56 protein-coding genes and 1 pseudogene (1 of these 57 running past the window's edge) are annotated in these 57,671 nt (G+C 49.7%); 6 read left to right on the plus strand and 51 right to left on the minus strand.

Annotated features, from left to right (window positions below; genetic code table 11):
• Nucleotides 1-458 precede the first annotated feature (458 nt).
• Entirely contained in the window at nucleotides 459-1,346 is an 888-nt protein-coding gene (locus tag FJQ58_RS04425; protein WP_238403791.1) for a nucleotidyltransferase-like protein, read from the minus strand.
• A gap of 154 nt (nucleotides 1,347-1,500) precedes the next feature.
• Here FJQ58_RS04425 and FJQ58_RS04430 point away from each other — a divergent pair, with 154 nt between their 5' ends.
• On the plus strand, nucleotides 1,501-1,860 hold the full coding sequence (locus tag FJQ58_RS04430; RefSeq protein ID WP_139991228.1) for a YgzB family protein: 360 nt from the start codon (nucleotides 1,501-1,503) through the stop codon (nucleotides 1,858-1,860).
• A 106-nt stretch (nucleotides 1,861-1,966) separates the two neighbouring features.
• On the opposite strand, the gene FJQ58_RS04435 is transcribed toward FJQ58_RS04430, so the two are convergent.
• The 30 genes and pseudogenes from FJQ58_RS04435 to FJQ58_RS04570 form a co-directional block, all read right to left on the minus strand.
• Nucleotides 1,967-3,691 carry a glycosyl hydrolase family 18 protein gene (locus FJQ58_RS04435; protein ID WP_238403807.1) on the minus strand — a complete coding sequence of 575 codons (1,725 nt, stop codon included), beginning with the start codon at nucleotides 3,689-3,691 and terminating at the stop codon, nucleotides 1,967-1,969.
• Between the two features lie 117 nt (nucleotides 3,692-3,808).
• Complete coding sequence (gene perR, locus FJQ58_RS04440; protein WP_139991230.1) at nucleotides 3,809-4,243, minus strand: peroxide-responsive transcriptional repressor PerR; 435 nt, start codon at nucleotides 4,241-4,243, stop codon at nucleotides 3,809-3,811.
• A gap of 74 nt (nucleotides 4,244-4,317) precedes the next feature.
• Nucleotides 4,318-6,204 carry a DUF4097 family beta strand repeat-containing protein gene (locus tag FJQ58_RS04445; protein WP_162341298.1) on the minus strand — a complete coding sequence of 629 codons (1,887 nt, stop codon included), beginning with the start codon at nucleotides 6,202-6,204 and terminating at the stop codon, nucleotides 4,318-4,320.
• A 62-nt stretch (nucleotides 6,205-6,266) separates the two neighbouring features.
• On the minus strand, nucleotides 6,267-6,977 hold the full coding sequence (locus FJQ58_RS04450; protein ID WP_139991232.1) for an MgtC/SapB family protein: 711 nt from the start codon (nucleotides 6,975-6,977) through the stop codon (nucleotides 6,267-6,269).
• Nucleotides 6,978-7,122: 145 nt separating this feature from the next.
• On the minus strand, nucleotides 7,123-8,562 hold the full coding sequence (gatB, locus tag FJQ58_RS04455; RefSeq protein WP_139991233.1) for an Asp-tRNA(Asn)/Glu-tRNA(Gln) amidotransferase subunit GatB: 1,440 nt from the start codon (nucleotides 8,560-8,562) through the stop codon (nucleotides 7,123-7,125).
• Nucleotides 8,563-8,598: 36 nt separating this feature from the next.
• Nucleotides 8,599-10,056: an Asp-tRNA(Asn)/Glu-tRNA(Gln) amidotransferase subunit GatA gene (gene gatA, locus FJQ58_RS04460; protein WP_139991234.1), complete on the minus strand. Its 1,458-nt coding sequence runs from the start codon at nucleotides 10,054-10,056 to the stop codon at nucleotides 8,599-8,601.
• Nucleotides 10,057-10,091: 35 nt separating this feature from the next.
• Nucleotides 10,092-10,379 (minus strand): Asp-tRNA(Asn)/Glu-tRNA(Gln) amidotransferase subunit GatC, encoded by a 288-nt coding sequence (gatC, locus tag FJQ58_RS04465; protein ID WP_139991235.1) that lies wholly within the window; start codon nucleotides 10,377-10,379, stop codon nucleotides 10,092-10,094.
• A gap of 176 nt (nucleotides 10,380-10,555) precedes the next feature.
• Nucleotides 10,556-10,912 (minus strand): annotated as a pseudogene (locus tag FJQ58_RS04470) (ATPase); the annotation flags it as partial.
• Between the two features lie 105 nt (nucleotides 10,913-11,017).
• Nucleotides 11,018-11,863 (minus strand): ABC transporter permease, encoded by an 846-nt coding sequence (locus FJQ58_RS04475; protein WP_139991236.1) that lies wholly within the window; start codon nucleotides 11,861-11,863, stop codon nucleotides 11,018-11,020.
• Complete coding sequence (locus FJQ58_RS04480) at nucleotides 11,860-12,810, minus strand: ABC transporter ATP-binding protein (protein WP_139991237.1); 951 nt, start codon at nucleotides 12,808-12,810, stop codon at nucleotides 11,860-11,862. Before FJQ58_RS04480 ends, FJQ58_RS04475 begins: the two co-directional genes overlap by 4 nt.
• The gene (locus FJQ58_RS04485) at nucleotides 12,807-13,016 is read right to left on the minus strand and encodes a PLD nuclease N-terminal domain-containing protein (protein WP_238403796.1); all 210 of its coding nucleotides are present in this window, start codon (nucleotides 13,014-13,016) and stop codon (nucleotides 12,807-12,809) included. Before FJQ58_RS04485 ends, FJQ58_RS04480 begins: the two co-directional genes overlap by 4 nt.
• A gap of 33 nt (nucleotides 13,017-13,049) precedes the next feature.
• Nucleotides 13,050-13,274 (minus strand): sigmaY antisigma factor component, encoded by a 225-nt coding sequence (locus FJQ58_RS04490; RefSeq protein WP_139991238.1) that lies wholly within the window; start codon nucleotides 13,272-13,274, stop codon nucleotides 13,050-13,052.
• Nucleotides 13,262-13,600: a YxlC family protein gene (locus FJQ58_RS04495; RefSeq protein WP_139991239.1), complete on the minus strand. Its 339-nt coding sequence runs from the start codon at nucleotides 13,598-13,600 to the stop codon at nucleotides 13,262-13,264. Before FJQ58_RS04495 ends, FJQ58_RS04490 begins: the two co-directional genes overlap by 13 nt.
• On the minus strand, nucleotides 13,587-14,120 hold the full coding sequence (gene sigY, locus FJQ58_RS04500) for an RNA polymerase sigma factor SigY (RefSeq protein ID WP_139991240.1): 534 nt from the start codon (nucleotides 14,118-14,120) through the stop codon (nucleotides 13,587-13,589). The genes FJQ58_RS04495 and sigY overlap by 14 nt, the downstream gene beginning before the upstream one ends.
• A gap of 177 nt (nucleotides 14,121-14,297) precedes the next feature.
• Nucleotides 14,298-15,848 (minus strand): PH domain-containing protein, encoded by a 1,551-nt coding sequence (locus FJQ58_RS04505; protein WP_162341300.1) that lies wholly within the window; start codon nucleotides 15,846-15,848, stop codon nucleotides 14,298-14,300.
• On the minus strand, nucleotides 15,841-16,320 hold the full coding sequence (locus FJQ58_RS04510; protein WP_139991242.1) for a PH domain-containing protein: 480 nt from the start codon (nucleotides 16,318-16,320) through the stop codon (nucleotides 15,841-15,843). Before FJQ58_RS04510 ends, FJQ58_RS04505 begins: the two co-directional genes overlap by 8 nt.
• Before the next feature lie 21 nt (nucleotides 16,321-16,341).
• Entirely contained in the window at nucleotides 16,342-17,565 is a 1,224-nt protein-coding gene (locus FJQ58_RS04515) for a M24 family metallopeptidase (RefSeq protein WP_338016122.1), read from the minus strand.
• 59 nt (nucleotides 17,566-17,624) lie between these two features.
• Nucleotides 17,625-18,110, minus strand: coding sequence for a hypothetical protein (locus FJQ58_RS04520; RefSeq protein WP_139991243.1), 486 nt, complete (start codon nucleotides 18,108-18,110; stop codon nucleotides 17,625-17,627).
• 21 nt (nucleotides 18,111-18,131) lie between these two features.
• Nucleotides 18,132-18,557: a hypothetical protein gene (locus tag FJQ58_RS04525; RefSeq protein WP_139991244.1), complete on the minus strand. Its 426-nt coding sequence runs from the start codon at nucleotides 18,555-18,557 to the stop codon at nucleotides 18,132-18,134.
• On the minus strand, nucleotides 18,554-18,700 hold the full coding sequence (locus FJQ58_RS32245) for a hypothetical protein (RefSeq protein ID WP_162341302.1): 147 nt from the start codon (nucleotides 18,698-18,700) through the stop codon (nucleotides 18,554-18,556). The genes FJQ58_RS04525 and FJQ58_RS32245 overlap by 4 nt, the downstream gene beginning before the upstream one ends.
• Before the next feature lie 48 nt (nucleotides 18,701-18,748).
• Complete coding sequence (locus FJQ58_RS32535; protein ID WP_175598066.1) at nucleotides 18,749-18,898, minus strand: hypothetical protein; 150 nt, start codon at nucleotides 18,896-18,898, stop codon at nucleotides 18,749-18,751.
• A gap of 38 nt (nucleotides 18,899-18,936) precedes the next feature.
• Nucleotides 18,937-19,827 carry a hypothetical protein gene (locus tag FJQ58_RS04530; RefSeq protein ID WP_139991245.1) on the minus strand — a complete coding sequence of 297 codons (891 nt, stop codon included), beginning with the start codon at nucleotides 19,825-19,827 and terminating at the stop codon, nucleotides 18,937-18,939.
• A gap of 13 nt (nucleotides 19,828-19,840) precedes the next feature.
• Nucleotides 19,841-20,776 (minus strand): type II secretion system F family protein, encoded by a 936-nt coding sequence (locus tag FJQ58_RS04535; protein WP_139991246.1) that lies wholly within the window; start codon nucleotides 20,774-20,776, stop codon nucleotides 19,841-19,843.
• Entirely contained in the window at nucleotides 20,773-22,143 is a 1,371-nt protein-coding gene (locus FJQ58_RS04540; protein WP_139991247.1) for an ATPase, T2SS/T4P/T4SS family, read from the minus strand. The genes FJQ58_RS04535 and FJQ58_RS04540 overlap by 4 nt, the downstream gene beginning before the upstream one ends.
• Nucleotides 22,140-22,988, minus strand: coding sequence for a CpaE/TadZ family protein (locus tag FJQ58_RS04545; RefSeq protein ID WP_139991248.1), 849 nt, complete (start codon nucleotides 22,986-22,988; stop codon nucleotides 22,140-22,142). The genes FJQ58_RS04540 and FJQ58_RS04545 overlap by 4 nt, the downstream gene beginning before the upstream one ends.
• Nucleotides 22,985-23,710: an SAF domain-containing protein gene (locus FJQ58_RS04550; RefSeq protein ID WP_139991249.1), complete on the minus strand. Its 726-nt coding sequence runs from the start codon at nucleotides 23,708-23,710 to the stop codon at nucleotides 22,985-22,987. Before FJQ58_RS04550 ends, FJQ58_RS04545 begins: the two co-directional genes overlap by 4 nt.
• A gap of 336 nt (nucleotides 23,711-24,046) precedes the next feature.
• Nucleotides 24,047-24,397 carry a type II toxin-antitoxin system PemK/MazF family toxin gene (locus tag FJQ58_RS04555; protein WP_028609438.1) on the minus strand — a complete coding sequence of 117 codons (351 nt, stop codon included), beginning with the start codon at nucleotides 24,395-24,397 and terminating at the stop codon, nucleotides 24,047-24,049.
• 3 nt (nucleotides 24,398-24,400) lie between these two features.
• Entirely contained in the window at nucleotides 24,401-24,682 is a 282-nt protein-coding gene (locus FJQ58_RS04560) for a CopG family ribbon-helix-helix protein (RefSeq protein WP_028609437.1), read from the minus strand.
• A gap of 228 nt (nucleotides 24,683-24,910) precedes the next feature.
• On the minus strand, nucleotides 24,911-26,095 hold the full coding sequence (gene alr, locus FJQ58_RS04565; protein WP_139991250.1) for an alanine racemase: 1,185 nt from the start codon (nucleotides 26,093-26,095) through the stop codon (nucleotides 24,911-24,913).
• A gap of 148 nt (nucleotides 26,096-26,243) precedes the next feature.
• Entirely contained in the window at nucleotides 26,244-27,440 is a 1,197-nt protein-coding gene (locus FJQ58_RS04570; RefSeq protein WP_139991251.1) for an outer membrane lipoprotein-sorting protein, read from the minus strand.
• A gap of 368 nt (nucleotides 27,441-27,808) precedes the next feature.
• Between FJQ58_RS04570 and FJQ58_RS04575 the strand changes: the two genes are divergently transcribed.
• The 4 genes from FJQ58_RS04575 (at nucleotide 27,809) to FJQ58_RS04590 (ending at nucleotide 31,354) form a co-directional block, all read left to right on the plus strand.
• Nucleotides 27,809-28,024, plus strand: coding sequence for a PspC domain-containing protein (locus FJQ58_RS04575; protein ID WP_139991252.1), 216 nt, complete (start codon nucleotides 27,809-27,811; stop codon nucleotides 28,022-28,024).
• Between the two features lie 28 nt (nucleotides 28,025-28,052).
• Entirely contained in the window at nucleotides 28,053-28,721 is a 669-nt protein-coding gene (locus FJQ58_RS04580; protein WP_139991253.1) for a PspA/IM30 family protein, read from the plus strand.
• 240 nt (nucleotides 28,722-28,961) lie between these two features.
• Complete coding sequence (locus FJQ58_RS04585) at nucleotides 28,962-30,206, plus strand: helix-turn-helix domain-containing protein (RefSeq protein WP_139991254.1); 1,245 nt, start codon at nucleotides 28,962-28,964, stop codon at nucleotides 30,204-30,206.
• Nucleotides 30,207-30,304: 98 nt separating this feature from the next.
• Complete coding sequence (locus FJQ58_RS04590; protein WP_139991255.1) at nucleotides 30,305-31,354, plus strand: ABC transporter substrate-binding protein; 1,050 nt, start codon at nucleotides 30,305-30,307, stop codon at nucleotides 31,352-31,354.
• 166 nt (nucleotides 31,355-31,520) lie between these two features.
• Here FJQ58_RS04590 and FJQ58_RS04595 read toward each other — a convergent pair whose 3' ends face one another.
• The 4 genes from FJQ58_RS04595 to FJQ58_RS04610 form a co-directional block, all read right to left on the minus strand.
• The gene (locus FJQ58_RS04595) at nucleotides 31,521-32,015 is read right to left on the minus strand and encodes a cation:proton antiporter regulatory subunit (protein ID WP_139991256.1); all 495 of its coding nucleotides are present in this window, start codon (nucleotides 32,013-32,015) and stop codon (nucleotides 31,521-31,523) included.
• The gene (locus tag FJQ58_RS04600; protein ID WP_139991257.1) at nucleotides 32,005-32,484 is read right to left on the minus strand and encodes a GreA/GreB family elongation factor; all 480 of its coding nucleotides are present in this window, start codon (nucleotides 32,482-32,484) and stop codon (nucleotides 32,005-32,007) included. Before FJQ58_RS04600 ends, FJQ58_RS04595 begins: the two co-directional genes overlap by 11 nt.
• A 194-nt stretch (nucleotides 32,485-32,678) precedes the next feature.
• Nucleotides 32,679-33,497: a PPK2 family polyphosphate kinase gene (locus FJQ58_RS04605; protein ID WP_139991258.1), complete on the minus strand. Its 819-nt coding sequence runs from the start codon at nucleotides 33,495-33,497 to the stop codon at nucleotides 32,679-32,681.
• A gap of 17 nt (nucleotides 33,498-33,514) precedes the next feature.
• Complete coding sequence (locus FJQ58_RS04610) at nucleotides 33,515-34,201, minus strand: M50 family metallopeptidase (RefSeq protein ID WP_139991259.1); 687 nt, start codon at nucleotides 34,199-34,201, stop codon at nucleotides 33,515-33,517.
• Nucleotides 34,202-34,315: 114 nt separating this feature from the next.
• Between FJQ58_RS04610 and FJQ58_RS04615 the strand changes: the two genes are divergently transcribed.
• Entirely contained in the window at nucleotides 34,316-35,131 is an 816-nt protein-coding gene (locus tag FJQ58_RS04615) for an alpha/beta fold hydrolase (protein WP_139991260.1), read from the plus strand.
• A gap of 80 nt (nucleotides 35,132-35,211) precedes the next feature.
• Here the strand turns inward: FJQ58_RS04615 and FJQ58_RS04620 are convergent, their stop codons facing one another.
• The 16 genes from FJQ58_RS04620 to FJQ58_RS04695 form a co-directional block, all read right to left on the minus strand.
• Nucleotides 35,212-35,844 (minus strand): hypothetical protein, encoded by a 633-nt coding sequence (locus FJQ58_RS04620; RefSeq protein WP_139991261.1) that lies wholly within the window; start codon nucleotides 35,842-35,844, stop codon nucleotides 35,212-35,214.
• A 147-nt stretch (nucleotides 35,845-35,991) separates the two neighbouring features.
• Entirely contained in the window at nucleotides 35,992-36,522 is a 531-nt protein-coding gene (locus FJQ58_RS04625) for a type 1 glutamine amidotransferase domain-containing protein (protein ID WP_139991262.1), read from the minus strand.
• A 235-nt stretch (nucleotides 36,523-36,757) separates the two neighbouring features.
• Nucleotides 36,758-41,704: a DUF4132 domain-containing protein gene (locus FJQ58_RS04630; protein ID WP_139991263.1), complete on the minus strand. Its 4,947-nt coding sequence runs from the start codon at nucleotides 41,702-41,704 to the stop codon at nucleotides 36,758-36,760.
• A gap of 24 nt (nucleotides 41,705-41,728) precedes the next feature.
• Nucleotides 41,729-42,151, minus strand: coding sequence for a hypothetical protein (locus FJQ58_RS04635; protein WP_139991264.1), 423 nt, complete (start codon nucleotides 42,149-42,151; stop codon nucleotides 41,729-41,731).
• 889 nt (nucleotides 42,152-43,040) lie between these two features.
• On the minus strand, nucleotides 43,041-43,904 hold the full coding sequence (locus FJQ58_RS04640) for an STM4011 family radical SAM protein (RefSeq protein ID WP_139991265.1): 864 nt from the start codon (nucleotides 43,902-43,904) through the stop codon (nucleotides 43,041-43,043).
• Nucleotides 43,901-45,199: an STM4012 family radical SAM protein gene (locus FJQ58_RS04645; protein ID WP_139991289.1), complete on the minus strand. Its 1,299-nt coding sequence runs from the start codon at nucleotides 45,197-45,199 to the stop codon at nucleotides 43,901-43,903. Before FJQ58_RS04645 ends, FJQ58_RS04640 begins: the two co-directional genes overlap by 4 nt.
• Before the next feature lie 74 nt (nucleotides 45,200-45,273).
• Nucleotides 45,274-46,059 carry an STM4013/SEN3800 family hydrolase gene (locus FJQ58_RS04650; protein WP_139991266.1) on the minus strand — a complete coding sequence of 262 codons (786 nt, stop codon included), beginning with the start codon at nucleotides 46,057-46,059 and terminating at the stop codon, nucleotides 45,274-45,276.
• 6 nt (nucleotides 46,060-46,065) lie between these two features.
• Entirely contained in the window at nucleotides 46,066-47,319 is a 1,254-nt protein-coding gene (locus FJQ58_RS04655) for an STM4014 family protein (protein WP_139991267.1), read from the minus strand.
• Nucleotides 47,292-48,080 carry an STM4015 family protein gene (locus FJQ58_RS04660; RefSeq protein WP_420799814.1) on the minus strand — a complete coding sequence of 263 codons (789 nt, stop codon included), beginning with the start codon at nucleotides 48,078-48,080 and terminating at the stop codon, nucleotides 47,292-47,294. The genes FJQ58_RS04655 and FJQ58_RS04660 overlap by 28 nt, the downstream gene beginning before the upstream one ends.
• 618 nt (nucleotides 48,081-48,698) lie before the next feature.
• A complete protein-coding gene (locus tag FJQ58_RS04665; RefSeq protein ID WP_139991269.1) occupies nucleotides 48,699-50,729 on the minus strand; it encodes an ABC transporter ATP-binding protein in 2,031 nt (676 codons plus the stop codon).
• Nucleotides 50,730-50,743: 14 nt separating this feature from the next.
• Nucleotides 50,744-51,637, minus strand: coding sequence for an ABC transporter permease (locus FJQ58_RS04670; protein ID WP_420799813.1), 894 nt, complete (start codon nucleotides 51,635-51,637; stop codon nucleotides 50,744-50,746).
• A gap of 17 nt (nucleotides 51,638-51,654) precedes the next feature.
• Nucleotides 51,655-52,581: an ABC transporter permease gene (locus tag FJQ58_RS04675; protein ID WP_139991270.1), complete on the minus strand. Its 927-nt coding sequence runs from the start codon at nucleotides 52,579-52,581 to the stop codon at nucleotides 51,655-51,657.
• 76 nt (nucleotides 52,582-52,657) lie between these two features.
• Nucleotides 52,658-54,328, minus strand: coding sequence for an ABC transporter substrate-binding protein (locus tag FJQ58_RS04680; RefSeq protein WP_139991271.1), 1,671 nt, complete (start codon nucleotides 54,326-54,328; stop codon nucleotides 52,658-52,660).
• 29 nt (nucleotides 54,329-54,357) lie between these two features.
• Nucleotides 54,358-55,755 carry an LLM class flavin-dependent oxidoreductase gene (locus FJQ58_RS04685; RefSeq protein ID WP_139991272.1) on the minus strand — a complete coding sequence of 466 codons (1,398 nt, stop codon included), beginning with the start codon at nucleotides 55,753-55,755 and terminating at the stop codon, nucleotides 54,358-54,360.
• Nucleotides 55,756-56,040: 285 nt separating this feature from the next.
• Nucleotides 56,041-56,892, minus strand: a complete 852-nt coding sequence (locus FJQ58_RS04690; protein WP_139991273.1) for an SDR family oxidoreductase — start codon at nucleotides 56,890-56,892, stop codon at nucleotides 56,041-56,043.
• Between the two features lie 182 nt (nucleotides 56,893-57,074).
• A protein-coding gene (locus FJQ58_RS04695) for an ABC transporter ATP-binding protein (protein ID WP_139991274.1) crosses the window boundary here: on the minus strand, nucleotides 57,075-57,671 show its final stretch. 1,179 nt of this gene lie beyond the right edge of the window; 597 of the gene's 1,776 nt are visible here — the last part of the coding sequence; its start codon lies off the right edge, out of view; the stop codon is at nucleotides 57,075-57,077.

Raw genomic sequence — 57,671 nt, forward strand, 5'->3', positions numbered from 1 at the left:
ACTTTTTATCGCTTTTTCGCTTATCCCGAAGGATTTGCGAGGCAGTTATTACTCGTTGTTCAGTTTTCAAAGAGCAATCTTTTCTTTCGTGTCAACCGCGTATTTCGTATCGGCGACTTTTATAATATATCACGTTCGCCTATCTCTTTGCAAGTACTTTTTTTCGTTTTTCGACATTTTTTTTAAATTGTCGTTTTCGCGATTATGTATCCTGTAAAAGCGGCGAGTCCTAATATATCATCTGACACTCAATTAAGTCAAGCCTGTTTTATCATTTTTTTCAAACATGCTTAAATGACTACGCCCATCCTTTTACGTTGAAGGCCCACCTTCTTATAAAATATAGGCATACCATTAAGTTGAAGAGCTTATCGATTCGAATATGGGATAAAAAAAAGCGCCTCTACGCCGCTGCAATTGCCGACATAGAAAACGCTTTGTTCATTAGTATAGAAGCATTAATTTTTGTATGCGTGGTTAATCATATAGCGAAGCTCAAGTGCACCGATATCCCCTAGCTCATGCATGACTGCGACCTCACGTATATACTCGCGCTTCACCAGCTTTTGCAGAATAAGCGATAAATCGACATGTAATATATGTATGGAAGAATGGGCTTGCAGCTCAGCAATGCTCCATGGCTCCTCGCGGCTGCCAAGAATATCAAATAACAAAGTACAGCTTGTTTTCATTTTGCTCATAACGGAGAACTCACAGCCCAGCATGACGAGCTGCACGCGCTGCTCCAATGTTTCAGGACTGACCGTTAGCTCTTCGTAAAGCTTATATATACCAGGATGTACCCGCTTCAGCTGCTTCCAAACGGTAAGCTCAGGATGTCGTCCTTCTTCTATTAGAACAATATGAGCCCAATGATGAAGTGCCGTCAAGGTATGGCTATACGCATCCAGAAGGTTACCATCCAACAAGTCCTGCTTCGCTTGCAAATACGTTCTTAAAAATCCTGCAAACTCCGTAAACTGTTTTTGCTCCCGCATCGAATGAGGAAATTGAAGCAAGCTCGTACGTACACTGCTTAAATAGCCGTCGCGATCCAACAAGATCTCCCCCCGAACTAGCCACTCAATGATATTGCGATTTTCACCACCTGCAAGCCATTCATTCAAGCCACTTTTGTTGATGGTCCGAATCAGTACCCGCTTGTCTTCAATCTGGATATGTTCCATTTCATTCCGTGTTCCCTCTTCCTTCATTACAACAAGCACTAATGAATCCAATCCATCGATTAATGGATTGTAAGGGTATGGGTTTTCAATAACAGCCAATCCGGCCAAATCCGGCTCATTCCGATAGCTGTCTGCGAAGTGCGCTTTTATATGTTCCACTGGTTCCTCCATATAGCTAATCACATTTTATTAAGCTATAATAATAATCTACAGTTTTATTCTTTTTCGACAGGTTGGAGGCACATTCCTGCTTACGATCTTAGAAAACAATGTCAAATTCATATGACAATAAAGTTAGGAAGGGTTTGAACCTATGAAGAAGTTCTTTTTCAAGTCAGCCAAAATCAATGAGTTCCGCCTATGGGGCCTTGTTTTCACCCTTGTCGGCATGGGCGTAATGATACTCGGCACTGCCGGCATCGTATTCTGGGGGTCCGCAGGCAAGATCATTGCCGCTATTTTTATGGTCATCGGGATGATTTCATTGCTCATCAGCGTTGCCGTTTACTTCTGGGCCGGTATGATGTCAACAAGCGCAACAATGCTGCAGTGTCCAGAGTGCGGCCGCCCAACGAAAATGCTTGGAAAAACTGATCGCTGCATGTACTGCAAAACGATGCTTACGCTCGATCCTGATCAAGCGACCCATAGCCCTACAGAGCAACAAGCATAGTAGCCCAGTACATACTTACGGGCTAGCTGTAAGAACTACATTCCTTCAAATAGAAACGCCCTCTTCCATTTCATGCGAAGAGGGCGTTTCTTGTATGAACTAAAAATTAGGGCCTAAGCTTGATGGCATCGTCGATCGTTTTCCAAATCGCTGGCGTCTGGAATGCACGCTGCCAGGTAGCCACACCTGCCAGATCATATTTCCGCACGAGCGCAACCCGCGCTTTCAAAGAAGTATCGTCCTCGATCCAAATTCGCTTCAGGTCGCCTTCTTCCGTATACTCCACATAATTTTGGCCAGCGGCTGCATCAAATTTTGGAGTCAATTTGTTGGTGGCTATAATCTCCTTGACTCGTTCCATCCCAACTGCCTTAGAAGAAACCGCAATTTTTCCGTCCTCGCCTTTCTTCTCCGTCCAAATGCGAGTATATAGCGGCATGCTAAGTATAAGCTTGCCAGCGGGAACGCCATCCTCCTGCATAATCCGAACCAATGAGCTCTCCGTCCAAGGAAGCGATGCGACTGAACCTGATTTCGGGCTTGCTGCCCAGTGCTCATCATAAGCCATAACCATCATATAATCGACGATCCCGCCTAACGCCGCGCGGTCAAGAAACAACGACCACATTTCGCTATTCGACTTTGGAGTTACGTCTACGGATACGACCAGTCCCTGCTCATGAAGGAGCGGCGTTAGCTCACGTACGAATTGCACGAAATTGGCCTTGTCCGCTGTATGCACATTTTCGAAATCGATATTGATGCCCTGCAAATGATATACCTTCGCAAAAGCAATCAGCTGCTGGATCATCGAGAAGCGCGTATCCGCGCTTGCCAAAGCTTTCGTCGTTCGGTCCGGCTCAAAATCGTTGCTGAACAACGCCCATATTTGCAAGCCTTCCTGATGCGCCCATTTCACATATGCCGGGTCAGCCTTGCCTTTAATCGTACCTTTATCATCTGCCAGAGCAAACCAAGTTGGACTCACGACGTTCAAGCCTTGCATGCTGTTAATCTTCGTCGTGTCGATTTTTCTCTCATACACAGCTTCCCACGTCATATTAATTTTATTACCCAGCACTTTCCACGCAATAAATGGCGGCTCCGAAGCAGGTTCCGCGACTTGGCTGATTGTCGTCAGCTTGATATCTTTTTTGTTCATGTAGCCCGTTAGGCCACTGCTGTTCTGAACTAGCAGCCATCCGTCCTGTTCTTCCCAAATTCTCACCGTATCCGCCTGCGGCACCTTTGCAATGAACGGTGCTCTTATCGTCGGCTCGATACGAATGGCAGCTCCTTTCTCAGGAATGGCTTCCGCAAGTTGAACCGTATCCCCCGCAGATAGCAGCGTGACGACCGATGTATCCTCCATAAATTCCACCTGAAGCCCGTATAGCTCCTGCAAAGGCTCTGCGGGAATATAGACCGTGTCTTCCGTTTTCTCCGCAGCAATCGTCAGATTATAAGGTTTCTGATTAATCGTTGCCGTCAAGGAATCCGTCTTTAGATGAAGCACTTTATTCGCTGTTGTCAGTACGATAGATCCCGAATCCGCTTCGTAGCGGATAGGCTTGTCCTCTCCAAGTACCTGCTGCACGACTTCAAGCGGCAGTTTAACCTCGCTATTTTCAACAATGGCGCCTCGACCTGCTTCAACCCCGCGAACCATAATCGGATATTCCGTTTGATACTCGGGGGAAACCATTTCGCCACTCGGTATAAATCGCATATATCCAAACCAGCACAAGGCTGCAATCATTCCAACAAAAAATAACAATAGCAAGCTCCGGGCGCCTCTATTTCCTTTCCTGCGCGGTGTCCGGTTGTACATCGTTTCCAAATCATCACTCTCCTATATCATTGCAGTATGTCTCTTCAAATGATAATAAAAAACGTGCAGATTAGCGTTTCATCGCTTCCCGGCACGTTATTGCAGGCTAAATGCCCATTATTTCACTGATGTAGTATTACAAGTCGAACATATTCCGTATATTTCCATCCGGTGACCTTCCACCACGAAACCCGTTACACGTGACGCGGCCCGCTCGACCTCGAGCAGCGGCGGATGATGGAAATCAACAATTGATCCGCAGCTTTTGCATATCGCATGATAATGATCCGACAAATCCGAATCGAATCGGCTTGAATCATCGCCATACGTTAGCTCACGCACTAATCCAGCTTCTACAAATAAACGCAGATTATTATATATGGTAGCTACGCTCATGCTCGGATAGGTTGGAGAGAGCGCTTTATAAATTTCATCTGCAGTCGGATGGGACATAGAGTCCATCAAGTAGCTTAATATGGCGTGACGTTGCGGGGTCATTCGGACGCCATTCATCTTCAGTTGCTCCAATGCTAAGTTAACGCTGGCTCCCATTCCCCTCACGCCCTTCCTAAGTAATTACAACCATTGTACGTTCTTTTTTAAGAGTTTGTCAATGAAAGCGCCTTTTATGACAGCCCAAATTGCTTGATAGCAATGCTATTGGTTGCATTGATTTGAATCCGGAAAGTGCCGTCGCCTATAGTGCCTCTTACCGTTTTCTTGCTGACCTCAAGAGGCAGCTGGGACGTAATATTACCGAAAGTTACCGATCCGTAAACGATAAAATCGCCGTCCTCCGGCATCGAAAGCTTGATCTCGCCCACCGAGCTGTCCAAGTCCCAATCCCCGCCGACAATGCTGCTGTTCAGCTCAATACTTCCGTTGAGCGTGTCTGCTTTCACTGAAGCGCCCGCGCCGTCTAATTTAATTTTGCCGTTTTTGGTTTCCGCTTCGACGTTTCCTTCGATTGCCTTAAGCTCCAAGCTTCCGTTAAGCGTGTTAGCAAATAGTTTCCCTTGGATAGACGATGCGACAATCGTGCCGTTTTTGGTTTCAAGCGTACTGTCTCCGGTTATGCCACTCACCGTAATGCCGCCGTTATTACCTTTGACGGTAACCGCGCCTCGAATGTTGCTCACGGTAACGATTCCGCTGTTACTGCGGATGTCCAGTCCTCCAGGCAGCGTCAGCGCTTGAATATCCACTGAGCCGTTGCCCGATTCCACCTTCAGCTTCAAAGCCGGTTTCGGGTCTTCTTCGATCTCGAGCGTCGGCGTTGGGCTTATATTCAAAGGTGTCTCTTCATTGGTTAGCTGCTCTTCACCCAGCGGCATATCCGATGTGCCAGGGGTTGGCGTTGCTTCCAAAAGCTCCGTCTCCGTGCTGTCAGTCTCCTCAGCCGTAACTACCGTATTCTCTCCTTCGATCAGGCTTTGCGTCCCCTCGGGCAGCAGCGTTTCAAGAGGAGTTTCCTCCACTTGGAGCTGATCGGACAAGGACTGCGGTACGGTAATAATCATATTCATCCTTGGCTTTTTGCTGCCGTTCGCGCCATAGCTCTGCGCTTTGGCTTCCAAGGTTAATTCTTTGCCCGGGTTGATTTTTACAGTCGATTGCTCCGCAATGGGATCAGCCTCCGTCTTCTCCGCGACATCCACCCATACGGCCGTCAATACCTCAATTTCCTGTACGTCACCCGAACGCACCGTAACCTGTCCATTAGGGTTTACGATCCGAATGAGTGAAGCCTCTTCGTCTAATGGCACTTTCATGATCGTTTTGTCATACCGGAAGCCCTTTTCTTCCCCAAACTCGGTAGCCCCGTTAAGATCCACATTAAATTGATCCAGCCAGCGAAAAGGAATATCCGCATATTGCGTAACTACGTACGCAGTAAGCGTAATCAGAATGGCGACCATGCTTCCCGCAACATCAAGCTTGAGCTTTTTCTCCGCTCCTTTGAACTTGAGACTGAAGAGAATCGTTTCCAGACCTAATAATATGAATATGACCGGCCACCATTGTCCCAGTAGCGAAATATCATTCCGCCCCTTCAGTTGGTCCCATAGGAGCAGCGCCCCGACAGTCAGCACCAGCGCTGCTGCCGTAAAACGCCCCAATTTAAACATAGACACCGACCCTTTCCGTAAACGCAGCAACAACATAATCGAAGCAATCATAATGATAGGACCTACGCTCAGCTCCGCAAGCTCATTCATCCAAGGCAATAACGCATGCGGAGGTTTGACCAAAACAAGCATAACCGCTCCGGCTGCAAAGAGCAGAACGCCATGCATCAAACGTAAAGCTACGGGGCTTGAATCTTCCGCCTCTGCGCTTTGCAATGAGTCGAACACACTAATAAAATAAAAAACGGGGAGCATGATTCCCAAATATACGATCAGCAGCAAGTGTCTTCCGCCATCAGAATCCGCCAACCGAACGATTGCCGTCAAGTCCAGCCAGAAGGCTGCGATTAAGAGAAGGCCTTTTGGATGCTGGCCCGTATACATATGCCCTGCTCCTGGCATTGCAAAAGCCAATAAAACGGTGAGCAGCCTATTCTTCGATCGTCTTATTCCGAGCTGACCCAACGTACACCCTCCAAATGCTTTATTTTATCAAGAAGAACAAGCAATGCTTCCGATTTCGGCAATGTAATGTAGAGCTGTAGTTGAAGAAGCTCTCCTTCCGCCTCATCTGCGCACTCCTCAAGCTTCATTTTGCGCATCGTAATCTTTTGGTCCGTCATCAGCGCATTGATATCCAGCATGACTTGGGACAAATCATTCGCTTTAATGATCAATAAATGCTCTTTCCTCGCGTTTATGTACCTTTTCTCCAGTTTATTAAAAGCCCACAGTGTGATGAGAACCATAACTGTAGCGGTACCTGAGGCAAAATAAAAACCGGCGCCCACGGCAAGTCCAATGGCCGATACGACCCATAGCGAAGCCGCCGTGGTCAAACCGGTTATTGATTTCCCCGTGAATAAAATGGTCCCTGCTCCTAGGAATCCAATGCCCGTAATAACCGCAGCTGCTAGTCGCGCCGGGTCAACCCTAACATTCGGCTGATCAACGAATGCCGAGAAGCCATACATCGAAAGCAGCATCAACAAGCATGAGCCCAAACAAACCAAGATGTTGGTCCGTAATCCAGCCGCATGATTAGACTGCTCGCGTTCGAAGCCTATCAAGCCGCCAAGCAGCAAGGCAAGCACCAGCCTAAGCAAAATATGCAGCTCGCTAATTGCCCAAGGATTGTGAAGCGCACTTAATTCCATAAGCGATCCCGACCTTTCTATATTCGTTATTGTAACATAATTGCCTGCTGGTGTTGGAGTTTACGGGTGGCTTGACTTGCATGGGATATAGAAAAAAGACGCGAATCATCCCTGGGATAATCCGCGTCTTAGCAGTTGTATATGTTTATTTTAGCCGCTCGATCAACAGCTTGTTGGCGAGTGCCGGATTAGCTTTTCCTTTAGAGGCTTTCATAATCTGTCCGACTAGGAACCCGATCGCTTTATCTTTGCCGGCTCTATAATCCTCAACAGATTGTGGATTCGCTTCAATGATTTGATCTACGATTTGCAGAACGGCACCTTCGTCGCTTATTTGAACAAGCCCTTGCTCCTCAACGATTTGCTGTGGCAGCTTGCCCGTTTCCAGCATTGCCTTAAACACCGTTTTGGCAATTTTTCCGTTGATCGTGCCTTTCTCAAGCAAGCCGATCATTTCGCCAAGGCCTTGTCCGGTTATTTTCACATCGCTGATTTCCTGACTGTTTGCATTCAAATAGCCGAGCAAATCGCCCATGATCCAGTTAGACACGGATTTGGAATCTTTTGTATAAGAGAGGCTCTCCTCGAAGAAATCCGCGAGTTTTTTGGATGATGTAATCACTTCCGCATCATAGGATGGCAAGCTATAATCGACCGTGTATCTCGCTTTCCGTGCATCCGGCAGTTCCGGTATGGTCGCGCGAATGCTTTGCTTCCACTCTTCGCTGATGTGCAGGGAAACCAAATCCGGGTCTGGGAAGTAGCGGTAATCATGTGCTTCTTCTTTGCCACGCATCGAGAAGGACTTGCCAACCGCATCATCAAACCGCCGAGTCTCCTGAATTACGATTCCGCCGCCATCCAAAATTTCCGCTTGGCGGAATTGCTCGTATTCAAGACCACGCTGAACGCCGCGGAAGGAGTTCATGTTTTTGAGCTCTGCACGCGTGCCGAATTCCTTCTGTCCATAAGGGCGCAGACTGATGTTCGCGTCGCAGCGAAGGCTGCCCTCTTCCATCTTAACATCTGACACATCGCAATACTGCATGATCGCTTTGATCTTCTCCAAATAAGCCTTCGCTTCCTCAGGCGTCCGGATATCCGGCTCTGAAACAATCTCGATCAGCGGCGTGCCAACGCGGTTGAAATCGACAAGGGACGCATAGCCGCCATCCACATGTGTCAGCTTGCCCGCATCCTCTTCCAGATGAAGCCGCGTAATGCCGATACGCTTGGTCTCACCGTTCACTTCGATTTCAATCCAGCCATGCTCGCCGATCGGCTGGTCGAATTGCGAAATTTGGTAAGCTTTCGGAGAATCCGGGTAAAAGTAGTTTTTACGGTCAAACTTGCTAATATCAGCAATCTGGCAGTTCAAGGCCATAGCCGCCTTCATCGCATATTCAACCGCTTGGCGGTTCAATACCGGCAGAACGCCGGGATGCCCAAGGCAGACCGGGCAGGTATGGGTATTCGGAGGCGCACCGAAAGCTGTGGAGCAGCCGCAAAAGATTTTGCTGTTCGTGTGCAGCTCCACATGGACTTCCAGCCCGACAACCGTTTCGTATTTGTTCGGTTCAGACATTCGTATCGATCCCTTCGTAAACGTATATATATCCGCTTATAGCTGCGGACGTTGTTTATGATGCTCCGTATGCTGCTCGAACGCATGAGCGGCGCGCAGCACCGTCGATTCGTCGAACGCTTTCCCGATAATTTGCAAGCCGATTGGCAAGCCATCAGCCGTACCGCAAGGAACGCTAATCGCGGGAACGCCCGCCAAGCTTACCGGTATCGTACAAATATCATTTAAGTACATCGTCAACGGATCGCCAACCTGCTCTCCGATACGGAACGCAGGCGTCGGAGCCGTAGGTCCGATGATGAGGTCATATTGGTTAAATACATTGTCAAAATCTTGCTTAATCAGCGTCCGCACTTTTTGTGCTTTCAAGTAATAAGCATCGTAATAGCCGGAGCTAAGCGCATAGGTGCCCAGCATGATCCGGCGCTTCACTTCGGCGCCAAAGCCTTCGCTGCGCGATTTTTTGTACAGATCAATCAAATTCTCAGGATTTTCCGCACGCACGCCGTAGCGCACGCCGTCAAATCGAGCAAGGTTCGATGAGGCTTCCGAGGAAGCAAGCAGGTAATAGGTTGCGATTGCGTATTCCGTGTGAGGCAGTGAAACCTCTTCCCACGTTGCGCCAAGCGATTCATACACCGCCAAAGCTTGCAGTACCGCTTCCTTAACCCGCGGATCGATGCCCGCTCCCAGATATTCTTTAGGCACGCCGATGCGAAGCCCTTTCACATCGCCAGTCAAAGCCGAAGTGTAATCCGGGATTTCGACATTAGCCGAGGTAGAATCGCTTGCGTCATATCCTGCAATAGCTTGCAGTACGTAAGCGGAATCCTCTACATTTTTGGTAAGTGGCCCGATTTGGTCAAGCGACGAAGCAAACGCAACGAGGCCAAAGCGCGATACGAGGCCATAGGTTGGCTTCAGACCGACAATGCCGCAATAAGCTGCTGGCTGACGAATCGATCCGCCCGTGTCAGAGCCAAGCGAGAAATACACTTGGCCGGCAGCAACCGATGCCGCCGAACCGCCGCTTGAGCCACCAGGCACGTATTCGGTGTTCCATGGGTTACGCGTAGGGAAGTAGCTTGAATTTTCATTTGAGCCGCCCATAGCGAATTCATCCATATTGAGTTTTCCAATAGTTACGGATTGGGCTGCCTTCAGCTTGCGAACGACCGTCGCATCGTAAATCGGATTGTGATTGCTAAGGAACTGGCTCGCACACGTAGTCAAGAGCCCTTCCGTCACGATATTATCCTTCACTCCCGCGGGCAATCCGAACAGCAAACCGCGTTCGCCGCCTTCTTGCAATTGCTTGTCCAGCTCGGAAGCCTGCAAGCGCGCATTCTCTTCATTTAATGTAATAAAAGCCTGGATCGCAGGCTCGGTTTCCGCAATTCTCGCATACGATGCGCTAACCAGCTCAGTAACGGATAGTTCCTTGTTGTTAAGCTTGTTATGTACATCCTGCAGGCGCAAATCAAACAGTGCCAACAGTAGTTCCTCCCTTCATATCAAACCCATTCGTATTATTCAAGTACCGCTGGTACTTTAAATTGTCCATCTTCTTCATCCGGCGCATTAAGCAGCACCTTTTCAATCGGCAGCGACGGGCGCTTCTCGTCCGCACGCATAACGTTTTTAATCGGCAGTACATGGCTCGTCGGCTCCACGTTATCCGTGTCGAGGCCGTCAAGCTTCTCTGCGTATTTCAAAATCGCATTAAGCTGTTCCGTAAACTGGTCCTTCTCCGCATCGGACAGCTCCAACCGTGCCAGTCTCGCGACATGCTCTACATCCTTGGGCGTAATGCTCATCAGGTATTCTTCCTTTCCTATTTCCTGTAATCATTCTTCCCATTATATCGCACATCAAGGGCGAACAGCAATGAAAACGGCAAACGACTTGATTAGTGCAGCAAAAAAAAAACTGCCCCGCTGTCAGCAAAGTGACATACAGAACAGTCTGCGGCTTGCAGCTGCGTTCTAAATCNGCGGATAAAATCTGCCGGACTGAGCTGTTCCTTGCCGGCAAGTTCCGCCTCTGGCTCCGGTTCTTCGCCGCCGTTCATAATGCGCTTGAACAACTCCTCATTATGAGTAGCGAGTGCAAAATCAATAAGCGCTTCCCGCTCGATGCGGTCAACCTCGTCTTGAATAAGCACCTCTTCAAGCTCAACGTCTTCATCGGGAATAAGAAAATTCCGGTTAGCCGAAGGAACTCTAAGCACATAATCAAATACATTATCCGCATTACGGTCGTACGCTATTATATAACCATGCTCCCCTATGGGAAGGTTTTGTTCGTATTGGTCAGCCACAATGACGACCTTTGTGCCTAGTTGTAGCATCGTCCTCAACTCCTGTTTCTTCGTCGCTGATTCTTTCACTACTATCCTACTAAAAAATAATAGCGGTGTCCAATCGAAGAGAGAGTTCATAGAGTTGTTTTTTTATTATTCGACCGCCGAGCTTCTGCGTAGAGCGCCTGCAGCCGCACAAACCGCCGCAATCATGCCGATAAAAACGACTAGTATAGCCAAGCTAAATTCTCCGCTGTCGGAAATTCCAGTAGCAACCGCCTGAGAAGCAAAGCCGCTGAGCGCACCTGGACTCCAGCCAAGCGCCTTGGGAAATAACCCCGCCAGCAAGGATAACACAATCGAACTGACTAACGAGGAAAAGGCTGCTGCGGCTGGGCTTCTAAGCAGCGAGCTAAAGAGTATCGCAGTGGTTACCACAAAAGATAGCCAAAGCCCATAGATGAGCAGACTGCCAATCACCTTATTCAGCGGAACCGCACCAATCAGCAGCCCCGTATAGTACCATGACGCCAAATATCCTGCTGCAAGTGAACCCCATGCCAACATAAGCATTGCCGTCCATTTCGATCCGACATAAGAGAGCAGCGATACTGGCTTGACGAGAATAAGCGATGCCGCTCCGCTATTGCGCTCGCCAGACACGGTGCCCATGCAGACGAGCACCAGCACTAAAATACCAAGCGTACCGAACTGCTGCAGCGTTTGAGCTAGCACCTCTGCAGCCTGCGGCAATGGAATATCAATAACGGTTCCATCCGGTAAGCTGCCAGCGTGCTCAAGTATTGCTGGCATATAATAAGTAGACACCGGCTGCATGATGCCAAGTAAAATAAAAACGAGTGGAACCCATAATAGCTTGAAGCTGCGTACGAGCTCGAGAAGCTCCTTTTCAACCATCACCCTATACCGGGTCATGCTTGAGGATAGAGGAGGGTTGGCTACAGAAACCGACGGCGATGCCTTCGCTTCGCTGCTCATCCGGTCACCACCTTCATGAATAAATCTTCCAATGAGGTATGGCCAACTTCCAGCCTGCTCACCTTGACCTGCTCGTGCGCTAGCTCCTCCATCAGCATCCTTCTAGCAGCATCCATCTCTCTGACAGTAAAACGCGCTATACCGTTTTGCAGCTGAATATCTTGAAATAAAGCACCCTCATCCTTTTTGTTCAAAAGGCTCTGAATGCGCCTAGAAAAAGAGGTCATCCAACGCTGCGAATGCTCGTCCTGCTCGACTTGGAGTTCTATCGTAGGTTTACGGTGGTCTTCGCGAATTCGGTCTATTGCCCCTTGCAAAGCAATCTGCCCGTTTCGAATGATGATGACATCATCGCAAAGCGCCTCTGCATCATGAAGCACATGAGTAGAAAACAGCACCGTCGTTTCCTGCTTCAGCTCGCGCAGAAGTTCCAGCACTTCTTTACGGCCAAGCGGATCAAGCGCGGATACCGGCTCATCCATAACGAGCAGCTTAGGCTGGTGAACGAGCGCCTGTGCCAGACCAAGCCGCTGCTTCATTCCCCCCGAATAAGAACCGATCCGCCTCTTGGCTGCGCCGGAAATGCCGACCCGCTCAAGCAGCGCTTTGGTCCGTAGTTTGGCGGTTGCAGCGCTAAGTCCGCATAAGCGCCCCGCATAAACGAGATATTCGGTTCCCGTCATCCAAGAATAGAATGAGGGTGATTGCGGAAGGTAGCCGATTAAGCTCCGATGATGGCCGCTTTCGGCCGCCCCTTGAAATTCCATCTCGCCCGAGGTCTGCTTCAGCAGTCCGGTAATCATTCGGATTGTCGTCGTTTTGCCTGCCCCATTTGGTCCTAACAATGCCACGCAGTGCCCTTCTTTGATCGTAAAATCAATATCTGAAACGGCCTTTACAGCACCGAAAGACTTGCTCAATCCCTTCACTTGCAGCAGTGTTGTCATCCATCCGTCCTCCTTCCCGCAATAAAGAAAGCAATCGGGCCAAATATATTCACAAATATAATGATCAACACCCAAACCCACTTCGGTCCCCGCGTACGCTCTGCTTTGGCGCATAATACTAACGCAATGACCATCAGGATCAATTGAATGACGATAATTGGCGCAATAATAGGCAAAATTTGCGATAAATCAATGGATTCCTTCATAAAAAAAGCCCCTTCCTTCTAAACATGGACAGTTTATTCCCTTTTCTTCTTGCTTGGGCTGCGCGAAAACCACCCGCTCCGCACAAAGATAAAATAAAATAACAACGGCATTGGCGTTTGGATCAAGCCCCATAATCCCCATAGCCAAGGCATGCTATCTCGTTTGCGAGCATCGATAAATAACCAGGTGGACTGTGCAATTAGTATAGGAATGAGCACTATCCAGAACCATAGCGGCAAAACCTTCAGCTCTTCCATGTGCTCACCTTCCTTCGTCTGAACCTCATGGTGACAAATGAAATTCCGCCTACTGCGATGCAAATCTGAAGAATACCAAACCACACCACGTTTCGGTCGAGCACCCATAACATTAGGCCAAGAATGAAACAAGCGATCAACCAAAACAGCAGCAGCTCCTTCCACAGCCGTTTTTTCATTTCTTGCTTGTGATCATCCACAAGCGCTTCAAACTGCTGCAGGCCAGGGACCTTCGGCGCATGAACAGCGTCAAACTGAGTCACCGCGTCTTTTAGCCGATCCTCGAACCACAATTGATCTTCTATTTCCTCATCAGGCTTCTTCATGCTCCGTAAGCTCCTTCCGCAGCTGCTTTAAACCGTTGTACAGCCTCGATTTTACCGTTCCGACAGGAATGTCCAGCATGGAGGAAATTTCCTCCTGCGCATAACCGTAATAATATTTAAGCAGCACGGGAATCCGGATATCGCTGCTAAGCTGCCCTAACGCTTGAAGCGCCTCCGGCCATTCGTTCCCCTGCTGTAGCGTATCAAAGCGGATCGAACGCAGAGACTGCTGCTCCTGCAGCCAATGCTTCTCCAGCTCATTTCGCCGAATTCGATCTACGACGAGCCTCGATGCGATTGTAATGAGCCAAGTTGAAAATTTCGATTTCCCTTGAAAAGTCGATATTTTCTCGATTGCCTTCAACATCGTCTCCTGCGTAAGATCCTCTGCGCGAATTTTGTTCATCGTTACCTTAAGCAAGTACTGGTAAAGAAAAGAATACTGCTGCTGCAGCAGCTCAGAAAGCGCTCGCGAGTCGCCGCGAACCGCTTGCTTGATTAGCTTCTTCTCGTCATGCACGAGCGCGTAACCTCCTTGCGTTCAATTACTTATTGCTATGACGGATAGAGTCCCCATTTCGTTCACTCGGTTTTCAAAAAAATATTTAAGCGATCATTTCGTTTCTAACTAAAAGATAAAAAAACAGCCGTCGAAGCAAGAAACGCTTCTGCAGCTGCTGTATGGATTGTCGCTATGCTATTGCTTACTAAGGCTGCGGCTGTACCACCGCCACACCGGCTCAACATCATGCCGGTCCAAGCATTTGACCTGATATTCCATAGGGCTTCCGAACGCACGAACCGATAGCGTAAGCAGTTTTTTACGCTGCTGGCCTGCCGAACGGCTCGCCCGCATCGTAACAATCTGAGGCCGGCGAATCAAATACGTAGATCTCGATAAGAATCGGTTGCGCAGCGTGAGCTGTCCTTCTTGGAGCAGGACGCCTGCTGCTAGGTAACAGCTCCTTCTCCACCAGAGCATCAGTGGCAAAAGCAGCAGCGACCATAATCCATCTGTCTTGAAAAACACAATGCATCCCGCACAGATGAGCGCGGTAATCAGCAGCTCTATTCTTACGTAATAAAGCAGCGCTCGCTTCGGCGCCCCTGCCAATGCCTCATTCGATGGCAGCTTCATCTGAGGAACAAAATCATGCAGCACCCGCTCAATATCTGCCCGTTTCAAGAATGGATGCAGCATCAACTGCTCCTTCTTGTCTGAGGATACGATCTGGAGCTGAATTTCCGCGTAGCCGAACGCTTGGCGCAGCAAACCTTCATTGACGATGACAGCCTGAACCTTCTTCGGATCAAAAACAAATGACTTTTTCTCCAGCAGGCCATAAGAAACCGAAATCTGATTGCCATCCCTTTTGACGGAAAATCCGCTGTATTTGAGAATGTATAACAGGATGGAAAGCAGCCATGCACATCCAATGCCTGCAATAACAACAATGACAATAAAAATGACCCCTGGCATAAAGCTGGCCGAATCCTCTACAACCGTCTCGAAAAAGTGATCGGGCAGCAGTTGGTTAATCAAATCATCGGCAAACGAGTACACACCGGCCATAAAAGCGGCAACAAGCCCGAAATTCGTGGATGTGGCCGCCGCTTGCAACAATTGCAGCGGTCGAAGCGTAAAACTTGGCAAGGCTCGGCTTGGCTCGGCTGCTGGAGCTGATTGTGATCTCTTATTCTCGATCGGCTTGTCATTAATTTTGATGACAGGCCCTTGAGCTAGTGCGGCTGGCTGGTCCGATTGTGTAGTTAGATCTATCGGGCTGATGGTTTCCGTGCTCGTAGTCGCTTGTTTTCTCAGGACGCGCTGAATATCATTCGCTTCCTTCACCGAGAGCGCAGGCAGTATGCCTTCGGCCTTCTTGTTGCCGCCAGGCGTCTCGATCTTCACCTGCGCAACGCCGAGTATTCGCTGCACAAGCGGCTGCTCTACGTTGACAGAATGGATGCGTCCATAATAGATGGTTTTCTCGTCTCGCAGCAGCAAGCCCTTTCGAATGATGATTCGGTCCTCCTCCAGCCAAAAGCCGAAGCTTCTCCATTCAAGGAAACTGAAAACCGTAACGATGATTGCTAATGCGCCAGCTCCGGCATACCAATACCAAGCCAACTCGGTCCAATCCGTTCCCCTTACCAAGCCGATTAATATAAATGGCAAGAAGCCGCGAATCGTCTGCAGCAGCCCAAACAAAACATAGATGGGATGTAGCGTGCGGCGCTTACTCATCCTGATCATCCACCTTCGCCAAAATGCCGATTCTCCGTTTCAGATGCTCTGCTTCCGTCTGTTTTAAACCGCTGATTTTATGCGTAGTGGCAGCCGTCACAACCGAAACGCTGGCTAGGTTATACTTTCGCATTAAAGGGCCGCTTTCCAGCTCAACATGCTGCACGCGCACCATCGGAACCAACACATTGCTTATAAAAATAAGGCCAGACTGGATCTCCAGCTCATCATCAAACAGCTCATATTGAAACCGGGTATACTTCATCCTCGGAATAAGCCAAATAAACAGGATGAATGTAAGGAAAACGATTGACAAGGCGATCCAACCGGGGATGAGCGTCCAATCCCAAAGGGAAGCACAGGCCAAATAAGCGATGATGACGGCTAGAAACACACCATGCGTAATTAAACCGCTAATCCGATAAACTTTAATATAATCGCGATGAAGCCGATTCGATAACTCCCGATTCATTCCCATATCTCCCTCATGTCACTAAGGCAGGACAATAAGCTCCGCCTTCGAACGAGTCAGCGCTTTAGCGCCCTGCTCTGTAATCAAATAGCTGTTCTCGATCCCTACAACGCCTTGGCCCGGAAACGTGAATTTCGGTTCTACCGCGATGACCATGCCAGTCTCCAGCGGCATTTGAAAACCTTTGGCAAGCACCGGCCACTCGTCTATTTCCAGTCCGATGCCGTGGCCGAGAAACTTCGCCTGGTCAGCGCCAAAACCCATAAAGTGGTCCGTCAGCTTAGCCGCAGCGCACAGTTCAAGCGCATCTTCGTACAGCTTCGAGCATAACGTCCCGGGTACCATTTGCTTCTCAGAGGAAGCCATAATCTTCTCTGATATCCCATAAGCATATTGCAGTGACTCAGGCAATTCTCCGATTACCGCTGTTCGGGTCTGGTCAATGACATAACCATCCACGCAGCAGCCAATATCGATAAGAATCGGAACGTTGCGCTTGATGAGTGAGCGGCTCACGCTCTGTGGCGATGCAGCACCCAGTCCCAAACCTCCGGCAGGTCCGTCAAAATAGGATGGAACAGCGGCTTCCGCTCCTGAAATGACCATCCCCGTCGTAATTTCCTGATTAAAACCGCGCATGCGCATCAAGCCGATATGTCCGCGTATGCGCAGCTCATATTCAACGCGTGCCATCCAAGCGAGCTCGCTAACGCCTTCCTTCAGGTCATTCAGCGCTTCATTCAACGCTTCTGCCACAACTTCGGCTGCTGCTTCGATTCGGCTGATCTCCCAAGGCGCTTTGATCATCCGGAGCTTGCGCACGATCGCTGAACCGTCTATGAGCTCAGAACGTCCTTGCTTGCTTATTAATTCCATAAGCTTCAGATATAGCTGCGCTGGCAGTACATCCAAATCAGCTGCAATCTGAATTCCTTCGCTCTTATCAAACAAATACGCATACTGCTTGGCCAGCGTTTCTCCAAACATGCGAAAAGCCCCAAGCTCCGCCACGCGCAGTGCCGTCTCCTGCCTCGCGCGCTGAACGCTGCGCCGTACATAAAAAGTAGCCTCTCCAGCGCTAGGGACAAACAAATATCCATTTTGCATCGATCCGCTGAAATAATACAAATCGACATTTTGCGTGATGAGAAAAGCATCAATGTGTGCCAGCTGCATCGCTTCCTGAAGACGTGCGATACGCTCGTTGACTAGCTCGGCAGGTATATCCGGTACAATATCTATCACTTCTGACCTCAGCTCCTATAAGTTCCCTCCCCTTATTACACCAATTTTCCAAATGCTAGTCAACCGGATACGAGCTCGGCCGCCCCCTTTATGTACCATTCTATCGGTTCCATGACTTGAAATGCTCTCGGGTATACCATATGGACGATCATAATGACTCCCGGCTTTCTCAGCGTAACCTCATAATCATATTCAGCATTTCGGTAAGTATACGGAAAGGCTTGCTCCGCATTCACCACTTCAAAAACGACCACCTTTACTTGATGCTTCAAAAAAGAGGACGGCAGCGGCACGCCTAGCGCATCCAGCCTCAAGTTTTCTCTTAAATACAAAGAAGCAGCGCCCGCAGCTTCCTCGGGCGCCAAGCGGAGCAGTCCCTCGCCAAGCGCTTCCAGATCGAGCTGCTGAGCTGCGGCATGCGCGGCCCGATTAATTGCATGCTTCCCCTGGAATAAAGTCTTCATTGCGAGCTCCTCCTCCACCTGCAGCAGATGAATCGAAACCCAGACCGTCATCATCACTACGATAAGCAGCAGCTTGTACATCGATTCACCCGCTTTCTTCGCTTAAGGGACATATTCGCTCATTTTCATGCCAAATGCTTTTATTCGCTCATCAGGCAAAGGCGGTGTCAGCCCGATCAAACGATCGATATCAAACAAACCTTCATAGGGATAGCTCATCGTTAAAGAGATGCCAGTTCCGCGGATTAGAGGCATGCTTGAATTGGATGCGGTAAGCCCGCTTGTCGTAGAAAGCTCAAATGTTATGTTCTCTGCCCGCATCCCAAAACGGGAAATCCGCTGCCGAGACTGCTCCTGCATCTCCTCGCTAATGTAACCATATGCCCCGCTTGCTCCTACCTCCAGCAAATAATCAACCTCCTGCTGCAGTACCGCTTGTCTGACAATAAGAACATGCTTATAGATAGGAGAGAACATTAACCAGCAGAGAAGTCCGGCAAACAACACAAAAACCAAAATTTGCTTCACGGATTCGTTCCCCTAATATGGCTGCCGATCGCACTGCCCGCACCGTCCAACTGCTTCTTCATGCCTGCATCACCTTCTGTGACAGTCTGATAGAGCAAAATAACAGTGACGAGCAGCAGCATCGAAATTAAAATTCCACGCATAAAACGGATACCCCCATCCTCACTGGAGTATAAATATGTTGAAGGAAGCTATGGCAGAAGCTGGCTTATCTTCGTATTGGCAGAGGTTCCCTGCGATTCAATTTGGCTTCTAGTACCTGTTGTATCCTTGGCGATTATCGTATTGAACAGAACAACCACCACAACAAGCAGCATTACGGTCATCAAAATATTGCGCATGCGATCACCTCCTTTCTTATTTTCGCAAAAGGTTTAGGTCAGCTTAGCGATTGGAAAAGCTTCTGCCCCTCGCGCACCCACGGATAAATAAAAATTTGAAACGTATATAAGATGGGAATGCCCGCTATAACAAACAAAAGGTAAGAGGCCGATTCCTTGCGGCTTTCTTTGGCCAGTTCAATTTTTTCTTTGTAATCCTCGATGCGTACGCGCAAAATATCATAATATTGGCGGCTCTCATGCAGCCGAAGCGCATCGAGCGTTTCCACGAAGCTTAGCCCCTCTTCTGTGCCAAGCCTTTGCTTGAAGCGCTGTAGGGCGCCGCCCGCGTCATGGTACCATTCCGCCAGCAGCCGTTCGAGATCAACGCGCGTAGCTCTCGTAAACGGAACGCACCGCAGCAGCTTGGCATGAATATGCAGCGAGGATTCAGACATATAAAGAAGCTGCTTGCTGATAACGAATATCTCTTTGGTAATCTGAAGTGCGCGTACTCTTCGAAAAGCGCGCAGCCAAACCAAATCAAAAGCGAGCATCAGCATAAGGACCAGCAGGAAACTTATCAAATAGGAAGCAGGAACATAGGCATTCACATGCTCGTGCCCTGCAGCAGCCGCAACCAGAACAGTGCCAACGGTTGCGAAGAGCACTCTTCTAGCCAGCACATACCATGCGGCATCCGAAGTTACGCCGCAGCCCGCGAGGAGCAGCTCACGCTCCATAAAGGAAGGCTGCTGCCTCGAAACGAAGAGCAAGCGCAGCCACTTGTCAGGTGCAGACTTCGTTCGCCAGCTCAGCAGAGCCAGATGCCTCCACCTGGAAGGACGCTGTGGCCAAAGCTGTAATAATACATAAATGGCGATCGCTCCGAAGAGAGACTGGCCTGCCAACACCGCGAAACGAAGCAAGCTTTGAGTAAACTCTGGCATCGACGAACTCCCTTCACATTTTTTTGCGCGACAGCCACAAACCCATTAGGAATGAAGCGAAAATAAGCAGCAGCGCGTTTAATAACATATCTCGCCCCTGCGGATCCACAACGTAATAATAATAAGAATTATCCTTGTTGTAGCGCAGGTTGATGCCGATAAACAAACCAAGAAACAATAACGGGGAGAAATTCGCTACGCGTATCTCGAGCATTCGATTTCTCTCCTGTTCATTCGCGCGCCTTGCCTTGCGCATATCGGTCAGAAGCTCTTTCAGGCTATCCGTTATAGGAACCCCTTCCACAAGCGCGACGCGCAAAATATTTACAAAATAATCAGCCCATAAATGGCCAAGCGACAAGGAAAGCAGACGAAGGCTCGCCTCATCGTCACCTCGCACAGAAAGATTGCGATACAGCTGTTCAAATACCGCTTGCATCGGGCCAAGCAGCCGACGCTCCTCTACCGTACGCTGAAGAGCTACCCTTACCTGACTCTCGCCTGTAACCAAATAGCACTGATAAAACAACTCTACCGCAGGTAAAAAATCCATTTGCGTCTGCATCCGCCGATGCACCAGCAAGGCTCTTAAAGCTGTATAAGGCAGCGCGCCAAGCAAACTTCCAAATAACAAGGTTCCCCGTACGCTTTGGAAAAAAAGACCGCCTGACGCGACGCCAGCAAGCAACAGCAAGCCAGACACGGATACGAAAGCAGAAGGCGTCATCTTCAAGCGGAGCGACTCCAATAAATCCGACAAGTGAACATATAGCCTTTCATAACGTTTGAAACGGTGAGTGAGCCGTTTACGCCAGCTGCTTTCCGCACGGTAAGTTAATTTCCGGACCATCTCCTGCTCCTTGGACCAAATAAGAAGAAGATGATACAGAGCAATAAATATCAAGCAAAAGAGCAGGCATGCAGCCGCACTGACCGATAGCTGGCTCACCGCTCACCCCGCCCGTTTAAGAGCTGGTCGGACACTCTTTTTGACGGAGGGTGAGGAAATATCCATTCATCCAGCGACTCGTCAAATTTCACCCAATCGCGGACATGGGCTTGCCCCGCTTCCCAGTAAAGCTCTCCGATCCTGCTAACCACCCGGCGTCCCCCAAGATAGCTCATTTCAACGCCTATCTCTGTTACGTACTGCGTGATTCGTTTCGTCAAGCGCTCAGCATTCATTCCTCTGCCATCGAGCATGCACATATCGGTAATCGCCTCCGGCACGTCCTCTAGCCTGTTCGCATGAACCGTCGTCATGCTCCCGGAATGTCCCCTCGTACACGCCCGGACATAAATATTCGCATCCAGATCACGAATCTCGGCATGAATAATCCGCTGCGGAGACTGCCTAAGCGCAAGTTTAAACGCCTGATCGGCGCGATGGTGCGCATCATCTTCCTCGGCCATGTATTCCACAACGTTTTTGTTTGGAAAATCACGGCCAAGCATCATTTCAAATCGCCCTTCGATTGTAATGATCCGCTCTTCGTCCGGAAGCTCGGCAATCAATGCTTTAATAAGATTGGTTTTGCCGGAATTGGTTGGTCCAATAATGACCAAATTATATCGGGCCGCCAATATCGCTCTAAGCAGCTGCTCCACACGTTCGTTCATCGTCCTATAATGAGGGTTGCTGAGCGTAACTAGACTGAAGCTGCGGACAGTATAGAAGCGGATCGTCAGCGTTGGGCTAGCCGTAAATCCAAAGCCAGTCAGCGTTACGCGCGAGCCGTCGCGCAGCATCACCTCTGCCCATCGTTTGCGCGGATTAATCCGGTCATTGTTGTAGAGCACCAGATTTTGCTGGATGCGCTCAACCTCGCGAACACTGTTGAAGCAATAAACCGAAGGAACAGTCAAGCCGTTTCTGACAACGAATATCCGTTCTCCAACAACCTGTATTTCCTCCAGACCCTCCTTATCCGCCAAAATCAACTCAAGCACATTCAGGCCAATGACCTCTGCAAACAGGGCTTCTGCTAACGTTTGATAAGGATGCTGGACATTAGAAGAACCATGAATACGCAATCTGATCAGTCGGTCCGTAATAACGGCAAGGATTTGTTCGCGCTCCTGCGAATAGCCGAGTACCGCACGATTAAGCGTCTCGCTGTATTGCCTGCGCTCTTCTTCGCCCAATCCGTGCGGAGCGCTTAAATACCCTCTTATATCCTCAGAGAGCCTTATAAATTCATCCTTTGTTTCAGAAGACCAATAGGGAGCCGCTGCTTTAGCCTCGCGGCTATCCTTTTCTAATTGCAATTGGGCTGCAAATTCCGAGGGAGAGAAGCGCGATGGCTGAGCGGTCATGAGCTCGTACCGTTGCGATGAGTCATCAGCTTCCGATACCAGGGTTGAACCGAAATCATTGCCGGCTTGCTTCGGATGCCATGCCTCTGCATAATCGCTTTCGTAGGCAGCTGCATGGCTTGCCTGCCCTCCGGGTCTGCTTTGAGCCACTGCGCATACGTTCCATTATCCAACTGGCTGAAAACCGGCTCACTCAATTGAAGCTTTCCTAACGCAGACGTACCCAGCTCTTTGCAAATATGTTTCATCTGATAACCTCCACTCCTCCATGGGCTATTGATAATAATCGAATCATACCGTTCAGGCGCTACACCAAATAGCGGAGATACCTGACTAATCCAGCGTTTTCCATCCTCTTGAAAATGGGACAATGCCGGCGTCGTCACCAGAATGCGCGTGCTGGCCCTTTGGATCGAGCAAATGGTAGCCGCATTATCCCAATAAGCTCCAACGTCCAAAATGACGAATGCGAAGGTTTGCTCCGCTATTGCAAGAAGATGCTCCGCTTCTTCAGGCGTAAAATACTCCGCTTGGTCCCTCATCAAATTGCCGAACAATACTTGAAGATTGGGCTGACTAGGGACAATATAAGCGGCTCTTCGCAGCTTCTCCGGAGTCAGCGTATAAGACCGCAGCTCCGGTCGAAGCTTATCCAGCGTTACTGGCGGCTCTTCCACGCCGAGGTAGCGATGAATCTTGGCGCTCTTTAAATTGAGGCACAAGTATCCGATCGGCATGCCGCTTGCTTCCGCCATTCGGAACGCTGCGGCAAACGCTGCCGCCGTAGTTCCTATATTCGGGGTTGTGCCAACAAATGCAGCAAGAGGCGTTAGAGCTCCGCTCACGTTCCATTTCCCTCCTCATCCGCAATGAGTTCAAGCGACTCGGGGCTGTAGGCAACGACCAGCTTCAGCACGCCGCTGCGGCATAATTCATCCAGCTCAAACCACTGCTCCTCCGTTAAATTCAAATTCAAATAATCAATCATGCCATTGGCTTCGCGCCTTGAAGCATACATCTGCTGCTTGTCCCCCTCTGCTAGCGAGAACAAGTTAGGATTCTCTATGTTATCAACCTCTACGTTGCCTGAAGTTTTTACCGAAGCTACAGTGACAGCCTGTGTGAACAGCCTCCGCGAAGGCGACTCCTCTCCTGAGGCATAAAGCAGCACCTTGTCACCCGCCCTTATTCCGTTTGAAATGGAGAGAATGTATGCCTTGGGTATTTGGAACGTCGACTCCGCTTTGCTCGGCTGCAAATAATAATCGTCAACCTTCCATAGCAGGAGAGGCTCTCCTTTCCCTAAAGGAATGATCGTTTCCTTTCCTGTGGCCTGCTCCAGCTTGGTCACCATTTCAGAGAGATAAGCAGCCTGCGGAAGCATTTTAAACTCCAGATCACTTTCAGAGAGCCGCTCGCCCGCTCCAATAAAACGCTTTGGTACCACGATAGCGACGGTATCCTCCCGTTCAATTTGGATTCGCTGCAGCTCATACATGCCATAAACCAAACTTGCTGAAAGCACCGCAGCGGTTAAGCTGATGATTGCACTTCGCTTTCTCTTCATCTCCACTCCTCTCTGAGCATAAAAAAAGAACGCAGCAGTAGCCCTCTAAGGGTACTGCGTGCGTTCTTCGCATAATAAAGCTCATATATTAGTAGCAATAAGTAATTGAGTACATAATAGCAAATTAAACTTTCGTTTGTCTATCATTTTTTTCCTAAATTCAGCAAAAAACAGTAAATGTCGACAAAAGAACCATATAACCTGTCATTTTTCATTGTATCTTGCAATCTTGCCTAACCGCATTCTAGAGGATAGACCCCGTTTCTAAAATTAAAAATAGAGCTATTCGGTTCAGCAACAGCTGCTGTTGAACCGAATAGCTCTATTTCACCGTTATTAAAAATCGATTAGCCCAACACTGATTAACAGCGCATCATCCACCTTGCGCATCGTTTCGTCGTCCAGATGCGTAATCTTGTCGGTTAATCTTTGCTTGTCAATCGTTCGTATCTGCTCAAGAAGCACGACGGAATCACGATCAAACCCATGAGCGGCTGCATCCATTTCTACGTGGGTAGGCAGCTTCGCTTTTTGGATCTGTGCCGTTATCGCAGCAACGATTACCGTAGGGCTGAAGCGATTTCCGATATCATTCTGAATGACCAGTACGGGGCGAACACCACCCTGCTCCGATCCGACGACGGGGGATAAATCCGCAAAAAATACATCTCCGCGTTTTACTATCAACCGCTACACCCCGCTAACGAGACGGCCTAACGTATGATCTGCTTCTTCCTCCGCTTGAAAAGCTTCCGAGGCCATGTTCAGGTTTATTTTCGCCATCTCCATATATCCGCGCTGCATGGATTCCCGGATTTGACGCTTTTTGCGCTCGACCAAATATAGCTTCATGGCTTGCCGAATAAATTCGCTGCGGTTGGAGTTTTCCTTGGCAACTATCCCGTCAACCTCCTCCAGCAAGTGATCTGGCAGGCTTATCATGATCCTTTTGGTATTTTGTACATTGGCCACCGTACTGACACCCCCAAAACTTTTCCATAACCTTACTACTCATTATAACAATATATTGCCGTCGCTATACTTCAACATATCTATGATCGCCGTATATCAAATATGCTGTATGTTTTCATGTATAGCCCTTATAGATGATCTGTCTTACTACATTCGTCCTATTTAGCGAAAATCCTCTTCATTTGCGAAAATTTGCAGAAAGAAAAGATTTCCATGTTAAACTCCGGCTTAAGCTAAGGGGTTGTGAATGGCTGTCACTTGGCCTCCATTTACATATACACGCGGTATACGCGCAGCCAGCATGCAAATCACCTCATAGTTAATCGTGCCAAGCTGGTCTGCCACTTCTTCCACCGTAATAACCGCATTGCCTTGGCGGCCAATGAGCACCACCTCTTCGCCAGCCGCAACTGGCGTCGAAGCTGTTTCTGAAGATGCATCAAGCGCAATCATGCATTGATCCATGCAAATGGTCCCGCGAATCGGCTCCTTCATGCCGCGAACAAGCCCGTAAGCCTTTCCACTAAGCATGCGGCTAAAGCCGTCAGCATACCCGATAGGCAGCGTTCCGATCAACTCTTCGCCTTTCGTGACATAACGCGTGCCATAGCTGATGCCCCAGCCTGGCGGCGCTTTTTTGACCATCGTAATTTCCGTTTTTAATGTCATCACAGGTTCAAGATCAACCCGCTGCTTGTTAACCTCTTCCGACGGATATAAGCCGTACATGCTTATTCCGAGGCGCAGCATTCCGCCTGCCCAATTCGGAGTATCGATTCCCGCAGCGCTGTTAGCTGCATGAATAATGGGGATTGGCAAGCCTTGCTTCTCCACATACTCAGCCACTTCACGGAATCTGACGTATTGCAGCATCGTGTAGTCCTTATCCGCCTCGTCTGCACGCGCGTAGTGCGTAAATAAGCCCTCCACGTCAAGCTGGGGAACCTGCATAGCCTTTTCAATAAAAGACACCGCAGCAGCCGTTCCAATCACACCAAGACGTCCCATGCCGGAATCAACCTTTATGTGTACCTTAAGCTTACGACCGCCGGGATCAGCGGGCAGGTTAGCTGCCGCTTCCAAAATGTCATCCCGGAACAGACTAATGGTCACATTCCGGTCTCTGGCAATAGACAAGGCATCCGCAGCCACGAAACCAAGCACAAGAATCGGGGTTTGGATGCCAGCATTTCGTAATTGCAAGGCTTCATCAAGAAATGCAACGCCAAGATAGTCAATGCCGTTGCGTTCAGCTTCTCGCGCCACCTCGACAGCGCCGTGCCCATAAGCATTTGCTTTGACCGAAGCCATCAGCTTGCAGCCCTGAGGCATCGCTTTGCGAAAAGCCTGTAAATTATGTCGTAATGCATCTAGTGACAATTCTACCCTGGTTGGGCGATAAAACGAATCCAAGCCGTTCACCTTCTCCTTATATAGCAGCCACAACAATCCGAGCAGCAAACATCAATAGCAATAATGTTAAACGTTGCTGCTGGGACTGTCAATGAAACGAAAGCCGGAATTGGCTAGTACGTCTTGGAAATTCTCGCGTTTCCCCGTTTTATTTCCCGATTTCACCCTGTACCGACTGTGCAACCTTAATCATTTCGGATTCTGGCAGATTAGCGCTCGTCAGACGGAATTGATGGCCTTCATACGTCCACGTTAGCGTCTGCTGTTCATCTGTGTTGAGCTGCCCCATCGTAAATCCAAGATCGACCATCATCCCCGGAACAAGCGATGCCGCTTGATCTTTCGGCTCCGTCTGGATCAGCGTATAGCTGTAGTCCCCAGTGTAACGGCTCATCAGTCCAGGATTACCGCCGAACACGATATCTACAAAATCCTGTTCAACTACGCCATCCGGTGTGTAAGACGGCTTCATCGCAGTAAAATCAGCTTTCTCCTCCGGTTTCGCGCCAGTGGCAGCATCATCCTCTTCCTCTTCTGCCGCATTTCCGCTGTTATTCGTTTGATCATCGCCGTCTACGGCGCTGTTCTCTGGCGTATTGCCGCTGTTGTTAGTGCCTGCATTCACATTGCTCGGCTCGTTGCCTGCTGCTCCATCATTGCCTGAATCATCCGGCAAGGTCATCGTAGGCTCTTCTGTCGATTGACTGGACGGCGTTGCGTTCATGTTCGCCTCCGTCTCGAACACGGCTTTGTCGAATTTCGGACCGAAGTCGAATTTATCAAATTTCACTTCAACCATCACCGCTGCGTTCGTGTCGCTGACTTCTACCTGAACCGGCTTGTAATCCGATTTATTGAGCCAAATTTTCTGGCGGGCCAACGATCCGTTATTGTAATTGGCCATGACATCAAACACATAGGAATCTTCATCAATGACAAACTGCCGGGAGTTATCCACCAAGATGCTTTGAATAAGCGTTTGGTACAAATAAACCTGGCCTTGATTTTGCGGCCAATCGCTTTGGAAGCGGAATACTTTATTCAGCTTCGGTGTGAGAACGAATACGCCGTCGTCATTGCGAAGCACGATTTGTGTAATGTCCTTCTCTTCATTGGTAAGCTTGATCCGATAGTATTGCGGCTTCTGATAGGATACTTCCACCTTGTACTCGAGTGGCTGCTGTCCCGTCCGCAGCGTCATCGTCCCGCTTCCTTGATAGCTCTCCATACTGTTTACTACTTTGTCGAGCTCCTTAACCACGGACTCGGCGTCCTTCGTTCCGCAAGCTGCTAATACTAGCGACAAACATAATATTATTGCCGCGGTCCATGTCATGCGACGCATGTAATCATCCCCTCTGCACATTGTTTTTTACTGGCTGATAACATGTCTATGAGGGGACTTGACCAATTATGCGGACTAGTTTGACAAGCTTAGGCAAAGCGGCCATTTTTTATTTTCAACTCGCAATTGCGTGACGTCTTCATCTCTCATCTAAACCTTACTTATTTCGATCCTTTCCTATCCTTGCGATTAAAGGCATGCTCCTCTGCATCATTAGAAAATAGAAACAGCCTACTCCCTGCCCCGCCGTTTGTCGCAGCAATACCCGCCTAAAGCCTAGTACTCACAACCGACTGCGGTCCGTTACGGATTCCAAAGCGACCCTCTACAATTAAGACATAGACGAACACGAGGAAGGATGAACGAATATGAAAAAGTTATTTCGATCAACTACGGATAGTAAGCTAACAGGTCTCTGCGGAGGACTTGGGCAATGGCTGGGCATTGATTCTACGATTATAAGATTGCTTGTCGTCATTACGTCGTTCTTCAGTTTTGGAGCTGTCATACTCGCTTATTTCATCGCAACGCTGATTGTGCCAAAAGCAACGAGCCAAGATTTCAGATTTGCCGACCACTACTAATCAAACACATATAAGGAGAGATGATAGAATGGGTATTTTACAACGCGTAGTTAGCATGACGAAGGCAGCAGCCAATGAGGTGCTGGACAAAATGGAAAACCCCGTTACGATGCTTAATCATTACCTGAGAGATTTGGATGAAGAGATTGCGAATACCGAACGGGAAAGCTTGCATCAACAGGCGCAAGAACGCGTTTTGCAAACAAAACTTAGCGAGCTGAAGGAACAAGCCCGTTATTACGAGAGCAAAGCAGAGCAAGCTGCAGTGGAAGAGCGCGAGGAAGAAGCACGTACGGCGCTTGAAGCAAAAATTTTGTATTTGGACCAGCACGAAGAGACCTCGAAACTGCTTCAGCTTGCCAAGCAAGCGGCATTCGAGCTTGGTCTACGGCTCGAGTCGCTCAAAGAAGAAAAAGTCAGGCTGCAAGAAAAACGCAAAGAGCTTGTCCTTCGCATGAAGAAAACCGATGGTACATCCGGTTATTCATCTTCGGACCCTTTGCATGCCAGCTCCGCCTCCAGAGGCTTTGAGCGTATCGAGCAGAAGCTAATGGAACGAGAAGCACAGCGGGAGTTATCCAGAGGTTTGTACTCCTTCGATTCGAATCAGCCAGGGCATGAATTTCAAAACGAGCAGCGGAATGCACGCGTAGATGAAGAGTTGAAACGGTTATTGCAGAAGAAATCCGGAAACTAATTCCAAATCCAAGTGAGTGCTCATCTATCCGTAGAATAACAGCCGCCTTCCTCCCCCGAAGGCGGTTTTTCTTATGGCTAATCGCTTCTATTGCCTCCCTCTTAAACTATCCATTCTTCTCCCATCTATTAAAAGGGTTGGGTTGGGTTGGGTTGCTTCGCTGCCTATTTTCGTTTAAACTATTAATGATAATCATTATCATTTAAACAAACAGGACAAGCTCTATTCCGGAGGAACGACATGACAAGATTGTACTCTAGCGATCAGATGCCTGAAGGACAAGGCCATTTTACAAAAACTCCTTCCCACATAATAACCACTTCGTCCACTACCTCTCTCATGCAAGCGGAGGCGTGCCCTGCCTTAGAGAACAAAGCATGCATAGACCAATCCATCACATTTATGAATGAAAAATACGCCGAGGAGCTCACCAGAGAAAGTCTCTCGGCTGTAGCTGGCATGAGCCTTTGGCATTACTCTCATCAATTCAAGCACTGGGTCGGGAAAAGTCCAATCGATTACTTAAATAGCATTCGCATAAACAAAGCCAAGGAGCAGCTTCTGCAATCCGGCATGCGCGTCAAAGAAGTTGCCAGCCAGGTTGGCTTCGAGGACGAGTTTTATTTTAGCCGGAAATTTAAAAAAGCGGCGGGCATTCCGCCAAAAGAATATGCCGCATGGACAACCAGCAGAATTGCCGCCTTCTCTTTCCCTTACGCAGGCCATTTGCTCGCACTTGGCATTATGCCCTACGCCGCATTGGTCGATAGCGAGAGGGACGTTCATCGAAAAACAGTTTTACCCGAAATTCCTTATCATCTAAGGCGATCCAAAAGCATGGACCAAGAAATGGTTGACTATAACCGCAATACTCTTGTCCATGCGAGGCCAGAGCTGATTTTTTGTGACGATATGGTCGACGAGCAGGTCAGAGCCTCGATTAGCCGAATTGCTCGCACCGTCGTTATTCCATGGCTCGGGCTGAATTGGAGACAGCAATTCATTCAAATAGCTTCCCATCTCGGGAAAACTAGAGCTGCCAATCAATGGTTAGCCGATTATGATGCCAGAGCCTCGCTTGCAGGTGAGAAAATAAGGAAGATTTTACAATGCGAAAGCGTGTCCATCCTTCATTTGATGCTGGGCCATCTTATTGTATACGGGAGGCGTAATGGCGGAGCCGTACTTTATGAAGATTTAAGCCTAAATTGCCCTTATGATCCGGATACGATCGATGTGTTGAAATCGATTCAGGAGCGTGAGCTTCCTGCCTATACGGGTGACCGGTTGTTTTTGATTATTGATTCGGATGCAGCCTCGCAGCAAAAATGGCAGTCGCTGCAGCACTCTGAAATTTGGAAACAACTTAAGCCAGTTCGCAAGAGTGCCGTCCATCTTATCTCAGAATGCCCTTGGCTCGATTATTCCCCGTTTGCTCACAGTATCATCATTGAAGAAGCTCTGCGCCTTTGCGAATCCAGCTAGCCGTATGGATCGAACACGATTGTCCATGTTATGTGCAGGCAGCACGGCTTATAATACATTTTGATCATGATGATGACTAACAAAACGGAGGTTTACCGATGCGCCGCACCTATCACTCATTCCTATGCCTAACCGTTATACTCGCTGTCTTCTTACTATCCGCCTGCGGAAGCGCTACTGGAAACAATCATCCGGCAAATGCTTCTTCAGAGCCTGCTTCCTCTACTGAGACAGCTGGCGAGCCACAAACCCGTAAAGTAGAGCATGCCTTTGGCATCACCGAGGTTCCCTCACATCCAGAGCGCATAGCTTCAATTAATTTAGAAGATATGCTGTTATCCCTGAATATTCCGCTTGTCTTCGGGATGTCTATCGGTGAAGGGTACTATTTGAACGACAAGCTGAAGGAACAAGGAGCAGCTTCTGAAATCTGGGGAGAAAGCCTTAATCTCGAAGCGATTCTCGCCGCTCAGCCCGATCTCATAGTGGCAAGTACGGCGATTGAGCAGGCGGATTACGAAAACCTGTCCAAAATCGCACCCACGATCACTTATGACCGTGAAGATTGGAGAAATTCGCTTGCTTTGATCGGCGACGCGCTAGGTGCTGCCGACCACGCCAAACAGGTGATAGACAGCTATGACGAGAAGGCTGCGCAAGCGAAAATCGCTCTTGCCGATGCCAATGTTGATAAGAAGAGCATCGCCTTCATCCGCATGACCGGCAAGGATTTCCGCGTTTATTTTCCCAACTATCAAGACAAAGAAACCGGTAAAGATTGGCCGACCTATCCGGGCATCATTTACAATGAGCTGGGCCTAGCACTTGATCCAACGGTAGCAGCATGGCATGAAAAACAGCCTAATTTTCAAAATATGACCGTCTCGCTGGAAATGCTGCCTGAGCTGAAGGCGGATTATCTATTCGTAACGATGGGCGGTGCCGGAAGCACCGATGACGAGATCAAGCAGGCAAGGGAAGCCTTCGCTGATTTTGAACAAACAAGCGTATGGCAATCCTTAGAGGCTGTTAAGCAAAAACAGATCAGATTTGTAAACGCGAGACACTGGATCAGTTCAGGCCCAATCGCAAACAGCCAGAAAATCGACGATGTCGTAAAGGCGCTTACCGCTGTTGATGCTGAATAAACTGGCTGCAAGCATACAAGAATAAAAGCCTAAAGATGCCTTCTTTCATCAAAAAAACAGGAGTTACACCTTTAGCAGTGAAAACTGCCTTTGGAGTAACTCCTTTTTTATGCCAACGCACATCGAGCAAACGACTGAATTAGCTGTATGAGCAATGAAGCATCGGCTATAGCGTTCCATTCAGCAGTATTGTTTTTAACTGGTTTAATTGCTTGCGTTCTCCGGCTACGACCAAGGTCAATCCAGCGGTAAATACGTATTCCGCACCCGGATTAATATGCTTCGTCTTATCCTTCTGCACTACGGCAAGGATCGTTGCACCGGTCGTTCTGCGAATATCGAGCTCCCCAATCCGCTTGCCTACGCATTTGGACAGTGGCTCCAGCCGAAGCCATTCAATGATCAAGCTATCCAGCGCAATCTCCTGATTTTCCAGAAACTTCGGCTTGTAGGTGATCCCTGCGATAATGGCAGAGACGACTCTTGCTTCCTCATCATCAAGCGTAACCATGGACAGCATATCGTCCGGCTCATCAGGGTCCAGATGAAAAATATCCCGCCGTTCATCGTTATGGACGACAATAACCAGCTTCTCTCCACTGCGGGTACACAGACTATACTTGCGTCCAATGCCGGGCAATTCGGTTTCTCTAAGATCCACGTGCTTCTCCCCCTTCCATAGAGGAGTTGCCGCCAGTAAACGTGATTGCGGCAATGCGGGTACGGATCGCTCCGGATGGCGCGGCAACGGAAATAAGATCGCCAAGATGCGCCAGCAGCAATTGCCTGCCTACAGGAGACAGAAAGGAAATCAGGTTTTCGTCTGGATCTGCTTGATCAGGCAGCACAATTGTAAAAGAATCCTTGGTATCAAAATCTGGATATTCAAACGTGACATAGCTCCCGATAAGCACCTGGGAATGCAGCCCCTCGTCTGCCAACGAATCCGGGTCCGAAAGCAGCTTTTGTACGGTCTGTGTATACAGGGATAAAAATTGACTGATTTCCGTACGCTCCTTGCCATGCATGACAAAATAGGCGTCGAGAAAGCGATTCTTCTCGTCACCCAACAGGACAAGCTGTGCGACCAACTGTTCTCTTACACGGGATAGACCGGTACTATGGTTCATAGTAAACTTCCCCCCCTATGCGCACAATGCTGATTCTGCTCAAACAACCAACTGCTTTTTTCATGCTTTTCTCCTCCTAAAAAAATATAAGGCCTCTGCGTCAGAGGCCTTATACCAAGCTTACCAAACATAATCGATATGTCCAGCTATTATTTAGCATTTACTCTTATTGGTCGCTTTTGGGATGCTACCGACTAGCCTTCCTCCCGCTTAATTTCCTCCAGCAGCAGCTGTAATTCAGGGTTTGCAGGCGGATCCTTAAGCTCTAAGCTGCGCAAAGCATCAACCGCAATGTTTAGGACCGCATAATTGCGATACCAGCGGTTATCGGAGGGAACGATATGCCAAGGCGATGCTTTGCTGCATTTTTCAAACAGCTCCTCATAGTACTTGCCATACTGCTTCCATGATTTGCGCTCCAATAGATCGGAAGGGTCGAATTTCCAGTTTTTGCTAGGATCCTCAATCCGGCTGATCAGCTTCTCGAGCTGGAATTCCTTTGAAATGTGCAAAAAGATTTTGACAACCTTCACCCTGCTATCCGCTAATAAAGCTTCAAAATGGTTAATATGCTTAAAGCGCTGCTTAGCCTCCGCATCATCCACCTTGCCGTGAATTCTCGTAATCAGCACTTCCTCATAATAGGAACGGTTAAACACAGTAATCTGTCCAAGTGGAGGGACGAGGTGATGCGTTCTCCATAAAAAATCATGGCGAGCCTCATCCTCGGTCGGAGTTTTGAAGCTGTAGGCCGATATGCCTTGAGGATTCAAGCCTGCGAACACTTTTTTGATGACGCCGTCCTTTCCGCTGCAATCCATCCCTTGAAATATAAAAAGCACGGACTGCTGTTTGCTGGCGATAAGCTTCTCTTGCAGCTCCTGCAATTCGAGCTCCAGGTCTCTTATCTTCTCGGTTACGTCTTCTTTGCTCGCAAAGCTTCCCGTATCCTTGGGATCATAGTCCGACAAGTCCACTTTCTTCTTCTCTGGCAGCCTATATTTTTTCGGCAAATTTATCACAGCCTTCCTTATTTACTTATTAGTATCCCTCCCGGCCTCCTCTTAAACAAATAGCCGATCGCTATTTTGGCGCACCATAGGGCAAAGCCGCAAAATAAGAGAGACCAGACCATTGCAGGCACAGCCGTCGCCGCGCTTAAACTCGCTGCATCGCCCGCTGCAGCTGGTTCTGATACCGATATCACGAGCAGCACAATCGGGCTAATAATCGACTCTACCAAGCAAATGAACGCCAGCAGCAAATAATAACCCGTCCGCAGCCAGGCTGGCGCGGCAAAATAAACCAAAGCCGTTAGCGCCGTAAAACCGCCACTCCATGCCATGCCATATCCATTGCGAACGAACAGCGCCAGAGCCACTGCAGCCGTTCCGGCAATCAGAGCTAAACCCAGCCGCAGCTTTCCTTTTGCATACAAAACGAACAGGAGCAGTGCAAATAAAGCGGATCCCATATAACCGGCGAGCGCAATCGGAATCTGCATCCAGCTATCCGTATAAGAGGAATAGGTCACTCCGCTCTGGTCCGCATACAAGTAGATATGCATCACGCTGCCTTTGAGCAGAAGCGTTGCAAGTGCGTGTGCAAGCTCATGCATCAACGTGTTTACGTTTTGAAAATAAGCCGAGAATGGGATCAATCTCGTCAAAAAGGCCGTAACGATCATAATGGCCGCCATTCTTATCCAAGAGAACATGCCGTTGCCTCCAATTGCTCCTTATTCTACTTCTACATACGGATGAGAAAGAAATATTGTTCAAAATACGCGCGATTGGGTAAGGATTGAGATAGAACCGAGAGGAGAGATACAATGGGACATTACATTGAGGTTGAGAAAAATGTAAGACTATACGTTGAGGATATCGGCTCCGGGCCCCCTGTTATTTTCCTGCATGGCTGGCCGCTAAGCAGCCGGATGTTTGAAGCTCAGTTTACTTTGCTCTCCGAGCAAGGCTATCGCTGCATTGGCATTGACCAGCGCGGCTTCGGCAAATCCTATGCTCCCGCAGGCGGATATGCCTATGACCGGCTTGCCGACGATGTAAAGGCAGTTATCGATTATTTAAAGCTCGATCAAGCTTATTTGGTCGGCTTCTCCGTAGGAGGCGCCATTGCCGTCCGGTATATGGCAAGGCATGGAGGATACGGCGTTCGAAAGCTGGCCTTGCTGGGGGCGGCGGCTCCTTCGTTCACGCAGCGTGAACAGTATCCCTACGGTATTACGCAAGAGGAGGCCAATGAACAAATAGCCGCCACCAAAAACGACCGGCCTCAGATGCTTCGCGACTTTGGAGAAAAGTTTTTGGCCGACTGGCCGGAAAACAAGATCAGCGAGCCTTTTAAGGACTGGCTGCAAGCATTAGGTCTTGAAGCCTCTGCATGGGGAACCGTCCGCACCTTCGAATCTTTGCGGGATGAGGACTTGCGGGCGGACATGCTGCAGATCAAAGCTTCCACAACGATCTTTCAAGGCTTGCTAGACACCATTTGCCCGCCGGAATTCGCCAAGCAGCTGCTAAATGGCATTGATGGGTCCACGCTGGTCGAATTCGAGCATAGCGGACATGGGATACTCTACGATGAGCCGAATCGATTCAATAAAGAGCTGCTGGAGTTTTTAAAATAAAAAAGAAGCTAGGGGTTGTCCGTTAAGCAGCAGAAGCTGCTGCAGGATAACCCTGTTTGGTATCTAGCCAGAAGAAGCAGTCACCCCTCCGCTTGCTCCTTATGATACTTGTTTAATAAGAAATGAAAACGTTGAAAATCGCTGGAGAGCACTTTTATTTTTCTTTTCAGCCTCAGCCTTTTTTTGTGATCCTGCTCGCCATCCATATACAAATCAATATTTTTGTCCAGCTTCTCGCGCAGCGTAAGGATAATGCCTATCGCAATATGCGATCGCTCCATCTCCTGTAAATCCGCTGCAAGAGCCTCTCCGAGATGATCCAGCGTTTGCTGCTGGCTCTGCCATGTTTTTTCCAGCATCAGTTCATCCGGCGTAAAGTCCTCCCGGTAATCCTGCCCAGGAATCTGATCCCAGAACATGTACCAGCCCTCTAACTGTCCAACCTCATATAATAAATATTTATGAAAGCCGCATAACCAAGCCGTGCAGCTCGTATTTCGCAGTTGACAGCCTACCCCGTCAAGCAAGTTTCGGCAACCATTGCAGCATGAGCCGCTGTTTGCAATGCAAACCTTGCAGATATGATTTGCCCCAAGCTCGCTTAAAACCATCAGGCCGCTCTTAATCACGTCCGCCTTGCTCACCTTTTCAGGAGGATGAGTAGTTGTCCACGGGGACTTGTCCCTTCGCTCATCAAGCGTAGTATCGGGCATATGGGCACGCCCTCCTTAACATTTTAAATATGGTTAAAGTATACCCTAACCTGGGATGACTGTCATTTTAACGCAAAGAAGGCTGCCCGCAGAATAAATGCTATTCTGAACAGGCCGCCCCGTAAAAGCTATTGCTATGCTACAAAGCTACCAGGCGTTTACCCCAAGCTTCTCAATCGTTTCCCTGATAAATGCAGGCTCGTCCTCCGGTGAACGCGACGTAATCAAATTACGGTCAACGACAACCTCTTTGTCGACAAACTTCCCGCCCGCAGCTTCAATTTCCGTTGAAAGGCCAGGATATGAAGTCAACGTGCGACCCTTTAGCAGGCCGGCTGCCTCCAAAATTTGCGGACCGTGGCAGATCGCTGCAATCGTCGTGCCTGCCTCATCTGCTTCCTTTACGAAGGCTTGTACCTTCGTATTATCCATCAAATGAGAGGGGGACTTGCCACCCGGAATAATGATGGCGGAATAGTCATCCGCATTGGCCTCATCGATGCCTAGATGGGAGGTGTACGTAATCGTTCCTTGCTTGCCCGTCAGTTTTTCATTGCTATTCAGGCTAATGATGACCGCTTCATGACCATTTTTCACCATTTCATCATATGGATTTTTCATCTCGGAATCTTCAAAATCGTTAGCTAGTAGAAAAGCGACTTTTTTCGCTTGCGTCATATTTTGCACACTCCTCTCGATATTCAAACCCTACCTTACTATACCCAAAAGGTAACCGTTTGAAGCATCGTCACTTGGCTGCCCTTCATAGATACGCTGGTGAAAACCTTTGTCGCCCTACGCTACGACAAAGACTATTTTGACGTGGTGCGGTTGCTGGACAATAAGAAGAGATTACGGGACTATGTTTATAAAATAGGAAAAGGAGTCCAATGCGGACTCCTTTTCTGAATAATTAAGCTTGCAGCTGAGCTAAAATTTGCGGGTCCTTCAGCTTAGTATCCTGTGCTAGCAGCACAATTTTGGACAAAATCTCTGCTGTCTTCGGATCTTCATCCATAAAGGGCAGGAACAGCTTCCCTCTATGCTGCGAATGAACCGGAATGATGGCGAGCGCCCCCTTGGCTTGCTTATAAACGCTGCCGCTTCCCAGATGGACGCTGTATTCCCCAAGCTTCCCGGCGATCAAGGCATGATTGCCTTCCAAGCGGACGTTGTCAATCTTCAGTAAGCGCAGCGATTCACGCACGATCGCTCCACGCATGCCGATCGTGGTCAGGCTCGCTTCAGGATCGACGCCGCCAACATGGGCTACGCTCACGACCAGATCAACATCTCGCATCACTTCGGAGAAAACGAGACTTGGAACCTCGGCAATATCGAGTCCCTTCATCGTCACTCGATCGAAGAAACGTACCGTTTCAAGCGTTGGGCTCTCAACATCGGAAGGAGAGAACCAATCCGCTAAGGCGTATATATTCGCAATGACATTCTGTTTGTAATAGACCTTTTGCAAGCCCTCCTCGTAGCTGACCGTCCATTTACGGCCTTTGAGCAAACTGACGGTCTTGCGAGGCTGTACCTGATGCCCCGCATAGCGGCGCGACAACGATCCGCTCGCAAGCTCATCCTCGCTAGGCAAATATAGCTCTCTAAATATTTGCTTAAAGGGCTGCTTTTGCTGCCTGTCAAACAAATCCTTCTGATAGTAGCTCCAATCGCCGCTTTCATATAAATGAAGCGGGTGAGCAATGATTAGCTGATCGCTCTCTTTCATTTGGTAAGGAGCGTCATGCGCACCGTTTAGCCTTCCCTCTTCAAAATAACCCAAATGCTCATTTACTTTAAATACAAGAATACGAACTAAAGGCGACAGCACCGGATTTTGCGCTAGTTTGCCGATCTCCTGCAGCGTGAAGCTGCTTCCTGCCTCCATCGAGCGTTCCAGCTCTGCCCGTGCTCTTCTGTACTGGTCCGTCAGCTCGGTCTTGGTTTCCTTAAGCGCTGCAATGTACTCATGCTTCTTGTAAGCAGTCGGCACTGCCTTTAATACCTTGCCTTGCTTCTGAACCTGGATCTCGGTCTTGCCAGCCTCGTCAATAACCAGTTGAACCGTTACAGCGTCATCCAACGGATGCGGCTCGAAATAGTGAAGGAGCTCCTCCAGCTTCTTGCTCTCCATATCCCAGGTTAAGCGGATCACATCGGCATAACCCGCATTGCGCGCCAAATTATCCAGCGCTATGCTGGACGTCTTCTCCTCGCTTGCCCTACGCTGGGCGCCAAATGCCTTGCTCTCCTTCAGGAAGCGCTGAATAAAGGAATAACGCTCCAGCACGTCGCGTGACTGCTCTCCATCCGCAGCCAAAGGCAGCAGGCTGTAGCTTAACAAATGATCCTTGTTTCGTTTCTCGGCAATCGAGCCCTGAAGCTCCTCTAAGCTGAGCTTGCCTAGCACTGCATCGGCAAACAGCTGCGAACGCCTATGGTTCGATCCCGCAGAAATATATTTTGCGCATTGGTACAGTACGCCAAAGCGCTCTACCCCAAGCTCCTCATAGGCTTGCCGGAACCATTCAATATCGAAGGCGCCATCATTGAAGTCCTGCGGTGCAATCGGCGAATAATGCGCTACGACGGTCTCCTTTTCGGCTGAGAAGGATTCATTGATATGCGCATGAAAATACCAAGCCGCGCTGCGCAGGCCGCTCCATCCTAAGTAACTTGAGATGAGATCTACCCATTGCGGTGCATACATCGCAGCCTCAAGCAAGCGGGACTCCGCAATGTTGCGGGACTGCAGCAGCTCTCGCAGCAGCACCTCGTCCTCTCCTTTGCGAGGATGGCATACCTTCAACAGGTGGCTAAAGGTTTCCTTCTTCGTTACGTCTTTGCCATAACCATAAATGTAACCCCGAACGAACGACTCTTTATCCAGCCCTTCCAATATGGCGATCAAGTAATTCATACCCTCTAGATATCGAATGCTTGTAGCTAGATTCGTAACCTCGGTGGCCAGATCTCCCCTGCTTAGCTCAATCTCCAATATTCGCTCAACGACTCGATCTTTGTACTGGCTCAAGTTCGGATAAAGCTCAAGCAGCTTGCTTTGCGGACTCGTCAGCTCCCTGATCCGGTTGCTGCTGCCTTGCCTTCCGATATACTCCCTTAGCAGCTCATTCTCATCAATAAGCCCCAGTTCGAGTGCCCGAGCAAAGTCGCTGGCATTCAAATGGTGAGATTCATAACGGCTCATTTCGTACAATTGGTAGTAAGCTTTGAAATAAGCCTTAAATGACTCGTCATCGTGCATGCTCGAACGTACCCATTCCCTCCAGAAGTCGGTATACAATTCCAGAAGCTCGCTTTCCTCGTATACACGGTCGGCTGGGAAGCATTGCATCATCAAGCCCAGGATATGGTTCGAGATTTCAAATAGCTCCGGCTTTGCGCATTCTTCCAAATAAGCGCTGATCAGTTCATACACCTGTCTCTGATAAGGAACATTTTCGGTCAAGGCATTGGTCTCGCGCAGAACATCCATCGGATACAGCTGATCCAGCAGTTCCTTGCGCCAGCCCTCCGGCGGCTCGTAGGTAGATGCCCGCCAGTGCTCCAGCTCTCCGTAATAATAGCGGGACAGCGTCTGGGCTCTACGGTAAAAGTGAAGCTGCAGCAGTTCCGGCGCCCCAAATCCGCTATCCTCCAAATAGGTCTCCCACACCTGCGTTAAAGGATATCTTGCCAATACGGGAGTATTGTCTTCCTCCTCGTAACGCCATTTGAAGCTCGTTAGCCGAGCTCCTACAAGAAGGGATTCCTTAGCGCCTGAATAATCCGTTACTTCGTATTCATGCTCACGGTGCAGATGAACAAGATCGGAGAGCCCTTTAACAAACTCATTGATTTGTTCGAGGCTCAGGTTAAAATAGCCTCTTGCCTCCTGAAGAGCGGAGAGCGGCAGCTGCTCTCTCTCCGACAGCTCTCCCGTTCCAAGCGCAGGGTCGAATAAACCAAAACCGTTGCTGAGCGTATAGGTTTCCTTTTGCTTGAGCTTTGCAATTAACAAGCGTTCCTTTTCGGTTGGCTCCGCAATGGAATCTACGTTATCCTGCAAGGCTTCAGAAAGCCCTGCGTGTGAGGGCTCATCCTTCATCTCCGTCAGAAGCTCAAGTGCAGCCAGGCGCTGAAGCTCGTTGCGGCTCTTAAGAAGAAGCGAGAGGACCGCTTCCAGCTGCCTTGCCGGCTGCTGCAGTAGCAAACCAATGGCTCCTTGACGCAGCGACCCTGTTTTTAGCTTCAGGAGAGCAGAGACCGCTTCGATCTCATCGTCATTCAGCTCCAGATGGGCAGCCTTCCGAATGGCAATCTCTCGGTTGCTCATGCTTTTGTCTGACAAACTGTCGATCAGGAAATTACGCTGTGCCTCGTTCGCCGGATCATTCATAAAATAGTTTAGCAGCTCGGACCTGCTGTCTGGGCTGAGCGTATCTTTTAATCCGATCAGCTCTGCAATCCATTCCGCATCCATATCATAGGCCGTCAAATAAAGCAGCTTGCGAACGATCATTTCGGTTGAATACGTGTAGCCGAGCCAATCAAATACGCTGGACTTGGCCGTAACCTCCTTCGAGGGCATGCCGCTGAGGAGCAGCCTGAACTGCTCAAACTGCGTTTTTCTCACAGCTTTGTCACCCAGCAGCACCGACGGCTTCAGCTCCAATAAGCGCTCATGCTTGCCGTTTAAGCTCTCCCAGCGATAGGAATAATCGAACGTGTAGTTAGAGACGACCCAATATTGCAGCTCCTTGTTCGTCTCTCCAAGCCAGTTTTGAGCGATTGAGAAACGGGCATCGTCATTCTGGCTTTGCGCCAGCATATATTGCGCCGCAATCTTGCGATAATCGTCGTTGCTCTCCATAATCAGATTGATTTTATCGTAAAGAAGCTTCTCTTCCTTCACTGCAATCGCCCAAAGGCTGATAAACAGCTCATTCACGTTGCTGCTCTCCAGTCCCTTCTCCACAACAGCTGGATCGGCAAGACACTGGGCAGCAAACGTTATCACCTGTTTAGTCACGCGCGCGTTAGCGGCCTCCAGCCCGAGTCCGGTCCATACATCAACCGCTCTGACAACCGAGCTATAACGGATCAAATCATGCTCGGTCACAACCTCCAGCATGTACTTCATCGCCTCAACGGTTCCCTCATCCATCGCTTCCACGATACTTTGGCGAAGCCCCTCCTGCAGCCTGGCAGCAACAAGCAGCTCCCCGATCATCCGGTAGGCTTCTGTGCTATGGCTGAGGAAAATGCCTGTAATCATGCTGCGCGCCAGGAGCGCGGTATTGTTATCGCCATGAATAATATCCTTTAAAGCCTCCAAAATGGCTTCATTTCCGTCATCAATGCCATAGGCGATCGTATCGGCAATAGCGGTAGCCGGAAATTGGTATTCATTTTGCGCCATATAGCCAGGCTTCGTTAGATATTCAACAACCGAGAAATCGCGGGCATTCAAATGGAACAAGGAAATCATTTTCGTCAGCAAACGGTCCAAATGCAGCCTCTGTTCCTTCGTTCGAAACGGCCTGCGCGCATAACCGCTGCTATAAGGATATTCCGTCGCATGCTCAGCCATATAACGGAATACATGGGCGTATGACGGGTCAAGCAGCTCCGCTGCGATGTCAACTAGCGGCTCGAACAGCTGCTGCTCCTGCTCCGAAGCCAATGTCAGAAGCTGCTCCTTAATGCCTGTGCTGATCTCGTAATCGTTATATCCTCTCTCACCAAGAGTCACGAGCAGCAAAGCGAGCTGCTTATGGGAATCGGAAAGCACAAGTCCGTTCACCTTGTCTTTCATGCTTTGAAAGTACTGTTTTTGTTCTCCTCTATCCATTCTCCTGCCTCCTTGGCTTTTCGTTTACCACATTCTCCCTGCCAGCATCGTAAAACGAATAAATGCGATCTCATCGCCTTCTTGCAGCGCAAGCGGCGCATCAAGATTGTCTATTTCGTTTTCCTTGATGAACACCCGGAATAACCCGTCCTCAAAGGCAAGCAGCGCTGTTGCTGCCGCTTCCTCCTCATCCGCTTTTTTCTCATTATATAGCGTTCCGAAGCCCACCTTGCCGCTCGTACTCTGCAGCTCGATATCGGCTTTGGTTAGAAAAGGAACAAGCGGCACCTCTGTCTGCCGATCGTTAAACAACCTAACATTCGTCGTAACGATATCTATGATTAAGGAGCGCAAAGTCGACGGGGCTTCTGATAGCTGCCACGCCAGACGGTCAAGATGGTTTTTTTTCTTGCCTAAGCTTTTAACCGTTATGTAAACCTTGAACACCGCTGCACCTCCAGCTTATTAAGTACAGAATCAAACGATATACGTTGAACAAAAGCTTCTCGTTTTGGTCGCTGCGCGAGTAGATCATTTTATGGGGTCGCGCTTGCAGCCGAATTCTTAAATTGGCTAAGACATGAAAAGGCAAGAATCTGGCTACTAGGGAGAATAGTTCATTTCTCCAGATCGATCTTCTCGCTTCCCAAATCCTTTATTTTCTTCGTTCAACTTATCTATATCTACAAACCCCAGGGAAAGTTGCCCATTTGAAGCTGCTGGGCTAGATTAGGTCTGTTTTTTAGACCTACTTCATCGATTTCGGATATTTATGCCCGAATAGATCTAAAAATTAGATCTATTTCTCCAATAACTAACCATATTCAGTCCATTTGGAGCCTCTGAGCTAGAATAGATCTATTTTTTAGACCAATTTCATCAATTTTGGCTATTTACGCCAGATTAGATCTAAAAATTAGCTCTATTGCTCCAAAACCCAGCCATATCCAGTCCATTTGGAGCTGCTGGGCTAGTTTAGATCTACTTTTTAGACCTATTTCATCGATTTCGGCTATTTACGCTATATTAGATCTATAAATTAGCTCTATTGCTCCAAAACCCAGCCATAAGCTGCCCATTTGAAGACGCTGAGGTAGATTGGTTTGAAGAAGGGAGTAGATCCAAGATTTTTTATAGGAGAAATCCCCAACTATAAAAGAACTATCATTGAGCGACTTTATGCCCGTATGGAAACCTGCTTGAGAAACTCATGAATTGTAAAATCAATAGTTGAACTTATTTAATACCCTGATGAGAGTAGAGCCCCGTCACTTAGCACCGAAAAAGAAGCTGCCGCAAGCATGCAGAAGGAGCTCCTTCTTCATTGCCATGTCCATTAGCGGGCGTAGCCGGCCGGAATCCTCTCCAGCATACTGCTGCCGTAAAGCTTGTTCAGCTCCAGCTGCGGCATATGAATGTAACCGATATAGCAGCCACACGCCTTCATCCCGCAGGGACGGTCCGCCGTTAGCCCTTCCAGACCATCACGATAAAGATGCCCAATGATTCTGCGGTCGCTGTAGCAGCGCTTGACGATGCCCGCTCCCTGCACATAAAAAACGTTTGAGCCTGCTCCGCAAGCTTTGCCGAGGCTCTCATAATCAGGCACATTCAACTGGAAGTGCGGGTCAATTTGTGTTAAATAGTCCTTTTCTTCCTCCGTATAATACGCTTTGCGGTCCTTAAAGGCATTAACCCACAGATAAACATCGTCCGGGAGCGCCTTCCGCAGCTCACCAATCGCGTCGAACGCGCTACGGATACCGACTGATCCCACGCTAAACGGAATTCGCTGCTCATAAAGCGTCATGCATTGGCGCAGAAAATTTGCTTCGCTCGTTTGCCCGGGATGGTAGGTCACCCAAAAGGCAGCTTTCTCCCTTACAAGCTGCCGCGTCCAGTCCAGCTTCACCGATAGGTTCGTTTGTACCGCCACCTTATCCACATGCGGCAAGCCAGACAGTTCCACCATCGCGTCACGATACCAACGATGAACGAGCGCTTCCCCGTAAGGGTTGAAAAATATCGAGAGCCGGTGGCCCGCAGACTCCTGCACGCGAACCCAGCTCATGAAATCTTCCAGCTGCCGCTTATCCTTTGCAAGCGTTGCTTTGCTGTCCGTCGTCTTGCTAAAGGGACAATACGGGCAATCGTAATTACAGGATGACAATGCGCCGCGATAATAAAGAGTCGCCTTCATCGGACAACATAGCTGTTCATCAGCTCTCTCACATCGCCGGAAATAAACTCATCTCCGATTGCATCCGAATAAGCCATCCCTTTTGTCGTCAATCTCAAAATGCCAGACTCTAGTACGGCTAAATCGATACTGAGCAGCTCTTCCAAATCGAGGTGCTCGTCCATAGCATCGCTGCCGAAGCGGTCACGATAGGCCGACAGTTCGAGCCCCTCTTGGTGCAGCAGCGCCTTTAATATGAATCTGCGCTTTTGCTCAGCCGTATTTAAGAGGAAGCCATAATTGGCCGAATCATGCCGGTCAGCGGCTACATACTCTTCAATAATGCTGCGCGTTGCCGCCGCACTTACTCCATATTTTGAAGCATAGTGCACCTCGCGCGTATACGAGCGCGCGCCGCAGCCAAGTCCGGCCATTCCTTCTTCCTGACAGCTGAAGGGCAGTATGCTCTTGTGAGCAAATGACGTTTCCTTGGCAAAGCGACGCATTGAAAATTGTTTATAGCCCGCTTCCTCCAGAAGCTGGCGGGCAATATGATAAAGCTCCAGGCGGATATCCGATCCCGAATTTCGAATTTGCTCCGGCTTTAGAATCGTATTCTCGCGCGTGTACAGCGGATAAATGAAAATTTCTCCCGGTCCATAGCTGATTGCCTTCTCCAATGAATATAACCAAGTCTCTGCCGTTTGACCCGGCAAGCCATAAATAAGATCCAAATTCACAAGCGGAAACGAATAGGACATCAAAGTGTCCAGCGCTTCTTCTGCAAGCCGAGGTTTCTGTGGACGGTAAATGGCCGACGCTTCCTCTTCCACAAAGCTTTGGATTCCCATGCTCACGCGGTCTACGAGGCGCTCCTTCAGTACCCCCATGCGATCGGTCGTCACCGTCTCCGGCGAGGTTTCAACCGAAATGGATGCCTTCATCGGATCAAGGCCCATCGTATGCTCAGCGATATCAAATAGGCGATTTAGCTGTTTCGCCTCCAGAAGCGTTGGCGTTCCTCCGCCAATCGCGAACCGGGAAAACGTACGGTTGCGGAACCATGGCGCCCACTGCTCCGCCTGCCTCTGCAGCGCATCGACATATTGCTCATGAACGTCTACCCGCCTGTCCGGCAGCGTAAACAAATTACAGAATCCACAGCGGGCTCCGCAAAAAGGAATATGCATATACAAAAAATGATAGTCGGTTTGGTCCTGTTCCCAAAGCTCCCGGAGTGATACAGGGGGCTGCAAATCACGATAAGCCGTCTTATGCGGGTAGGAATACAAATACGAACGATACGGCGCGCGCATCCAGCGCTGCTCCCGTTCCTGCAGCTCGGCAGATGTGAATGGCGATGTTGGATGTAACAAGCTGCTTTCCCTCCTTATTCCAAAATAAATTCGCGATACGGAACGTTCCAGACGACTTCATGCGCCAAACGGTGGCCTTCATAGCCGTCCTCGCCGTAAGCCGTCCCATGATCAGAAAATGCTAGGCATAATGTCTTACCCCTTTTCCGCATCGCTTCAAACAAAGGACCTAATTGACTGTCCACATACCGAAGCGCAGCCCGCTGTGTCTCAACCGAATCCTGCTTTGCGCCAGGCACAAAGTAGTGATTAGGCCCATGCATAGCCGAAATATTCATAAATAAAAATAACCGTTCATTCGGGTCAGCCTTCTCCAGAAGCTTCAGCGCATGATTGACCTGATGCTCGGTCGAGCGGGGATTCGTCACTCCAAAGGTCATCCGCCAATAGCTCTCCTGAAAATAGCCGGGCAGCACTTTGGCCAGCTTGTTTTTTTTCGTAAAAAAAATGACGCCTCCGATGCAGACCGTCCGGTAACCCGCCTCCTGCAAGCCGGATACAAGATCCGGAGCGTCAAATAACCATGTATGGGGATCCGTTCTGAGTCCCGTATTTTTTGTATGGAACAGCCTTACGTGGGAGGCTTTGTCCGTATTCGCAGGCGTAGGCAGGAAGCCGCCAAAAAAAGCGTGATGAGCAGCATAGGTAAAGCTGCCCGGCGTATGCCGCTTCTCCCAGCCTCCGCTTCCGCACAGGTTAGGACAATGCTCTTCCTCGAGCTGCGCTACGTCGTAGCGCAGCGTATCAAGCGTAATCATCAGTATATCGTGGGTGCCCACGATTTGGTTCATATCGAGCATAGTTGTCTAATCCTTTCCGAGAAGCTGAAGCATCTGCCACTCATAGGTGTTCATTCCTTCGTGCTCAGCTCCGTACAGCAAATCGCCAAAAGGATTGATATCAATTGGATAGGTCATGCCATTTCCGCGCTGAACGAGCACATCAACGCCTGCCGTAGTACTCCCCGGAAAAGCACGAAGCGCAGCTTCAGCGGTTTGCTTCACCGCTTGCCTCAGCTCTTCCGAGAGCAGTTCGGATGCATCTATCCGCCGTTCATTCCGCAAATGTAAATTCGTAATCGGCGTCTGGCTTAATCGCACTACAGTGTGGCAAGCCTGACCTCCCACGACCAGCTGTCGCACATCGAATGACTTGCTATCATGGCTTTCCTTCTCAATCCAGCGCTCAACATGCGCGCCTTGACGGCAAACCCAATCGACAATGCGCCGAATATCCGAACGTTCTTGGTAGCGTCTAAGCAAACCCGCGTTATAAAAGCGGTAACCGCCCGCAAACTCTTCGATGCCAATCGTTGTAATGGCAATCTCAGCTCCCGTACGAGGGTTTGTCTGGTAAGCGATAACGCCCGCGGCTCCAGAGCCGCAGGCGAGTTTAATAAACAAACGCTTCATTCCGCTTAGAAGGATAGCAGCCTGAAGCTCGTCGTAGTTTTTAATGGAGCCCACTGGCGCAGGCAGTGCAGGCATTAATAAGCCATGCCGTGACAGCAACTGCCAGCAGCTTCTTTTGTCAAACATTCTTGCGATACTATCCGGGGTATTCACCCAGCCAACTCGAACGCCTGCCGCTTCGGCCTCTTGCTGCATAACCGCAAGAAAGCGGCAGTAACCACGGTACCACTGCGCCGGATACAAGAGCGTTCCATGCTCCTGAGGCAGACGGATCGCTTCTGAAGCCGTGACGGAAATATCCTGTGGCAAAGGCCCTGCCGACCAAAACAAGTCGTCCCCGCTTCGATCCGGCGCTCCCCAAGCAATCAGCTCGCGTTCAACGGTCTGATCCTCACCGGGCGCATCCAGCCGTATCATGACCTCGCTGCAAGCTTTGTACTCAAGCAGCACCTCTCCTATGTACAAACTCCGTTGAAGGAGCTTCTCATAAGGAAGAACGATGGCAGGAGCAAGCCCCAGCTTGGTTCTTGCGGCCTGCAGGCCAAGCGTACGTTTGTTGAGGGGGTTTCCAATCAGGAGAAAAGGTCGCTCCCCACTGCCTTTCTCTATGGATCTAACCATTACTCCGTCAGGAACGGATAACGCCAATCCTCTTCATCCGCTTCCTGCTGGTCCGTCACGTCAACCGACAAACCGGATTGCTTCCATCGCAGCAGAAGATCATCAGACATATAATGGTAGCTTAGATTCAAATGCTTCAGCTTCTTAATGCGCTCGCTTGCAAGCAATGCTTTCCCGCCCTCGTCCGACAGCGTTCCGTAAGACAAATCGAGGGTATCCAATTGATCCAGAATAGGCGCATCCGCAGCGGCAATAGCAATTTCGTCCTGAATTTCACTATCCTTTAGTCCTAGGTATTTCAGCTTGGGAAATAAATTTCCATTCAGCAGCGGCAATATATCTTCGACTCCACCGTCGAAGCCGTAATTATCCACACCCAAATAAAGCTCCAGCTTCTTGAGTTCCGGCAACCTTGCGCTTGTGATTTCCTCGATCACCGATTTTGGCAGGCCCCCGCATATGATAACGAGCTCCTCCAGCTTGCCATGAACGAGCGGCTGCAAGCTCAAATCCTGGCTGCCCTTAACCGTCAAGGATTGCAGCTCAGGGAAAGCTTCTAGCAATGGCGCAAGGTTCGTCTGGTTGATCCATGAAACCTCGCATTCTTCAAAACCCATATCTCCAATAAAGATCTTTCTCAAGTTAGGAAAAGAGTCTTTATGTTTTATCAACGTTTCCACGAAGCTGTCCGGAGAATTTTCATACGCCTGACCCCAATCGCCAATCGTCAGTATGGACAGCTTCGCGCCATCCGGGCTAGATGCCAATTTATCGATTAAGTCTGACATCCTTGCGCCTTCTTCATACTCGTCATAACCTATCGATAAGCGAATTTCAATCAAGAGTATCCCTCCATTTGTTTCCATATGAATTTAGGGTACCATGTCGTTTTTCTACGCGTCAATGGTCCCATAGTCACATCTACCCTGGTCATGCCACGCTCAAACATCCTCTGTCATCTACACGCAAACAACTAGCCCCGTTTCTGCTCTGTAAGAACCACTGTGTTCTTACCGCTCTCCATTTCATGCCGCTCAAGCGCCATAAGAACCTATACGTGCTTACAGCTACTTTTTTCTCACTAACTAGCCCCTTTTCTGTCCTGTAAGAACACCTGTGTTCTTACCGCTCTCAATCTCATGCCGCTCAAGCGCCATAAGAACCTATACGTGCTTACAGCAACTTTTCCCCCACTAACTAGCCCCGTTTCTGCTCGGTAAAAACCCCTGTGTTCTTACCGCTCTCAATCTCATGCCGCTCAAGCGCCATAAGAACCTATACGTGCTTACAGCTACTTCCCCCCCTAAATAGCCCCGTTTCTATGCGGTTAGAACCTCTGTGTTCTTACTGCTCACAACCCAAAACAACAAAAAAGCCAAGCAGCCCCATAGAGGAGCTCTCAGCTTTTAGGCAGGATAATGGCAGGCTACCCAGTGCTCGCGCTCAACCTGCACAAGCTCCGGCTGCTCGTTCTTGCAAAGCACGGTCGCTGCGGGGCAGCGGGTATGGAAACGGCACCCTGAGGGAGGGCTCGCGGGGGACGGGATCTCGCCGCTGATCGCGGTCAGCTCACGCTTGCGCGATGGATCTGGCCATGGAATCGAGGCAATCAGCGCTCGCGTATAATGATGGGCGGGATGCGTGAACAGCTCCTCGCTGCCGGCAATCTCCACTAGCTTGCCTAAATACATGACCCCAATCCGGTTGGAAATATGCCTAACCACATGAAGTCCGTGGGCGATAAACAGATAGGTCAGCCCTAAACTTTGCTGCAGCTCCTGCATTAAATTGACGATCTGCGCCTGAACGGATACATCCAGCGCCGATACCGCTTCGTCTGCGAGTACAAACGAAGGGTTAAGCGCAATCGCTCTCGCGATGCCAATCCGCTGCCGTTGGCCGCCAGAAAATTCATGCGGGAAGCGCTCATGCCAAGAAGGGTTTAATCCGACCACGTGCAGCAGCTCCTCGATTCGCGATCTTTTCTCGGCTGCGCTCAGCGAGGTATGGATAGACAGTGGCTCCCCAATAATATCGCCAACCCGCCAGCGGGGATTCATCGAACCGAACGGGTCCTGAAAAATCATCTGCATTTCCTTGCGCTTCTCATGCAGCAGCGACGGCTTCATATCGGTGAGCTGCTGCCCAGCAAAACTAACCTTGCCCGCCGTGGCTTTCTCCAGTTGCATAATGACCCGTCCCAGCGTCGACTTTCCGCTGCCGGATTCGCCGACCAGCCCAAACGTCTCGCCCTTGCGAATTTGAAAAGATACGTCGTCCACCGCTCGAATAGCGGAGGAGTGACGCGATAGGACACTTTTGCCCAGTGGGTAATACTTTTTCAAGCCTTCGATTTCAAAGAGATGATCCGCCAGCTGCGGCTCGGTCTCCGAAGGTTCGCGTACGGTTATTTTCTCGGCAAGCACTGGACCTTCAGTCCGAGGATTGAGCCACGACTCCGCCTCTGCAAGGTCCTCAGCATACCAGCAAGCGGCCAAGCGGTCATTCACGTTTAGTAGCGGCGGGCTTTCCTTGACGCATTTTTCCGTGGCGTGGGGGCAGCGCGGATGGAAGCGGCAGCCGGTCGGCAGCTCGAACAAATTGGGAATGCTTCCGTCGATTGAGAACAGCTTGGAGCCTCGGTCGCTGTCGAGCGTCGTAACCGAACGAAGCAGGCCTTGTGTATATGGATGATGAGGCTGCTCAAACAACTGCTCCGCCGTCGCTTGCTCAACCACTTGACCGGCATACATGACGATGATCCGGTCAGCCATTTCAGCGGCAATGCCCATATCATGCGTAATGAGAAGGATGGACATATTAAATTCCGACTTTAGCTCCTGCAGCAGCTGCAGGATCTGTGCTTGGATAGTCATATCCAGCGCAGTGGTCGGTTCATCGGCAATAAGCAGCTCGGGGCCGCAAGCCAAAGCCATCGCAATCATCGCTCGCTGCAGCATGCCGCCAGACAGTTCTCCAGGATACTGCTTCATCCGCAGTTCCGGTTCAGGAATGCCGACGCGCCGCAACAGATCGATGGCCCGCGCCGAGGCTTTCTCGCGATTGCCCATTTTATGGCCGACGATCACCTCAATAATCTGACTTCCGATCGTGAACACCGGATCAAACGCAGACATGGGCTCCTGAAAGACCATCGCCATTTTTTTGCCGCGCAGCGTCCGCATGCTTTTTTGCGGGGCACGCACCAAATCTACGCCATCGAGCTTCATTTCACCGCTCGCGATGACGCCGTTCTCATAATCGATTAAACGCATGACCGATTTTGAGGTAATGGTCTTCCCGCTCCCCGACTCGCCGACAAGGCAGACGGTTTCACCTGGCTTCATAGTCAGCGATACATCCGAAATCGCAGTCAGCCAGCCTTTCGGAGTGGCAAACTTGACGGTAAGATGCTCAATTTCAAGCAAAGCTTTCAAATGGATGCCCCTCCTTAAAATCTGCTTTTTTTCGGATCAATATGGTCTCTAAGCTTGTCGCCCATCAGATTCACCGACAGCACTAGCATAGTGATCGCTAGGCCTGGGAAAGTGGACATCCACCAAGCCACGGTCAGATAACCTCTTCCTTGCGAGAGCAATGTTCCCCAATCCGGAATTTCCTTAATAACCCCGAGACCGAGAAAGCTCAGTCCCGATCCGATCAGGATCGACGTCCCCAAACCTATCGTTGCCATTACGAGCAGAGGAGACCAAGCATTCGGCAGCACATGGCGGAAAAAGATTCGCAGGTTGCCCGCGCCGACCGATCGTGCCGCCGTAATGAACGGACGGCCCTTCACGCTAATAATTTGACCCCGGAATACCCTCGCATAGCCAGGAACGGCTGACAAGGCGACCGCCAGCACGACGTTGAACAGGCTGGGCCCCATGGCTGCAGCGATTGCCAGCGCGAACAAAATCCCCGGGATCGTCATTAATACTTCAATAAAACCCATAATGACCGTATCGAATATCCCGCCGAGAAAACCGGACAGCGCCCCTATGGAGGCTCCAAGCAAGCCGCCAATAAGCACCGAAGCAAGGCCGATCAGCAGTGAATCGCGGCTGCCGTATACAACTACGCTGAATACGTCCCGCCCGTAGTAATCCGTCCCAAAAAAATGAGTCAGGCTTGGCGGCAGCATAATATCCGTCATAACCATTTCCGTAGGGGAATAAGGCGCAATTTGCCCTGGCATAAGCGCGCACAGCACGATGAAAATAACGACAAAGCCTGCTGCGTAAACGAGCAGGTTGGACACATTAAGTTTGGCCGTTCTCGGTGCCGATCGGCGCATAGCCCTTGTTCTCGGCCAGGCGGTCTTGGCAACTGCGGTCTCCTTCACGATAAACTCCCCTTTGCCTATTGCGAACGTCTTACTCTCGGATCGATCATTCGGTAAGAGAGGTCCACAATTAAATTAATAATGACGTACATGATCGCCGAGAAAAAAACGACGCCCTGCACAACCGGCAAATCCTTGGCCATGAGCGCATCAGAGATGACCCTGCCGATTCCTTGCCTTGAAAATACCGTTTCGATGACAACCGTGCCCGCCAGCAGCTCGCCGCTTAGCACGCCAATCATCGTCAGAGCCGGAATTAACGCGTTCCGCAGAGCATGCCGGTACATAACCAACTTCTCTGCTACGCCCTTCGCGCGCAGCGTCACGATAAACGGCTCGTTGATCACCTCAAGCATGCTGTTGCGCACTAGCCGAACGACGAACCCTGCACCAACGATACCGAGTCCGACTGCCGGCAGCACCAGCGTCTTCCAGCCCTCCGACCCCATGGCGGGAAACCAGTCGAGCGTTATAGAGAAGATAAGGATGAGCAGGATGCCCGACCAGAAGGTCGGCATTGAGATGCCGAACAAGCCTACCACTCTTGCCGTAATATCGATCCAGCGATCACGGTGGATCGCCGACAGCACGCCGAGCCAGATGCCGACCACGGCTGCAATGAAGCAGCTCGCGGCCGTCAGGGCAAGCGTTGCCGGCAAATGGGTGATGATCTTAGGCAGCACCGGCTCGTCGTTAACGATCGATTTGCCGAAATCCCCTTGCAAGACCTTGCTGACGTAAGAGCCGAACTGCTCATACAGCGGTCGGTCCACACCAAGCTGCGCACGCAGGCTGGCCAATACCTCCGGCGTTACCGTGCTCGGATCAACCATGGACAGAACCGGGTCTCCAGGCAGCAAATAGACGATAACGAATACAAGCACAAGCGATCCGAGAATGACGAGCAGGGAGGTGAACAACCGAATACTAATCGTTTTGAGCATCACTTGCCTCCTGTACATGATTTGGAGCAATACCGGCTATTCCGCGGAGACGGTTAGGTTCCGCTAGGCGATCTCCTTATTTTTGAATAAAGGCATCATTGAAGAGCGGGTACGCCAATGAGTCGAATTTGATGTCTTTTACCGTTTTGGACGCGGCAATGGTGTACGGGAATACATAGATCGGGATGATAACCGCTTGCTCAATAATCGCCTGCTGAACTTTCGCGTACAGCTCCTGGCGCTTCGTCTCATCCTTCTCGATCAAACCTTGATCGATCCAGCCGTCTACCTCGGCGTTTTTGAACCCAGGCAGATTTTGGTTCGCTCCTACGCTGACCGCGCCGGAATGGTAAAAGGAGCGAAGCGCTTCGGGATCGGAGTTCACCTGGCTGTTGCCATAAATATCGTAATTTCCGTTCTCATAAACCACCGTGCGAACGTCCTTCGTAATCTCCACTTCTACGGCAATGCCGATTTGCTTAAGCTGCTGCTGTATAATGGCTGCGATATCATTCCTTTTCTCACGGTTTGGCGAACCGTCCACGTAATGCAGCGTCAGCTTCTTGCCGTCTTTCGCGCGAACGCCATCGGCCCCCTTGACATAACCAAGCTCATCAAGCAACGCATTCGCCTTGTCGAGATCCGGCTTTACGCCGCCTTCAAGCGACTTGTCGTAGCCAAAGGTGCCCGGCGTCAGCGGCGACCATGCGCGGTCATACGTACCCAGGTAGAGGGTCTTGACGATCGCATCGACGTCGATGGCTGCTTGCAGCGCTTGCCTTGCTTTCAATTCATTCCATGGCGCTTTATTCTCGTTAATAAATAACGTATACGGCAAACCCTGCGTATTCGACTTGAACAGCTGAAGCTTCTCATCCTTCTCCAAAGCGAGAATGTTTTGCGGCGGGATCGTCTCCCCAGCCAGTACCTGGCCGCTCTGTACGCTTCCGATCCGGGTAGCCTCTTCTGGCGCAATTTTGAAAATAACCTTATCGAGATATGGAGCTTCCTGGTTCGCAACAAGAGGCGGCGCCCATTTATAATCCGGGTTGCGCTCAACCGTAATCTGCGAGTTTTCCTCCCAGCTAACGAACTTGAACGGGCCGGTTCCGACCGGGTTTTTGCCCAGCTGGTCTCCGTACTTTTGAGCTGCGGTTGGCGATACGATGCTTACCAGCGCTTGGCTGAGGTTTCCGAGAAACGCATTGGAGGGTGTCTCCAAATTCAGCTTGACCGTAAATTCATCGATGACATCCGCCGATTTATAAGGCCTTATCAGCGCTGCCGAGTTAGCCGCCTTCGTCTCCGGATTCAAAATACGATCGTAATTGTATTTCACAGCTTCCGCATTAAACGGCGTGCCGTCATGGAACTTCACGTCCTGACGCAGCTTGAACGTATAGCTCAGGCCATCCTCTGATACGGCCCATTCCGTTGCAAGCCATGGCTGGATGGTGCCGTCGGGCAATTGTGCGACCAAATTGTCATGAATCGTCCGAATCGCACGGACAGCAACGGCGAGTCCGCTGCGATGCGGATCGAGCGTATCTGGCGACGTGGCCAGCGCATAAGTGAGCTCCCCGCCCTTTGCAGGCGCTGCCGCCGTCGCGGCATCCGTAGTAGCGGCCGGTGAGGCGTTTTTATCCGTATTGCTAGCTTTATTCGTGCCTGCACAGCCGCTAAGTACAAGCACCAACGCCGTCGTAAGCGCAATAATCGTTTTCCAGTTGTTTCGTTTCTTTAACATAACAAGAACCCCCGTTTCATTTTCTTAAGTTATATCGCTCCGTTTACTTGTGCTGCCGCTGCCTCAGCCTCGGCGTTTTCCTCTTCCGAGCCTTTCAGCTTATCCCTTTGCTCTGTATAACGATTAGCCGGAATCGGCAAGCCGAGATTGCCGCGCAGCGTATCCGCCTCATACTCGCTTCGAAACAGGCCGCGGCGCTGCAAGACGGGGATGACATGCTCCACAAATTCATCGAGTCCTGTTGGTACTCCCGCTCCTACAATAAATCCGTCAACCGCGCCTTTCTCAAACCACTCCTGAAGGATGTCGGCCACTTTCTCCGGCGTGCCAATGAACGGCGTTCTAGGTGTTGCCGAACGCTGGGCTACCTGGCGCAAGGTTAAGCCTTGCTCCTTCGCTTCGCGCTTGATTTTGTCCGTTGTGCTTTGGAAGCTGTTTTTCCCAAGCTCGCCTAGTTCAGGAAACGGCCCGTCGAGCGGATATTGCTTGAAATCATGATGCTCGAAAAAACGTCCCAAATTATCAAGCGCGTTATCGATGCTGATCAGATTCGCAACTTCTTCGTATTTGCGTTCCGCTTCCTCGTCTGTATCCCCGACAATAACCCCGATGCCAGGAAAGATAAGGATTTCATCAGGCGAGCGTCCAAGATTTACCGCCCGGCCTTTCACGTCTTGGTAGAAGGCGATTGCCTCCTCTATCGTCTCTTGGTTAGTAAATATCGCATCGGCCGACGCTGCCGCTAGATTTCTGCCGCTATCGGAAGAGCCTGCCTGAAATACGACTGGCTGCCCTTGCTTCGATCTCGCAATATTAAGCGGGCCTCTGACCGAGAAGAACTCTCCTTCGTGATTCAATGTATGCAGCTTGCTTGGATCAAAAAATTCGCCGGTTTCCTTGTTTCGGACAAAAGCGTCATCCTCCCAGGAATCCCATAACCCGCGGGCCACCTTCAAATATTCGGCTGCAATCCGGTAACGCTTGCTATGGTCCGGATGATGCTCAAGGGGAATGCTGTAGTTCAGCGCGGTCCCTTCAAGAGGGGAGGTCACAACATTCCAGCCGGCTCTTCCTCCGCTAATATGGTCAAGGGATGAGAATTGCCTGGAAACGGTAAAGGGCTGGCTGTAAGAAGTAGAGAGCGTGCCCACCAAGCCGATCTTAGAGGTAACTGCGCCGAGCGCAGACAAAATCGTAATCGGTTCAAAGCGGTTCAGAAAATGGGGATTCGACTTCTCGTTAATGTAAAGCCCGTCTGCGATAAATAAAAAATCAAACTTCCCTTCCTCTGCTTTGATCGCCTGCTGCTTGTAAAACTGAAAGTTAACGCTCGCGTCCGCCACGGCATCCGGATGTCTCCAGCCTGCCAAATTGCCGCCTGCCCCATGCAGCACGGCACCCAATCTAAGTTTTCTTTGCTCCGCCATACAATCTCCACCCTTCTCTAATCCATTATTTTTTCAATTTCCTAGTACAAGCTGAGCAGCCTATTTCATATTTAACAATTCAAATAGGTTTTATCGGAATTATGTTGAGATGAGTCTATCACCTACGATCAAAGGCAGTCAATCGCATCCATAATAGATAAATTCTATATTGATATACAATAATTCAATGCGCCCGCTTACTTTATATAGAGATAGACAGAACAAATAGGGGGACTTCTTGTCCCCCCCATGGTTTTTTTGAGCTGAGCGTAATCAGTGATCGTTTTAGTGAAGCGCTTTGCGGAGAGCCCATTCGATTAGTCGCCATGGGAGCAGCTTTTTCATGAGGAAAATCATTTTCGCATCGCTGCCACATGTATAACGCAGCTTTGGATGGCTTTTTCGGCATATTTTCACAATCGTGTTGGCCACGTGAATCGGATCGGGAGCATTCTGCTCCGACTTCGCGTTGAAGGCGTTAAAGCGTTCGATCATTTTGCTGTATGGGGAGTTCGGCTGACTGCGGTATACATGCTTGGCTGAAATTCCCGTATTATAGGTTCCCGGCTGAACGAGCACTACCGGAATCGAGAAAGGCAGGAGCTCCAAGCGAAGCGCCTCGCTAAAGCCCTCCATCGCAAATTTGGAAGCGGAGTAAGGGCCCGTGTTGGAGAAGCCGATAATCCCCGCTCCGCTGCTGACATTAATTACTTTGCCAGACTTGCGAACCCGCATATGCGGTAGAACCGCCTTGGTCACAGCGACCATGCCAAAGAAGTTCGTCTCCAGCTGCGCCCGCCAATCGGCCATAGGCACTTCCTCAATAACCCCCATCACCGCATAACCTGCATTATTAACAAGCACATCGATGCGTCCCCACCGCTGAATGACCTGCTGAACGACGTCTGCCACATTTTCGTGGTCGGTGACATCAAGCTTCATCGTTTCCACGAAAGCTGCCAAGCCCTGCTGCTCGGCCTTGCCATGCACGTGATCCTGTTTGCCTATGTCTCTCATCGTCGCGATGACACGATATCCCTCCTGTGCCAAGCGGATGGTGGTTAAAAGTCCAAACCCGCTGGACGCTCCCGTCACCAGCGCAATGGGGCGATCTGGCTCCTTTGCAACCTTGCCCATCCCAGCACCGCCTTTCTTTTATCATCCAATGACCATAGCAGACCATCCAGATCCATATTCTCCATGGCATTGATTATAGCTCAAAAAGACAAGCGGCGCTCTAACAAGTTGGATAAAATTAGAAAAATAATAACCATATCCTTTGCCTATGAAACATTAAACAAGTATCGAAGAGCCCAGCATTAATGCTCCAAGCTGTACTGCTGTGAAACAAGCTTGCTGTAGAGCTCGTTATGCTCAAGCAGCTCCGCATGGGTGCCCTGGCCGGAAATCCCTCCATTCTCGAGCACGATGATTCGATCCGCGCCCCGTATCGTAGACAGGCGATGTGCGATGACGAGTGTCGTTCTTTGATTCATCAGGCTTTGCAGCGCTTCCTGTACCGATTGCTCCGAGTTGCTGTCAAGATGGGCTGTCGCCTCATCCAGCAGCAAGATATCCGGGTTCCGCAAAATTGCACGAGCGATAGCCAGCCGCTGACGCTGCCCGCCCGAGAGCATAACGCCTCTCTCCCCCACTTCCGTTTCATAGCCGCTTGGCAGCGATTCAATGAAAGAAGACAAGTTAGCCTGCCGCACCGCTTCTTCCAGTTCCGTCTCGTCTACCTGTTCAAGTCCGTAAGTGAGATTATGGCGGATCGTGCCCTGCATCATTGGACTTTCCTGCGAGACGTAAGCCATACGTTTGCGCCAGTCATCCAGCCGCATCTCTGCAATCGGCTCGCCTCCGTAAGTGATAGAGCCCCCCGTCGGATCGTAAAAACGCTCCAGCATCGAGAA

This window comes from Paenibacillus paridis, assembly GCF_006345825.1.
GTDB lineage: Bacteria > Bacillota > Bacilli > Paenibacillales > Paenibacillaceae > Pristimantibacillus > Pristimantibacillus paridis.

What these genes read in the sequence shown, in the direction of transcription:
- FJQ58_RS04430 (WP_139991228.1), top strand. Translation starts at nt 1,501, where the DNA reads ATGAAGAAGTTCTTTTTCAAGTCAGCCAAAATCAATGAGTTCCGCCTA.
- FJQ58_RS04435 (WP_238403807.1), bottom strand. Translation starts at nt 3,691, where the DNA reads ATGTACAACCGGACACCGCGCAGGAAAGGAAATAGAGGCGCCCGGAGC.
- perR (WP_139991230.1), bottom strand. Translation starts at nt 4,243, where the DNA reads ATGGGAGCCAGCGTTAACTTAGCATTGGAGCAACTGAAGATGAATGGC.
- FJQ58_RS04445 (WP_162341298.1), bottom strand. Translation starts at nt 6,204, where the DNA reads ATGTATACGGGCCAGCATCCAAAAGGCCTTCTCTTAATCGCAGCCTTC.
- FJQ58_RS04450 (WP_139991232.1), bottom strand. Translation starts at nt 6,977, where the DNA reads ATGGAATTAAGTGCGCTTCACAATCCTTGGGCAATTAGCGAGCTGCAT.
- gatB (WP_139991233.1), bottom strand. Translation starts at nt 8,562, where the DNA reads ATGTCTGAACCGAACAAATACGAAACGGTTGTCGGGCTGGAAGTCCAT.
- gatC (WP_139991235.1), bottom strand. Translation starts at nt 10,379, where the DNA reads ATGAGCATTACGCCCAAGGATGTAGAGCATGTCGCGAGACTGGCACGG.
- FJQ58_RS04475 (WP_139991236.1), bottom strand. Translation starts at nt 11,863, where the DNA reads ATGAGCAGCGAAGCGAAGGCATCGCCGTCGGTTTCTGTAGCCAACCCT.
- FJQ58_RS04480 (WP_139991237.1), bottom strand. Translation starts at nt 12,810, where the DNA reads ATGACAACACTGCTGCAAGTGAAGGGATTGAGCAAGTCTTTCGGTGCT.
- FJQ58_RS04485 (WP_238403796.1), bottom strand. Translation starts at nt 13,016, where the DNA reads ATGAAGGAATCCATTGATTTATCGCAAATTTTGCCTATTATTGCGCCA.
- FJQ58_RS04490 (WP_139991238.1), bottom strand. Translation starts at nt 13,274, where the DNA reads ATGGAAGAGCTGAAGGTTTTGCCGCTATGGTTCTGGATAGTGCTCATT.
- FJQ58_RS04495 (WP_139991239.1), bottom strand. Translation starts at nt 13,600, where the DNA reads ATGAAGAAGCCTGATGAGGAAATAGAAGATCAATTGTGGTTCGAGGAT.
- FJQ58_RS04505 (WP_162341300.1), bottom strand. Translation starts at nt 15,848, where the DNA reads ATGAGTAAGCGCCGCACGCTACATCCCATCTATGTTTTGTTTGGGCTG.
- FJQ58_RS04510 (WP_139991242.1), bottom strand. Translation starts at nt 16,320, where the DNA reads ATGAATCGGGAGTTATCGAATCGGCTTCATCGCGATTATATTAAAGTT.
- FJQ58_RS04520 (WP_139991243.1), bottom strand. Translation starts at nt 18,110, where the DNA reads ATGTACAAGCTGCTGCTTATCGTAGTGATGATGACGGTCTGGGTTTCG.
- FJQ58_RS32245 (WP_162341302.1), bottom strand. Translation starts at nt 18,700, where the DNA reads ATGCGTGGAATTTTAATTTCGATGCTGCTGCTCGTCACTGTTATTTTG.
- FJQ58_RS32535 (WP_175598066.1), bottom strand. Translation starts at nt 18,898, where the DNA reads ATGCGCAATATTTTGATGACCGTAATGCTGCTTGTTGTGGTGGTTGTT.
- FJQ58_RS04530 (WP_139991245.1), bottom strand. Translation starts at nt 19,827, where the DNA reads ATGCCAGAGTTTACTCAAAGCTTGCTTCGTTTCGCGGTGTTGGCAGGC.
- FJQ58_RS04540 (WP_139991247.1), bottom strand. Translation starts at nt 22,143, where the DNA reads ATGACCGCTCAGCCATCGCGCTTCTCTCCCTCGGAATTTGCAGCCCAA.
- FJQ58_RS04550 (WP_139991249.1), bottom strand. Translation starts at nt 23,710, where the DNA reads ATGAAGAGAAAGCGAAGTGCAATCATCAGCTTAACCGCTGCGGTGCTT.
- FJQ58_RS04570 (WP_139991251.1), bottom strand. Translation starts at nt 27,440, where the DNA reads ATGCGTCGCATGACATGGACCGCGGCAATAATATTATGTTTGTCGCTA.
- FJQ58_RS04575 (WP_139991252.1), top strand. Translation starts at nt 27,809, where the DNA reads ATGAAAAAGTTATTTCGATCAACTACGGATAGTAAGCTAACAGGTCTC.
- FJQ58_RS04580 (WP_139991253.1), top strand. Translation starts at nt 28,053, where the DNA reads ATGGGTATTTTACAACGCGTAGTTAGCATGACGAAGGCAGCAGCCAAT.
- FJQ58_RS04585 (WP_139991254.1), top strand. Translation starts at nt 28,962, where the DNA reads ATGACAAGATTGTACTCTAGCGATCAGATGCCTGAAGGACAAGGCCAT.
- FJQ58_RS04590 (WP_139991255.1), top strand. Translation starts at nt 30,305, where the DNA reads ATGCGCCGCACCTATCACTCATTCCTATGCCTAACCGTTATACTCGCT.
- FJQ58_RS04600 (WP_139991257.1), bottom strand. Translation starts at nt 32,484, where the DNA reads ATGAACCATAGTACCGGTCTATCCCGTGTAAGAGAACAGTTGGTCGCA.
- FJQ58_RS04610 (WP_139991259.1), bottom strand. Translation starts at nt 34,201, where the DNA reads ATGTTCTCTTGGATAAGAATGGCGGCCATTATGATCGTTACGGCCTTT.
- FJQ58_RS04615 (WP_139991260.1), top strand. Translation starts at nt 34,316, where the DNA reads ATGGGACATTACATTGAGGTTGAGAAAAATGTAAGACTATACGTTGAG.
- FJQ58_RS04620 (WP_139991261.1), bottom strand. Translation starts at nt 35,844, where the DNA reads ATGCCCGATACTACGCTTGATGAGCGAAGGGACAAGTCCCCGTGGACA.
- FJQ58_RS04625 (WP_139991262.1), bottom strand. Translation starts at nt 36,522, where the DNA reads ATGACGCAAGCGAAAAAAGTCGCTTTTCTACTAGCTAACGATTTTGAA.
- FJQ58_RS04630 (WP_139991263.1), bottom strand. Translation starts at nt 41,704, where the DNA reads ATGGATAGAGGAGAACAAAAACAGTACTTTCAAAGCATGAAAGACAAG.
- FJQ58_RS04640 (WP_139991265.1), bottom strand. Translation starts at nt 43,904, where the DNA reads ATGAAGGCGACTCTTTATTATCGCGGCGCATTGTCATCCTGTAATTAC.
- FJQ58_RS04645 (WP_139991289.1), bottom strand. Translation starts at nt 45,199, where the DNA reads ATGCGCGCGCCGTATCGTTCGTATTTGTATTCCTACCCGCATAAGACG.
- FJQ58_RS04650 (WP_139991266.1), bottom strand. Translation starts at nt 46,059, where the DNA reads ATGCTCGATATGAACCAAATCGTGGGCACCCACGATATACTGATGATT.
- FJQ58_RS04660 (WP_420799814.1), bottom strand. Translation starts at nt 48,080, where the DNA reads ATGTCAGACTTAATCGATAAATTGGCATCTAGCCCGGATGGCGCGAAG.
- FJQ58_RS04675 (WP_139991270.1), bottom strand. Translation starts at nt 52,581, where the DNA reads ATGCTCAAAACGATTAGTATTCGGTTGTTCACCTCCCTGCTCGTCATT.
- FJQ58_RS04680 (WP_139991271.1), bottom strand. Translation starts at nt 54,328, where the DNA reads ATGTTAAAGAAACGAAACAACTGGAAAACGATTATTGCGCTTACGACG.
- FJQ58_RS04685 (WP_139991272.1), bottom strand. Translation starts at nt 55,755, where the DNA reads ATGGCGGAGCAAAGAAAACTTAGATTGGGTGCCGTGCTGCATGGGGCA.
- FJQ58_RS04690 (WP_139991273.1), bottom strand. Translation starts at nt 56,892, where the DNA reads ATGGGCAAGGTTGCAAAGGAGCCAGATCGCCCCATTGCGCTGGTGACG.